The organism is Campylobacter concisus, from assembly GCF_015229955.1.
Lineage (GTDB): Bacteria > Campylobacterota > Campylobacteria > Campylobacterales > Campylobacteraceae > Campylobacter_A > Campylobacter_A concisus_AT.
Genome location: NZ_JAAKYZ010000004.1, coordinates 56,411 through 114,081, shown reverse-complemented (window position 1 = coordinate 114,081; position 57,671 = coordinate 56,411). Strand labels below are relative to the sequence as shown.

Genomic DNA, 57,671 nt, shown 5'->3' with positions numbered 1-57,671 from the left:
TTATAAATACAAAAAGTATAGACATGCCAAGCCCTCCAAAGCCTATGCTTTTTGCCAAATTTACAATAGCATCAAGCATACCAAGGGCTTTAAAACCTTCAGCAAATATACCAGCTGCCACAACCAACATAACAACACCGCTTAAGCTTTTTGCCATGGCATTAAAAAATACTTTTAGCCCTTCGCCAAGCTTTTCAAAGCTAAATTTATGCCTAAATGCTTCAAAAACCATAGCAATTATCATAGAAAGGATTATGACGCTTGATATATTTAATTTTATGGTTTTTAAACAATATGGTGAAAAAACTACTACTAAAATCATCGGTAAAAATGGTAAAAGAGCATAGATCATAGGTGCTTGCTCTTTTGGAACATCCACCTTATCGTCAAAACTAATGCTCTCTCCTACATGCTCGCTACAAACCCAACCTTCTTTTTTGTCTAAGTATCTATTCCAAAGAACTAATGCAATGCCGATCACGAGCACAGTTGGAAGAGCTGCTGGAATTTTATAGATAAAAACATAATCAAACACCTCAAGTTCAGTTGCTTTTGCAGCAGCGGCTGTCGATGAGCCAAGAAGTACCATTGAGCTAGCTCCACTCATCGCACAAATACTACCAACACTTAGTTTATTTAGTCCTAGTGATATAAGAACTGGTCCAAGAAGTGCAAGACAAAGCACGCCAAGTCCAACCGCGCTGGTTATGACCATGCTTATAAGTTTTGCTACGCAAAAAGCTATGAATATCATAAAATATGGGCTTTTTATGGCTTTAAACCTTTTTGTGGCGATGCCTACAAAGGCTTGATTTGCTCCGATATGAGTCATATAACTTGCAAAACCGACCATTAACATGATTAAAAGTCCAAGTTGTGAAAAATTATTTGAGAGCGTATAGCGGATAAACTCAACTACATCCAGTAAGGAATTTCCAGTGCTCTTTACCTTTTCTGGTAAAAATTTTCCCGTATCAAGAATGACTGAAGAGACAAGCATGATAACACCAGATAGTAAAAGCACGAAAGTGGCGTATTTGCCTTTTAAAATCGCCCAGCCTACGACAAAAAGCGTAAGTAAGGCTATGATTAGACCAAGAGTATGCATTTTTGCTCCTTATTAAGATATTTAAAAACCAGAATACAAAAATCAAAAATACATTTAAAATATAAAAAATAATATTTATATGCTTGCAATTATACTACTTGTTATATTGAAATTTCGCTTTTATTTATAAAAATATTATCGATTTTATAAATGAGATTGCTGCTTTTATTACTAAGATGCAAAAGATAAATATAAAAATTTTAATATTAAGTGCGACTATTGTAGTGTGATTTAAAGCTAATTAAAGTATTCAAAATATAAAAGATGCAAATATTTGGTTTGGTAAAAATTCAAATGATGTAAATAGCAACTTATTTTAGTATTTACTCCCTCGGAAGTCCGTTTTTACCCTGCTTGTCGCTGATTAGCTTACCCGATTTGTCGTATTTTTTGGCGCGGATGAGCCTGCCGCGCTCAAACTCGCCATGGGCCTCTAGTTTGCCGTTTGCAAAAGATGCCGTAGGTTTAGCATCTAGTATTGCTGATGTCGGCGTAGTTACTACGAAAACGTCAAAATTTTCGGAGATTTTGCTTGAAAATTTAGGGGTCTTAAATTTTATAAAAGTGGTGGTAGGCCGCGACGACGTGCTAAATCCAAAACCTAACGCGGAGCCCGTAAATTTAGCTCTCACAAAACTTGGAAAAGATAAGCGAAACGCATTTATTATAGGCGATACGCAGATGGATCTAATGGCGGCAAAGAACGCCGGCATCAAAGGTATCGGCCTAACTTGCGGATACGCGGATGCGCAAAGTCTAAAAGAGCATTCGGATTTAATATTTCAAAACGCTTATGAAGCGGTAAAATTTTTAGCAAGCAACTAAAATTAGTGGATTTTATTAAACAACCTTGCTTACCGCTCGGCTAAGTCATTTCCTTCGTCTAGCGACCATTTTGATTAAGCGTAGACAGCGCCGCCTCAACCGCCGCGTCAATGTGTATCTGCGTCGTATCAAAAAGTCGCATATCCGTATCCGCCTGCGATACCAGCAAGTCTATCTCGGTGCAGCCAAGTATCGCTCCTTGCGCGCCGCGCGACCTAAAATCCTCGATGATGCGCAAGAAATTGGCCTTTGAGCTAGGCGCGATTTTGCCGTAGCAAAGCTCCTCAAAGATGACGCGATTTACTTCCGCCATATCCCCCGCGCTTGGCAAAAGCACCTCCGCGCCGCCCTCTATCAGCCGACTTTTGTAAAAATCCTGCGTCATCGTATAAACGGTGCCGAGCAGCCCTACCTTGGCGACGCCTGCGTTTTTTAGCGCTTTTAGCGTGGCGTCCGCGATGTGCGCTACGGGCACGCTAACGGCGCTTTGCACGGTGTCAAAGCACCTGTGCATCGTGTTTGTGCAGATGAAGATAAAATCCGCCCCGCCGCATTGTAAAATCCTAGCATGCCGCGCCAAAATTTCGCCCGCGTCCTCCCATCTGTTTTCGCGCTGGCAGGCCTCGATCTCCTCGAAATTTACACTGCTTAGCAGTATCTCCGCGCTGCTAAGGCCGCCCAAGCGCTCGTTTATTTTGCGATTTATTTGCTCGTAATACGTTATCGTAGACTCAAAACTCATCCCGCCGATTAGGCCGATTTTTTTCATATTTTCTCCTTAAATTTCGGCGATTTTACGGTTTTAAATTAAATTTGCTATAAATTTAAATTTCGTCCGCCGCGTTAAATTTGGCAGTAATTGCCTAAAATAACGAGTTAAAATTAGGCGCGTAAATTTTTTAGCCTGCGACGAAAATGTGGTCAAATTTTAGCGCGCTAGCGACCTAAATTTGCGTGTAAATTTTATCGGCTAAAAGCGGCATTTTGATTACTTCGCGCGGGCGGATTAAATTTACGGCTTTTCGGTTTGGCAAAGTTTTATTTTTTGCAAGGTAAAATTGCCTGCAAATTTTACCCGTTCGCGTCCGCAAGTCTCGCGCCTACGTTTTTGGTGAGCTTCGGATCTTTAAATGCAAGCTTAACGCCCAAACCGCCTCCGTTTTATGCCTGCAAATGCCTAAAAACCGCATTTTGCCATCAAATTTCGCCTAGACCCGCCCCTTGCCGCGCAAATATCGTCGCTTTATGTTTTAGCGCTTTAATCTCGCGCCGTGAAATTTAAGCGCCGTTTGCGAGTAGTCGTTTCGCGCGGTAAAATTTATAAAATTTCGCGGCTTTTTATCGCTTCGTCGCTTTTTAAGCTTTGCGCGCCAAATTTCCCGCCAAAGCGATATAAGCGTTAAATTTACGGCTAAAAGCTAAAATTTAAAGAGCGAATTTAAACCGCAAAGGCATAAATTTAGCTAATCTTACTCCCTTGGCAGTCCGTTTTTATCAGACTTATCGCTGATTAGCTTACCCGATTTGTCGTATTTTTTGGCGCGGATGAGCCTACCGCGCTCAAACTCCCCCTCGGCCTCTAGCTTGCCGTTTGCGTAGTAGTGTTTCGCCGTGCCGGTTTCCAGCCCATCCTCAAACATCACTCTGGCTTTTAGCTTGCCGTTTTCGTGGTACTCCTCATATAGGCCGTGATAGCGCCCGTTTTTAAACATCACTTTCGCCGCTATCGCCCCGCCCTCGTAGTAGTCCAGCCCCGCGCCCGTTTGGCGGCCGTCTTTGTACTCGTATTCGCCTCGTAGCTTGCCGCTTGGGTAGTATTCGCGCGCGGCGCCGTCCTTTTCGCCGTCTTTGTAATTTTCTACCACGCGCGTTTTGCCGTTTTCGTAAAATCGCTTCCAAACGCCGTTTTTGCGGTCATTTTTGTATTCGCCCGTCTCCTCCACGGCGCCGCTTTCGTAGTACCACGTCTCCGCGCCCTCTCGCTTGCCCTCTTTATACGTTCGCTTGCCGCGGATTTTGCCGCTTTTGTAGTAGTCGGTGTCCTCGCCGTTTCGCAGTCCGCCGACGTATGGGCTGCGCGCGCTAACCTCGCCGCTAACGTAATAGTCGGTAAATACGCCCTCTCGCTTGTCTGCCCTGTAGGTGCCCTCCTGCTCTAACGCGCCGCCCTCGTCAAAGTAGTAGCGGCGGTAGCGCCCGTCTCGGACACCGTTTTTATATTCGCTCTCACCCATCAGAGCGCCGCTATCTGCGTGGTAGTGCTTCGCCGTGCCCTCGCGGACGCCGTTTTTTAGAGGGTATTCGTTTGAGGGTTTGTCCCTGCCGTCAAAGTAGTCCCTGTATCGCACCGCCGTGCCGCTCTGCACGTCGATCTCGCGTATGAGCGTGGGCGGCAGAGGTTTTAGCCTCGGATAGACCATGCCCATCGCATTTACGTCATATAGGTCCTCGACGCTGTAGCGCAGCATCTTTAACGTGCCGTCGTAGGGCTTGCCTTTTACGTAGTAAAGCCCGTTTTTTAGGCTCGCTTCGGGCTTTATTACGATTTTTGGCTCTAATGCCTGCGCTCCGACGGCTAGAAGCGGAAGTAAAAATAGAAATTTTAGGATTTTCATGGTTCTCCTGCTTTGTTTGATTTAGGTAATTTTAAAATTTGAAATTAAATTTAAGGTGAAGGCGCGATTATTTCGGATGAGTTAAATTTTAGAATTCGCGTCAAATTTAGCCGTCTTTTAGCGCCTCTGCGACGACTGCCCAATCTTGCACGAGCCTTTCAAAGCTAAAATTTGCATTCGCCGGGCTAGTCGAGGGTAGCTTGACGGGCTCTTTGCCCGTTGCATTTAAAATTTGAGTTTTTAGGTATTTTTCGCAGATTTCGTGCGCCTTACCGCCGTTTGCGTAGACTTGCGTGATATTTGCGGTTTTGAAGATCGGCTCTAAATTTGCAGGCACGACGGCGGTCATTTTAGCATCGCTCGAGCCCTTTATCTCGCACGAGATCGCAGCGTCGTAGATAGCGATGCGGCTGGCAAGCAGGAAATTTATCTTTTCGTCCGTACTTGTAGGCGTTGGAGCGTTTAAAATCCCAGCCAGCACCCGCCAAAAGCGATTTTGCGGATTTGCGTAGTAAAAGCCAAATTTACGAGAAACGACGGAAGGGAAGGAGCCGAGGATTAAAATTTTAGAGTTTTTATCGAAAATAGGTTTAAAAGGATGGGTTTGGCTCATTTTGCGCCTTTTAAATTTGCCGCGTTAAATTTAAAATTTTCAAATTTGAAAGCAAATTTAACCGCCCGAACGAGCGGCTAAATTTACAGATATTTTCCATAGCCCGTCAAATTTGAGCGAGGGAAATTTGCGCCTTACTCGGCGTTTTCATTATCATGAGCTTCTACGCCAGACTCGACCTCATCGCTAAAGTCGGCTAAGCTTAGGCGTTTTAGCTGACGGTAGCGTCTTTGCGCGTCGGCCTTGTTTTTAGCCAGCAGCTCGTCTGCGTGCTGCGGGTTAGTTTTTTTAAGCGAGTTGTAGCGAACCTCGTTTAGCAAAAACTCCTCGTAAAGCGACCAATCCGGCTCTTTTGAGGTCATTTTGAGCGGATTTTTGCCCTCTTTGATTAGGCGTGGATCGTAGACGTAGGTCGGCCAGTAGCCGCATTTGGTCGCTAGCTCGCCTTGACCTCCGGAGTAGGCCATACCGCCCTTGATACCGTGCGCGATACACGGCGAATACGCTATCACGAGGCTAGGTCCGTCGTAGGCTTCGGCTGCGGCGATGGCTTTTATCGTGTTTGCTTGGCTCGCGTTTGAGTTGATTTGAGCTACGAAGATGTTTCCGTAAGTCATCGCGATATAGCCAAGATCTTTTTTCTGCATCGGCTTGCCGCTAGCGGTAAACTGCGCTATGGAGCCCGCGCGGCTGGATTTTGAGCTTTGGCCGCCGGTGTTTGAGTAGACCTCGGTGTCAAGCACTAGCACGTTTACGTTCTCGCCGCTAGCTAGCACGTGGTCAAGCCCACCAAAGCCGATGTCGTACGCCCAGCCGTCGCCGCCGATGATCCACTGAGATTTTTTGACGAGATATCTTTTTAGCTCTAAAATTTCTTTTACGCCCTCTACGTCTAAATTTTGCTCCAAAAGAGGGATCAAAATTTTAGCGATTTGCGTCGTTTTCTCGCCGTCGTTTTTATGCGCGATCCAGTCGGAGTATAGCGCGGCTAGTGCATTTGGTGCGGCGTCTTTGGTACGTAGCATGATGTCCTCGATGCGGTGGCGCAGCGTCTCTACCGCGACGTTCATACCCATGCCAAACTCCGCGTTATCCTCAAACAGCGAATTCGCCCACGCTACGCCCTTGCCCTCTTTGTTCGTCGTATAAGGCGTCGAAGGCGCGCTACCGCCGTAGATCGAGCTACATCCGGTGGCGTTTGCCACGATCATACGGTCGCCGAATAGTCTCGTCACAAGCCCGATATAAGGTGTCTCGCCGCAACCCGGGCACGCGCCGTGAAACTCAAACAGCGGCTGCGCAAATCCCACGCCCTTGACGCTATCTTTGCTCATTAGGTCGTCTTTGTAGGTTACTTTTTTAAATAAATAATCGGCGTTTTCCTGCTCGTGTCGCTCCATCTCCTCGGCCAAAGGCACCATGACGAGCGATTTTTCCTTGCTCGGGCAAATTTGAGCGCACAGCTCGCAGCCCGTGCAGTCAAGCGGGCTAACTTGGATTTTGTATTTTAGCCCTTTTACCTCTTTGCCTTTGGCGTCTAGGACGTGATCTTGTACCGTTTGCGGCGCGGCGGCGAGCTCGTTTTCGTCGATGAGAAACGGCCTGATCACCGCATGCGGGCAGACGAAGGCGCACTGGTTGCACTGGATGCAGTTGCCCTCGATCCACTTTGGCACCATGACGCCGATGCCGCGTTTTTCGTATTGCGTCGTGCCTGATTTAAAGTGTCCGTCCTCAAAGCCAACAAAGGCCGAAACGGGCAGGCTATCGCCCCTAGCGGCGTTGATAGGCTTGACGATTTTTTCTATAAATTCGTCGCCGACGTATTTTTCCTCGTTAGCGGCGTCATCCGTCAAATTTGCCCAGCTAGGGTCGACCGCGACCTTAACCAGCCCGTCCGCGCCCATATCGATGGCCTTGTAGTTCATCTCTACGATCGCTTCGCCCTTTTTGGCGTAGGCTTTGTGCGCGTACTCTTTCATATATTTTTGAGCGTCGACAAATGGGATGATGTCTGCAAGCTTAAAAAATGCCGACTGCATAATCGTGTTCGTACGGTTTTTTAGCCCGATCTCGCGAGCTAGCTTAGTAGCGTTGATGATGTAGAAATTTACCTTTTTAGCGGCCAAAATTTTCTTTACTTTATTCGGCAGTTTAGCGACCGTCTGCTCGGCGTCCCAGATCGAGTTTAGCAGGAATGTCCCGCCCTCGCGGATACCGTCTATCACGTCGTAAATTTCAAGATACGCCGCGACCGAGCAGGCTACGAAGTGCGGATTTGAGACGAGATAGGTCGAGCGGATCGGGTTTTTGCCGAAACGCAAATGCGAGCGCGTGTAGCCGCCTGATTTTTTGCTGTCGTAGGCAAAATACGCCTGCGCGTAAAGCTCGGTTTTATCGCCGATGATTTTGATGGAGTTTTTATTCGCCCCAACGGTACCGTCCGCACCAAGGCCGTAAAATAGGCACTCTTTCACGCTCTCGTCGCTTAGCGAAATTTTCTCGCCGACTTTTAGCGAGGTGAAGGTCACGTCGTCTTCGATGCCCACGGTAAAGCCGTTTTTAGGTTCGCTTAAATTTAGATTTTCAAAGACGGCTAGCATTTGCGCAGGATCGACGTCTTTTGAGCTTAGGCCGTAGCGACCGCCCACGATCACGGGCTGATTTTTGCGTCCGTAAAACGCTGCCTTGACGTCCAGATATAGCGGCTCGCCGAGGCTTCCGGGCTCTTTCGTGCGGTCTAGCACGGCGATCTTTTCTACCGTCTCAGGCATCACGTCAAAGAGGTATTTTAGGCTAAACGGACGGTATAGATGCACTTTTAGCACGCCTACTTTTTCGCCCTTTGCGCGCAGGTGATCGACGACTTCTTCTAGAGTTTGCGTAACAGAGCCCATCGCGACCACGATGCGCGTAGCGTGCGGATCGCCGTAATAATTAAACGGACGATAATCGCGTCCCGTGATTTTTGAAATTTCTTTTAGATACTCGGCCACGATATCAGGCACCGCATCGTAGTAGCGGTTAGCTAGCTCGCGCGTCTGGAAGTAGATATCGTCGTTTTGAGCCGTACCGCGAGTTTTCGGGTTTTCAGGGCTTAGCGCCTCGTCTCTAAATTTCTGCAGAGCCTCGCGGTCAAGAAGCCTATCAAAATGCGCATAGTCAAGCACCTCGACCTTTTGTATCTCATGGCTAGTACGAAACCCGTCGAAAAAGTGCAAAAACGGCACGCGACCTTTGATCGCCGCTAGATGCGCGACGCCCGCGATATCCATGACCTCTTGCACGGAGCCGCTTGCCAGCATGGCAAATCCCGTTTGGCGACAGGCATAGATATCCTGATGATCGCCAAAGATAGAAAGCGCCTGAGCCGCGATAGAGCGCGCGCTCACGTGGATAACGCCTGGTAGCAGCTGGCCTGCGATTTTGTACATATTGGGGATTTTTAGTAAAAGGCCTTGCGAAGCCGTGTATGTCGTAGTTAGCGCGCCTACTTGCAGCGAGCCGTGCACGGTGCCCGCAGCCCCGCCCTCGCTTTGCATTTCGACTACCTTAACCGGCATGCCGAATAGATTTTTCTTGCCCTGAGCCGCCCACATATCGGTGTAATCGGCCATCGGCGAGCTAGGGGTGATCGGGTAGATGCCCGCAACCTCCGTAAATGCGTAAGCCGCGTGCGCCGCAGCCTCGTTTCCGTCCATAGTTTTCATTATTTTAGCCATTTTTCCGCCTTAAATTTTCTTACGATTTTTAAAAATCTTTTATTATAGAGATAGTTTCCAAAATCTACTATTAATCTATGTCATTAATAAATTCTGAGAATTTTGCCTTTTAAATTACTAACTTTAAGTAAAATTCCATTACCTTAATGAAAAAATTTAAGGATAAAATTTGATAAACGTTCATAGGGTAGCCTATTTAAGGGTTATAGCTCTTGCTTTTTGTGCTTTTATATTTAACACTACTGAGTTTGTCCCAGTGCCACTTTTAAGTGATATTGCAAAAGATTTTGACATGAGCACGGCTGATACCGGTCTTATCATCACAATTTATGCGTGGAGTGTTACGATACTTTCTTTGCCACTTATGCTTTTAACTGCAAATTTAGAACGAAAATCTCTTCTTTTAAAGGTTTTTATCGTATTTGTTTTAGCTCATACGCTTTGCGCCTTTGCTTGGAATTTTAAAATTTTAATTATTGCTCGGTTGATGATAGCTATTGCCCATGCTATTTTTTGGGCTATCACTGCTTCACTTGCTGTTAGGCTAGCACCGATAAATAAAAGCTCGCAAGCTCTTGGATTGCTAGCTCTTGGTACATCGCTAGCGATGATACTTGGTCTACCACTTGGAAGAATTTTAGGTGATGCACTTGGTTGGCGTGTGACCTTTGGACTGATCGGAATTTTTGCTGTTGGTGTTGGAGTTTGGCTATATAAAATTTTGCCACTTCTGCCAAGCAAAAACTCAGGCTCGCTTAAAAGCTTGCCAGAGCTTGCAAGAAATGGCCTTTTGATGGTCGTATTTTTACTAACTGCAATTATCATAAGCGCGCATTTTAGCACCTATAGCTACATTGAGCCATTTGCAAAAGATATCAGTGGCTTTGATGGGAAATTTATCACAATATTCTTGCTTATATTTGGCGTTGCTGGTGTAGTTGCAAGCCTGCTTTTCTCTAAATTTTATAAGCTTATTCCAAATGCATTTTCAGCAATTTCTATCATGCTTATTTTATGTTGCTTGCTTGTGTTAAATTTTATTGCTAAAAATGAAGTTTTAATGCTAGTCTTGGCCTTTGTTTGGGGGCTTGGCATAGCTGGTGTAAATATGAGTTTTCAAATAAAAGTGCTAAATCTTGCCTCAAATGCAACTGATGCTGCAATGGCGATATTTTCGGCTATTTATAACATAGGCATCGGAGCAGGGGCGCTAATAGGGCATCAGACGATAGTTCATTTAGGCGAGCAAAATATCGGTAATGTTGGTAGTTTTTTTGCCGCAAGCGGACTTATCATATTTTTGTTTACGGTATCTAAGATTAAAAGAGTTTAGATGTTTAAATATCTGAGTAAAACGTTACAAATTTCTACATATAAGTGATAATAAATATCATAACTAAGAAAAATTTTAGTTAAGCTTCCTTATAATCATTATCAGAAAATGAATAAATTTTAGGAGCTTATTATGTCAGTTTTAGTTATCGGTGCAGATGAGATAACGCCTATCAAGGCAGTTTTACATGATTTGGGAGCTGAGAAGATAGAACACTGGGATGCTAGAAATGAAAACCGCGTAAATCGCAAGCCAATCCCTCAAGATACCGAGTGTGTGGTGATGCTAACTAGCTTTTTAAACCACAACACTATGAAGACTATTAAAACTCAAGCAAAAAAGAGAAATATTCCAATTGTTTGTGCAAAAAGAAGCGTTAGCTGCGTATTTTGCGAGTACTGCAAGGTCTTTGGGCTAGATAAGGAATTTGGATGCAAAGAATAATCAATGAGATTCGGGCTTTTATCAGATATTGGCGAAATAACTCCAAATATTTTTGCAAAGCTTGATAGGCTTTCACGTGCAAAAATTTTTATTGCACTTTATAATTCTGGCGTAGAAAGTGAGCTAAAAATACCACTTTCTTACGCTAAATTTCTAAATTTCAAAGAAATTTTTGAAGCTAGGATAAATTTCCTACTTCGCGAAAAATGTCTAAATTTTAAGCCAGCAGATCGCTTTTGTTTTTCATCAAATATCATCATAAATGCTTATTTAAAAGGCGACTTTTCAAAGATCAAATTTATAGCAAAAGAGCCAAAAATGGCGGCTGCAAAGATGATAAAAATGCTTTATGTAAGTGGGAAATTTGAGTTTTGTATCGATGCGGCACAGATGTTTTGTCAATTTGTTTATGATAAAATACGCCTCCGCCATCAAGATAAAGAGGTCATGCTAAATAGCGGTGTCATCTCGGTCAAAAAAGATGGTAAAAATTTGCTCAGCGTCATGCCAAGCTTTAAAAAAGTGAGCTTTGATGATATGAGAAATTTAAACGACGATATAGATAGAGCTGTCGGTGTGCTTGGTCACGAGTGCGAGATGGTTTATATCGTTTTTCCTAGAAATGAGGAATTTAGGCGACACGTTGAGGTTAGGCACTGTTATGCGAGAGGTTTGATCAAGCTTGTGCCTTATACGATTATTAGTAAAATTTTTTAAAAAGGATAAAAATGATAGGTATAGTTTATGGAAGCAGCATGGGAAATACCGAAGATGCAGCAAAACTTATAAGTGAGGGTCTAGGCCTTGAAAATGAGCTTTTAAACGTTGCTGATGTAGACGCAGCGAAGATAAATAGCTTTGATAAGCTAATTCTTGGTACATCAACCTGGGGTAGTGGCGATCTTCAAGATGACTGGGATGCGTTTGATTTTAAGGCGCTAAATTTAAGCAGTAAGACGGTTGCTGTTTTTGGTATGGGTGATAGCGAGAGCTACTCTGATGAGTACTGTAACGGCATGGCAAAGCTTTATGATGAGGTCGTAAAAGCTGGTGCAAAAGTAGTTGGTGAGGTTAGCACTGATGGATATACATTTGATGGCTCTGATGCTGTAAGAAATGGAAAATTTGTAGGTCTAGCACTTGATGCTGATAACCAAAGTGATAAAACTGAGGGTAGAATTTCAGCTTGGATCGAGCAGATAAAACCTCACTTTGCTTAATGTAATTTTAGCTAGATTTTCTAGCTAAAATTTTCATATATCCATAGCTGAGATGAAGCTTTTTATCCTCTCATTTTGGCTGTTAAAAAACTCATCTACCAAGCCATCAAATGCGATCACACCTTTATCTAAAAATAAAATTCTATCAGCTATCTTTCTAGCAAAATTCATATTATGAGTAACGATGATCATAGACTTTTTCTCTTTTGCAAGAGATAAGATGACTTTTAAAACTTCAGCCTCAAGCTCTGGATCAAGCGCGCTTGTAGGCTCGTCAAGTAGCAAAAAGTATGGATTTACAGCTAGGGCTCTAGCGATGGCTACACGCTGTGCTTGTCCGCCTGAGAGCCTGTTTGGATAGGTATCTTCTTTGTGGCTAAGCCCCACTTTAGCTAAAAGCTCTTTTGCCTCTTTTATTGCTTCGTTTTTATCCTTTCTTTGAACATAGATCGGAGCTTCGGTGACATTTTGAAGCGCTGTTAGGTGTGGAAAGAGATTAAAGCTTTGAAAGACCATACCTGTTTTTTTGCGAATTTCTAAAAGCTCTTTTGAGCTAAGCTTCTCTTTAAAATTTACAGCTCTATCATCTACCTCTAAAATGCCACTTTGTGGGATCTCAAGTAAATTTATGCATCTAAGAAGCGTTGATTTACCACAACCAGATGAGCCAACGATCACGGTCGTTTGTCCCTCTTTGAAGCTTGTGTTTATGTTATCTAGCACCAAATGATCGCCGTAAGATTTGCTTATATTTTTAAAATTTATAGCCATTAGACATACCTTGAGACAGCTTTTTCAAGCCTTGATTGAAGATAAGTTAAGAGTGTGCAAACCACTAGATAGATGAGTGCTGCTAGGATGTAGAGGATGAGTGGCTCAAAGGTCCTTGCTGCGATCCTTTGAGCGACCATAAACATATCAACCATCGTTATAGAAGCTGCTAGTGAAGTGTCTTTAACAAGGCCTATAAATGTGTTTGAAAGTGGCGGCAACGAGATCCTTACTGCTTGAGGTGCGATGATACGCTTTAAAATTTGATAGTGCGTCATGCCAAGCGATGTTGCAGCCTCCCACTGACCTTTTGGCACAGAAAGAATGGCAGCCCTTACGGACTCAGAGGCATAAGCACCCACGTTTAGACTAAATGCTATGGTAGCAGCACTCCAAGTATCAAGTGTGACGCCGATGCTAGGAAGTCCGTAAAATACGATAAAAAGCTGCACAAGAAGTGGCGTACCGCGAAATATCCAAACATAGGTGGCAAATATAAATTTTAAAATTTTTATATTTGAAAGCCTTGCTACTGCTGTGATAATGGCGATGACAAGCCCTAGCGAAAACGAGAGTAAAGTAAGTGGGATCGTCACTTTTAAAAGTGCGATGATCATCGGTAGTGTCGAGCTTGAAACAAGCTCGATCACTCTATCTAAATTTTCCATTTTTGCCTTGTTGGTTTATAAATTTATTTTGAGACGTCTTTGCCAAAGTAGCTTTTTGAGATAGCTTCTAGTTTGCCTTCTTTTGAAAGTTCATTTAGAGCATTTGAAATTTGCTCTGCAAGCTCGGCATTGTCCTTTTTAACAGCTGCTGCTGTGTAGTCTTTCTCGTCAAGTGAGGCAGCTATCTTTACAGGTGCATTTGGGCGCTCTTTTATGAAGTCGTAAAATACGATGTTGTCTCTTACAACAGCATCTACGCGTCTTGATATAAGAAGCTCCATACTTTTAGCAAAACTATCTGTTACGACGTGTTCAGCGCCGTATTTTACGGCGACTTTCGCCCAGTTGCTCGTAGCTGAGTCGGCATTTTTTTTGCCTTTTAGGTCGGCAAAGCTTTTTATGTCGTTATTATCTTTTCTAGTGATGATGGCACCAAATGTCACAGTATAAGGCACTGAAAAAGCATACTTTTTCTTTCTCTCGTCAGTTATACTTACTTGATTAAATACAACATCGGCCTTACCAGCGTCAAATGCAGCAAGCATCGCATCCCAAGGGGCTGTTAGAAACTCAACTTTTAAATTTAGCTTTTGCGCTACCGCTCTTGCGATATCTACATCGTATCCCACTAGCTCATTTTTATCATTATAAAATGTAAAAGGCGCGTAAGTACCTTCAGTTGCTACTGTTAGCACGCCATCTTTTATAGTTTTTGCTTGTAAATTTAGAGCCATTGCAAGCACAGCTACTACTTTTAATAAATTTGTAAATTTCATTTTGATCCTTTATTTTGAAATATCTTTTCCAAAATATTTCATCGAAATTTCACTTATCTTGCCCTCGGCTTTTAGCTCATCAAGCGCTTTGTTTATCGCTTCTAGTAGCTCGGTGTTGCCTTTTTTAACGATTGCAGCTGTTGGCATCGGCTCGTTGCTTGTGTATGCGATTTTTAGTGGCGCATTTGGGCGTTGTTTGATGTAGTCAAAAAATGTAACGTTATCGTTTATCGTATCATCAGCTCTTTTTGAGATGATAAGCTCCACACCTTTGCTAAAGCCATCAGCTACGACCACTGTTGCGCCATTTTTCTCAGCTATCGCTGCCCAGTTGCTAGTCGCAGAGTGCACACTCTTTTTGCCTTTTAGATCAGCAAAACTTTTGATGTCGTTATTATCTTTATGCACGACAATTACCGGATATGGCATAGTGTAAGGTACGCTCATACCATACTTTTTCTTTCTATCTTCGTTTATGCTAACTTGGTTAAAAACAACATCTGCTTTGCCAGCATCAAAAGCAGCTAGCATCGCATCCCAAGGAGCTGTTAGAAACTCAACTTTTAAATTTAGCTTTTGCGCTACCGCTCTTGCGATATCTATGTCATATCCTACTAGCTCGCCCTTTTCATCGTAAAATGAGTAAGGTGAGTAAGTGCCTTCAGTTGCGACGATAAGTTCGCCTTTTTTGATAGTTGAAGCATTTAAATTTAAAGCTAAAAAAGCACCTGCGATCAAGCCAAAAATGGGCTTAAAATTCATTAATTCTCCTTATTTAAAATATCTTTGTCGAAGTATTTAAGCGAAATTTCGCTTAAAGCTCCTTCCTTGCTAAGCTCATTTAGGGCAAAATTTATCTTAATTAGCAGCACTTTGTTACCTTTTTCTACGTTATAGCCCATTTGTTCACTATTTGTATAGCATCATCTTTTATGATCTGCCAGTAAAATTTTGTAAAAGTAGAATTTAAAGAGAACAAGCATGCAACTACGCAGACTGCACCAAATTTAAAAAGCAATAGAAATTTTTATACAAAACTCTTTGCAGAAAATTTTTAAGATTTATGCAAATATCAGTCGCAACTGCAACCTGGGTAGTATTTTGTCACAAAGAAAGAGGGCGGTGCCTCACTCCGCTAGAAGTGAGACTGCTAGAGCTTTTACGCCCTTAAAATCAACTTTGCCGCTTGCAAGTGTTGGGATATCATCAACGATGAAGATATAGCTTGGCATCATTATAGGAGCAAGGCTACTCTCTTTTAAAATTTGCTCTAAATTTTCAGGCTCTGTGCCACTTTTTACTAAAAGTGCGATCGCTTCGCCCTTTTTACTATCTGGCACATTTGCGCTGCTAAAGACAACGTCGCCCCCAAGCACCTTTGTAAGCTCTTCTTCGACGTTTCCAAGGCTTATCATCTCGCCGCCTATTTTGGCGAATCTTGAATATCTATCGACGATAAATACAAAGCCGTTTTCATCGATGTGGCCTTTATCGCCAGTTTTATAGTATCTTACGCCATCAATGTGCGTGATGACCTCGCTTGTTTTAGCTTCGTCGTTTAGATAGCCCTTCATCACCTGCGATCCGCCGATGACGATGAGCCCGTCTGTGCCAGTTTCTAGCTCTTCAAGTGTCTCTGGGTCGATTATTTTTATGATAGTGCCAGGTAGAGGCATGCCAACGCTGCCAGGTCTATTAAATGTAAGCTCTTTTAGGCTCTCTTTTTCTAGGATATTTGGCATATTTACAGCAGCTACCGGTGCCGTTTCTGTCGCGCCATAACCTTCATAAATTTCTATGCCAAATTTGAGCCTAAACTCATCTTTTATCTCAGGTTTTAGCTTTTCAGCCCCAGCTACGACCATTCTGGCACTTTGAAACATTAGTGGATGAAGCTTTTTGTTTCTGGTGTAGAGCCTAAAGAAGGTCGAGGTGCCAAAGATGATGCTAGCGCTGTGTCTTGCCGCCATTTTGCCGATAGTCGCTCCGTCTGTTGGGTCAGGCACGCTTACCATTTTTATGCCCTCGCAAAGTGGCATGAGCGTGGTGACCGTTAGTCCAAATGAGTGAAAAACAGGGAGTGAGTTTAAGATCACGTCATCTTTTTTGAAATTTAGAAGTTCGCTTATTTGCTTAATGTTTGCAAGTAAATTTTTGTGACTTAGCTCGATGCCTTTTGGCTCGCCCTCGCTACCGCTACTAAATAAAATGGTAGCCGTATCTTCTAAACTTACACGCTTAAAATAGCAAAGCTTAATAAGCCAAACTGGGGCAAAAAAGGCAGTTAAAAGCGTTAAAAATTTCTCTTTTTTTGAGACGCTAGCTGAGAGATCTTCTGCAAATTTAGCCTTGCCACTCATCGCATCTTTTAGATCAAAGCCTTTAAGCGCTAGTTTTTCAAGAAATTTGCTAGAGGTGATGACTGTGTTTATATCTGCCTTTCTTAGGGCGTGATTTAGCGAGGTCTCATTTAGCGTATAGTTTAAATTTACGCTCACTTTGCCCATGGCAAGAAGCGCCATATTTACGATAGCTGCGATGCTTGAGCTAGGCAGCAAGATGCCTATATTTTTCTCATCTTTTAGCTCGCGTTTAAAAATTTTGATAAAGACTAAAACAGCTGTTATAAATTTCAAGTTGCTCAAATTTAACCCAGTGCTGTCGCTCACGCACTCTTTAAATTTCTCTTCTTTTGCATTGCTTAGCCACTCCTCGGTTAGTGGTTTTTGTCTTGAGATAAAGCTCTCCCACGATGAAAAGCTAAGCTCAAGCACCTTTTGCTTCATCTTTGCAGCGTTTATAAATGTGGTTATCGGCTTACCAAAGGCGACGATGATGTCGCGTCTGCAGTTTTTAGAAGTAAGATCTTTGTAAAATTTACTAGCTCTTGAAAAGCTCGAGCCCCAAAGGCCACGAAGGTAAAATGGCACGATGCAAACTTCTTCTAGATCTCTGATGATAAGCTCAAAGCCCTTTTGAAACTCATTTATCTGGCCGTTGTAGCTGATGTGGCCCTCTGGAAAAAGCGCGACTACTTCGCCATTTTTTAGGCACTCTCTAACTAGTTCGATCGACTCTTTGCTCGCCCCTGCGCCTATTGGGATCACTTTAAAAAATTTAAAAATTTGCTTTAGATACCATTTGTTATAGATCGTTCTATACATGACAAATCTTATGCCCCTTGGGCTTGCAGCTTGAAGCACGAGCCAGTCGATCCAGCTGATGTGATTACCAAGAAGTAGCGCGCCGCCACTTTGTGGTAAATTTTGAAGCCCCTCAACGAAAAATCGGTACTTTGTCTTTAAAAATGGCAGTAAAAGTAGCCTTGTGAAAAGATGTGGAAGCTGCAAAATAGCGTAAAAACTGCCGATTAGGCAGACAAGTGCTGTAAAGACAAAGAGCCCAGTGGTTGAAATTTTAAAATATACTAAACCTATGCCAATAGCTAGAAATAGCAACATTGAGACGTTTTGTAAGAAGTTATTTGCCGCCATTATCTTGCCGGTAGTCTTTTGCGGGGCAAAGTATTGGATCATCGCATTTAGCGGCACTATAAAAATTCCACCAAAAAAGCCAAATGCAAATGAGCTAAGGCTCACTACGCCGATGCTTGAGCCAAATGCGAAAAATAAAAGTGAGAAAAATATACCAATAGCGCCCATCGGCACGATACCAAGCTCGATGTGAAGCTTTGACATAGAGCCAGCCACGTATGAGCCAAATGCGATGCCTATGGCGCTTGCTGCAAGTATTGCTTGCACCGCTAGCGAGCTGTCGTCATTAAAAACGGCTTTGTAATGAGCTGGAAAAGCTGCGATGATGATCTGAGAAATTCCCCAAAATATACTAAGTCCAGCGATGCTTAGCCAGATATTTTTATCTGACCTTACTTCTTTTAAATTTTCTCTTAAATAGCTAAGGCGAATATATTTTTTAATATCAAAATTTTCGCTTGTTTCGTCTTTTTCATCAATGCAAGGTAACTTATAGGCAAAATATGCTTCAAGCGCGCTAAATACGACTAAAAAGATGCCAATAGGATAGACGCTTTTTAAGATCTCTTCTGAGTTTCCACCTTGAATATATAAATTTTCAAATATAAATGAAAATAAAAATGAGCTAAAAAGTATAGCAACGATGGTGAGCGCTTGGATGATGCCATTTGCTGTGCCAAGGCGCTCAGGGCCGACTAGGGCTTTGATGATACCGTATTTTGCTGGTGAGTAGATCGCACTTTGAGCAGCCAGTATGAGCGTTAAAGCAAAGGCTACGCCAAAAGCACCTGCAAGATAGCTAAAAAGCACCGCGACACTAATGACAAGGCCAAAAATAGCACAAATTCTTATGACTTTTGTCTTTGAGAATTTATCATTTATAAAGCTTGAGGGCGAGAATAAAAAGATAAATGGTAGCAAGATCATTGCGTTTATGACAGCTGTTAAGATAAAAAGTATGTCGCCATCGTATGTTTTTAAAAGAACGTTTTGTATGGTTATTTTGTGTGCTAGATCGACGCTTGCATTTAAAAATGCGATCGCAAGGTAGGGCAAAAAGCCAGCAACTTTTAATAAACTCATCATAGAAAGACCTTTGTGATTTTAAAAATTTTGTAAATCTAACAGCAAAATATTTAAAATATTATTAATAAAAAACTCTACATTAAATTTGGTAATAAAAATTTTTTAAAAATTTAAATTTTATATGCTTTTGGATAAAATCACGCAATCAAAAATAAGGAAAAATTTATCATGAACTATGAAATCATCGTCGTTGGCGGCGGACATGCAGGTATTGAGGCAAGTCTTGCAGCAGCCAGAATGGGCAAGCAAACTTTACTTATCACGATCTTAGCTGAACAAATAGGCGCCGCAAGCTGTAATCCAGCCATTGGGGGCCTTGCGAAGGGACATCTTGTAAAAGAGATCGACGCGCTTGGCGGTCAAATGGGGCTTACGACTGATGCTGTTGGCATCCAGTTTCGCGTGCTAAATGAGAGCAAAGGCCCAGCAGTACGTGGTAGCCGCGCTCAGATCGATATGGATAGATACCGCGTTTATATGAGAAATTTGCTTTTAAATACTCCAAATTTAGAAATTTCTCAAGAGATCGCCACTGAAATTTTAAGCGAAAATGGCGAAGTAACAGGCGTTAAAACCCACCTAAATAACATCTATAACGCAAAAAAGGTGATAATTACCACTGGCACATTTTTAAATGGGCTAATTCACGTTGGATTTAACAAACTAGAAGCCGGCCGCGTGGGCGAGCTAAGCGCAAAGGATCTAAGCGGCAGTCTAAGGGAGCTTGGGCTAAATTTAGGTAGGCTAAAGACTGGAACATGTCCAAGGATCGATGCAAAAACGATAAATTTTAAAATTTTAGAAAAGCAAGATGGCGATGAAAAGCCAGTTGCATTTAGCTTTAGAACTAAAAATTTCTCACCAACGCAGCTGCCATGCTATATCGCCTATACAAACGAAACTACGCATGAGATAATCCGCTCAAATTTCGACAAAGCGCCACTTTTTACAGGCCAGATCGAGGGTATAGGACCAAGATATTGCCCTAGTATAGAGGATAAGATAAACCGCTTTGGCGACCGCGACAGACACCACCTTTTCATAGAGCCTCAAACACTTGAAGCTACAGAGTACTATATAAACGGCTTTTCGACTAGCTTGCCTTATGAAGTGCAAGTGCAGATGTTACGCTCCGTAAAGGGTTTTGAAAATGCAAAAATCGTAAGGCATGGATACGCCATCGAGTACGATTACGTCGAGCCAACACAGCTAAAACACAGCCTTGAGACCAAAAAGGTAAAAGGGCTTTATCTAGCTGGACAGATAAATGGAACGACTGGATACGAGGAAGCTGGCGCTCAAGGGCTAATGGCTGGTATAAATGCAGCGCTTTCACTTGATAATAAAGAACCACTTGTCTTGCGCCGCGATGAAGCTTATATTGGTGTTTTGATCGACGATCTTGTTACAAAAGGGACAAAAGAGCCATACAGGATGTTTACGAGTAGGGCGGAGTACCGCTTGCTTTTGCGTGAGGAAAATGCCATTTTAAGGCTTGGCGGATATGGCCATGAGCTTGGACTTATTGATGATGAGACTTTTAATGAAATTGAAGCTATCAGGCAAAATTTAAAAGATGGGCTTGCTTACCTTAACAATACTCAAATTACGCCAAGTAAGCAAAATTTAGAGCTTTTAGCCAGCCTTGATGAAGAGCCGATCAGTCAAAATGTGAGCCTTCAAAAGATTGTCGCACGTAAGAGCTTTACAGCTGAGAAACTAAGAAAGCTTGATCAGAAATTTTCAAATTTGGATGATGCGAGTGTGGATCAAATTTTAACCGAGTGTAAATATCAGCACTACATAAATGAGCAAAAAAATCAGATAGAAAAAATGAAAGATATGATGGATGTGAAAATTCCTGAAAATTTTGACTTTAGAAGTGTTAGTGGTCTTAGTAATGAAGTGGTCGAAAAGCTTGAGAAATTTGCACCGCCTACGCTCTTTGCTGCGAGTGAAATCTCAGGTATCACGCCAGCTGCGATTGATATCTTACATATTTATATAAAGATGAATGAGAAAAGGCTTGGCTGATTTTGATTTTAGATTTATTTCAAAAAGCCATAAAGCTTAAAATTTTTATCTTAAAATCAAGATTTACGTTTAAGCTAAAATTAACATTATTTTTGCAGATTATATTTAGAAATTATACTTTTTTAATTTTTTGAGAGTATAATCGTTAAGAATTTATTTATAGAAAGGAATTTAATGTCAGTAAAGCAAGAAAGACGTAGCTTTATCGGCCTTGCGTTTGGTGCTGTGGCAGCTGTCGGCGGCGCTATGTCACTAGTGGCTGTTAAAAAGACTTGGGATCCGCTTCCAAGCGTAAAAGCTGCTGGTTTCACAACAGTTGATCTAAGTCCGATCAAAGATGGAGAAATGAGGCAGGTTGAATGGCGTAAAAAGCCTATTTTCATCCTTAAAAAAAGTCCTGATATGGCTAAAAATGACAAAAGAGATGTTGTTGTAGGGGATGCTAGATACGTAGTTCTTATCGGACTTTGCACGCATCTTGGCTGTATACCTGAGTATAAAGCAAGTAAACAAATGTTTGTATGTGCCTGTCATGGTGGCGAATTTAATGCCGACGGAATGCAAACATACGGACCTCCTCCAAGACCACTTGATATACCACCATTTAAGATTGATGGAACCAAGCTAGTTCTAGGCGAAACAAGCCCAGAATACGAAAAATTAGTAGCAAAAGCTTAGGAGGATAGCAATGTCTTTAGCTCATAAATCAACTGGCGTTATTGACTGGCTTGATCAACGCCTAGCTTTTACAAAACTTATGAAGGTTCTAGTTAGCGAATACTGGATACCAAAAAATATAAATTTCCTTTGGGCAATGGGCGTTATTTTAACAACGCTTTTTATGCTCTTAATTGTTACTGGTTTTTTACTTTTAATGTATTACAAACCAGATGTAAATTTGGCATTTGATAGTGTAAATTATACTATCATGCAAGAGGTCGAGTATGGCTGGCTTTGGCGTCACATTCACGCAGTTTCAGCCTCTACGATATTTCTTATTATGTATATTCACTTGCTTACTGGACTTTACTATGGTTCATATAAAAGAGGTAGGGAAGTCATTTGGATAAGTGGTATGGTGCTATTTATCTGTTTTTCAGCAGAGGCATTTAGTGGTTATATGCTTCCATGGGGACAGATGAGCTACTGGGCGGCAACTGTTATCACTCAGCTTTTTGGCGGTGTGCCAGTTATTGGTGATGCTTTAGTTGAGTGGATTAGAGGTGATTACGCAGTTGGCGACTCAACACTTACTAGATTTTTTATGCTTCATGTTTGTTTATTGCCACTTGTAACGATAGCTGTTTTGGTTATTCACTTCTACTCTTTAAGAGTTCCACACGTTAATAACCTAACAAGCGAAGATATAGACTTTGAAGTAGAGGCACAAGAGTATTTACACGGCGATAGAGCAAAATCTAAAGTTATACCATTTTGGCCAGGATTTTTGGCAAAAGACTTTATGTATGTATCATTCTTTATGATATTTGTCATCTATCTTGTTTGCTATCACTTCAACTTTGCAATGGATCCTATCAACTTTGAGCCAGCAAATCCACTAAAAACCCCACCACATATCTATCCAGAGTGGTATTTCTTGTGGCAATATGAAATTTTACGTGGCTTTTTCTTTGATATAGCCGGAATTTCTGCTTATAACATTGGTCTTATCGCGTTTGCGTTTGCGGGTGTTGCATTCATGCTTATACCTCTTCTTGATAGAAGCGACCTTGTAGCTCCAGCTCACAAAAGACCACTATTTTTTATATGGTTTTGGGTCTTAGTTATCGATCTTATCGTATTATCTATATATGGTAAGCTCCCAACAGGTGGTTATAATGACTGGATAGGGTTTTATTCGTCATTGCTATTCTTGTTCTTATTTATAATTGCGTTACCAGTTATAACAATACTTGAAAGAAAGAGGGGCTAATTATGAAAGAGCTTAAAATTTTTGCCATTGTTGTTATTCTTTCAGGTGTTTTATATTGGGGTATTGAGCCTTATGCTCACACAAAACTTCATCCACACACTGCAAATGCTGAGTATAACTTCTCAAAAGAAGATACTGACTATGCAAAGCACTTTTTAGAGCAAAAAAAGGCAGCACTTGAGACTGCTAAGGCTAGCGGAAATAAGGCAAGTATAGACGCGGCTACAAAAGATGTAGAAGTAGCACAAAAAATTCTTGATGACTATACAGCATTTTGGAATGATATTAACTCTATCGATCTTACAAAAGGTGACGCCACAAGGGGTGCTGATACCTTTGTAGCAGCAGGATGTACAGGATGCCACGGTATAGAAGCAGCAGGTATGCCAGCTGGTATGGATGCTGAGACAGCTAGTCAAAGCTTTGGTGTAGTACCACCAGATCTTAGTACCGCTGGTAAAATTTATGATGATAAATTCTTGGCCGCACTCATTAAAAATCCAAATATGGCTTTAAAGCTAACTCATAAATTTAACGACGAGCATCCATTTCCGATGACCGCATTTATGGGTGCTGGTGGTGATATAAATGCTGAGACTGCCGATATAGTAGCTTATTTGAAAAAAGTATCTGCTGATTATGAAAAGGCAAATAATAAGATCACTGAAGAAAAGGTTTTCGCTGATGCATGTCAAAGATGTCATGATATAAAATATGACAAAAAATATGCATTTAGCAACAAAGTAAGCCTTGCTGCTTATATGGGCTCAAACCCACCTGATCTATCGATGATGATCCGTTCAAAAGGCGATGAGTATTTACATAAATTTATAAACGATACTCAAAAGATGCTACCAGGTACCGCAATGCCAAGAGTTGGTTTAAATAAAGCCGCTGAAGACGACGTGGTAGCTTATATTCAAAAAGTAGGCGACAAGAAGAAGGCTGAGCGCGAGAGCACAGGGCTTTATGTCATGATCTACTTCTTTATATTAGGAATTTTTGCTTGGCTTTGGAAACGCAAAGTTTGGAGCGAACTACACTAAAATTTAAGAGCCTCTTTGGCTCTTAAATCCTCTCTGGTAAATTTACATATATAAATAGGTATTTTTTAAATTCGTTTTTGTAAATTTGATCAAATACTCTTACAAATTTTAAAATCTTACTCACTCGCATTAGCAACTTACCAAATTCAGGTCTCGTTATCACTTGCCACCGAATTTGCAAGCGTGATATGCTCGCTCATAAATTTTAAAATTTACCTGACACTTGCTTGATGTAAAATACATGCGGCGCAAAGCGCTATCGCATGCTCTCTAACGTGCAAGGGGTTTTTACTTCGACTTCGTCTCGTAAATGCAAGCAGACAGGGGATTTAAAAAAGGAGATAAGGGTACGGCTTCGTAATTCAAGTCCCCTTATCTCCCTTTCGAATAAAGTTTTTAAATTTAAAGTCTATATTTTTAAAAATAGAAATTTACTATTTTGCAAATTTTAAAACTTTCATTCACTTGCAAGAATTGGCTACTAAAATCTGGCTTCACTTACTGCTTAGCTCAAATTTTAGAGCCAAAATTACTCGTTTATGAAATTTTAAAGATTTGCCTAAAACCTAAAGCAGTAGTATGCCTATGCCACCATGTAAGCTATGAATGCACAAGCGTTTCGGTAGAAAATAGAAATATATCTGAGTTTTAACGGTCGCTATTTAAATAAATTTATTTTAAGCAAATCACTCACTAAAACCCGCTAATTTTCACAAGAATAGTAAAATTTAGCTCCACATCAAGCCTATTTAAAATTAAATTTCCTTGGCGATCTTGCTCATTTTATTGAGTAGTTTTTCACGTTCATTTGGCTTTAGGTTGCCGTATTGAAGCTTTGTTATCATCTGCATGAAGTCAAATTGTTTAAACATTTGCGCATCGCTTTTTAGCTCTTTTTCTAGCTGTTTATAAATTTTTTCAGTCTCTTTATTTGCTTTTTCTAAATTTTGTAAAAAGCTTCCAGTTGCGCTCATATCAAGGTCGTTTTTTGCAGCTTTATCGATGACATTTTTTAGATTTGCTAAATTTTCAGAAATTTTCATCTGCATTTCCTTTTGGATTTTAAAATTTAGAGCAAATTTTATTCCTAAATTTTCTCCCACCACTTTTTTCTAGGCGGATTTTGTGCGGTGAAAACTTCTCCGATCATCGGCGTTGCGTAGTTTAGCTCAAGTTTTGTCGCTGCCTTTTCAAAACGCTTGATCGGCTCATCCCAAGCGTGATAAGATAGATCAAATTTGCCCCAGTGCACCGGCATACCAAGCTTTGCACCAAGATCTTTTAGTGCTTGCGCTGACTCCTCTGGCTTCATATGCACGTAAGGCCAGCCATCGCCGTAAGCACCATTTTCTATAAAAACTAGATCAAAGGCGCCAAATTTCTCATTTATCATCTTAAAATGCTTGCCGTATCCGCCATCTCCGCTAAAATAAAAGCTAAAGCCAGCCCCTTCAACCGCCCAGCCACCCCAAAGCGTCGTATTTCTTTTAAATGTGCGCCCACTAAAGTGCCTTGAAGGACAAAACATGAAGTTTAAATTTCCTATTTTTTGATCACCAAACCAGTCAAACTCATAAATTTTGTCTTCATCAACGCCCCATTTTACAAGGTGAGCTTTTACGCCAAGCGGCACTAGAAATTTGCAAATTCTATCCTTTAGCTCGAGTATTGTTTTGTAATCAAGATGATCGTAGTGATCGTGCGAGATGAGGGCGATGTCGATCGCATCTGGGTAGTCGCTAGCGGTGATAGCATGCTCGTAGGTAAAGGGCTTACCGCCAATTGACAGTGGAAATGCTCGGTGCAAAACAGGGTCAGTGACAATGGTTTTGTCATCAAGCTTACAGATGAGGCTAACGTGCCCAAGCCAGATAAACTCGCCATTTTTGAGGGCTTTTGCATCAAATTTTAAATTTGGCAAAGGCTTAGTTGGTAGCTTACCTTTTGGTGGAAAGAGCGCTTGCGGAATATAATTTAACATAGATGCTTGCGGATTATTTTTTACCATATCAATCGTTGGTTCTAAATTTATAAAAACTTTGCCGTTGAAATTTGGCGAAGCCTCTATCAGCTTTTGGCTCTTGGCGTCTGGCACGCCACCAAAAACCGGGGCGAATTTTATAAAAGCAAAAACTGAAGCGATAAACAAAACTATAACTATAAAAATTCCCATAAAAAGCCTTTAAATTTAAAGGCCGTATTATATTTTAGATTTTTAAATTTCAGTTTTATTTAATTAACCCGAGCTTAAATAATTAACTTTTAAATTTAAAGTTAATTAAGATATTTTTACTCTTTATAGGAAAATTTTATTAATAAATATTATCCTTTAGCAAATAAATATACCTAAAAATCGATACTTAATAGATAATCTTAAGAATATATAAAATAAAAATTTAATTCTAAAAATACAAAATTTGTCAGATAGATGACGGAATTTATTCATTATAAGTTATAGAATTATTACAAAAATTAGGAAGGAGCGTTTGAGATGTTAAATAAAAATTTAACTATCTCTATTTTGGTGACTAACCATCACTTTAAAAGTGAGCAGGGCAGTTTAGCCTTGTTTAATGGGAGGAATTTATGAAAAAACATAAATTTGTGATTGCCGATTATAAACGCTGTATAGGATGTGCGACCTGCATGGCTGCATGTTTTAAGAGCGCTTATGAACGCGGCAAGCTGTCACGTGCAAGGCTAAGTGTGCTAAGAGAAGCTACTGGCGTTATGCCAACTCAGTGCAGACAATGCGACGATGGTCCTTGTGCGAATGTATGTCCAACTGGGGCATTGCGATTTAATGATAATTGCATCGAGCTTCACGAGGAAATTTGTATAGGCTGTAAGATGTGCACGATCGCTTGTCCTTACGGTGCGATAAGCTCAAGTGCAGAGCTTATGCCTTCAGTAAATTACGCTGTCGAGCCAAAGTACAACCTTGAGATAGAGTCACAATCAGGTGCAAAAAATATCGCTGTTAAATGCGATATGTGCTTTGGTCGTGAGAACGGACCAGCTTGTGTTGATGTCTGTCCAACGAGTGCTCTTGTTATGATTGATCCAGAAGAGGGCAAACATAAACTTGGCAAGAGGATAGACTATGAAGCAGCGAATAAATTTGCTACTAAAATTTTAAACGGACAAGGAGCATAAGATGACTACGGTTTATATGCTATTTCTTGTAAGTGCCGTCGTTAGCATCTTGCTTTATTGTGCTCCAAAGGCCGCTGTAAAGGTTGGTTTTGGACTAAGCGCTTTAAGCTGTTTTTACGCGATGTGCCACTTTGTTGCAAATATGGGAGTAAGTGATAGCTTTGCTCTTATGGATGGCTTTTTGTATTCGCCAAAATTTGCGCTAAATCCACTTGGAAATTTCTTTAGCTTTGTCGTTGTTTTCATCGGATTTGCAAGTAGCGTTTATGGTATGAGCTATGCAGATGAGTATATCAAAAAAGCAAATGTTGGCGTGTTTGCATGTTTGTTTAATACATTTATACTCTCAATGCTTCTAGTAATTAGTGCTGATAATGTATTTTGCTTTGTTGTTTTATGGGAGCTTATGACTCTTATTTCATCATTTCTTATCATCGTCAATGACGGTAAAAATACACTTAAAGCGGTTATGGTATATCTTGGCATCGCACAAATCGGTGCATTTTGTATAACCTGTGGCTTGCTTATCACTGCTTACTACGCAGGAAGCTTTGAATTTAGCGCATTTATGGGTGTTAAGATGCCATTTGGCGCTTCTGCTGCTGTATTTGCACTATTTTTGGTCGGCTTTGGTAGTAAAGCTGGTATGTGGCCATTTCACGTTTGGCTTCCACAAGCTCACCCAGCAGCACCATCAAACGTTTCAGCCCTTATGTCAGGCGTTATGATTAAAGTTGCTCTATTTACATTAGTTAAATTTACACTTTACTTGCCACTTAGTACATATTTTGGTCTTACGATTCTAGCTCTTGGTGCAGCTAGCTCATTATTTGGTGTTTTATACGCTCTTTGCCAACACGACTTCAAGGCTTTGCTTGCTTATCACTCAGTTGAGAACATAGGCATCATCTTACTAGGTCTTGGCACAGGAATTTATGGCGTTGCGGCTGGAAATTTAACACTTGCAGCAGTAGGTTTTCTAGCAGGTTGCTACCACGTAGTTAACCATGCTATATTTAAAGGTCTGCTTTTCCTTTGTGCTGGTTCGGTTATCCACGCTACTCATACACAAAATATGGACATCCTTGGTGGTCTTGCTAAAAAAATGCCATGGACAAGCCTTGGTATGTTTATAGGTATTATGGGTATCGCAGCCTTGCCTCCAGTAAACGGCTTTGTTTCAGAGTGGTTTACATATCAAGGTATGCTTCAAGGCGCGATGGGCGAGGGAACATTAGTTAGATATGCATTTACACTTGGCGTCGTAGCTCTTGCGCTAACAGGCGTTTTGGTCGGTATGCACTTAAAACTTTACGCTGTTATCTTTGCAGGTACTCCAAGAGATCAAAAAATTTGGGAAAATGCTAAAGAGAGTCCAATAGGCATGGTTCTTGGTATGATCATCCTAATGATAGGCTGCGTTGGCTTTGGTCTTGGCGCAAACTACATAGTTGATTACATCATGCAAGCTGTAAATTCTATCGCTATAAGCGACTATAAAGCTAGCCTTGGTGCTATAAATGTAACTTCACCAATAGGCAGTATGATCTCAACTCCGCTTATCGCTTTAGTTTTATGTGCGACTATGATTTTGCCATTTATCATCCTTGCTGTTATGAAAGCAAATAGAGATAAACCACGCGAGACTGATCCTTGGGCATGTGGCTTTAAATATAGCTCACGTATGCAAATGACAGGTGGTCCATTTACAGGCGATCTTAGAAAGATCATGCAATGGCTATTTAGAGCTGATAAAAAGATCGTTACTAGAAATTATTTTGACGCGGTTGAATATCACAACCATCCAAAAGATATCTGGTGGGGAATGTTTTATGAGCCAGTCATTAAATGGTGTATGAAATTTGCTGATAAACTAGGCATTGTTCAAAGCGGATACACAAACGTCTATACGCTTTATATCCTAATTTATCTTTGTGCCATACTTGCTGTGGGCTACTTTTTAGTTTAGGAGACGAAAATGCAAACTATACTTTTAATGATATTTCAAGTAGTCGTTATCGTTTTGGTAGCTCCTTTGTTTGATGGTATGGCAAGAAAACTAAGAGCTAGACTTCAATCAAAACAAGGTAGCGATTTCTTTCAAACATATCGCGACATTATAAAACTCTTTAGAAGAGGAAGAACTGTGCCTGAGTGCTCACACTGGGTATTTAGATGGGCTCCATTTTTCCTTTTTGCAACTTCAGCTGCAGTTCTAGCTGCTATACCTATAACATATAGCAAAGATACTGTTTTTGGAGCATATTCAGATATATTTGTGATCCTCTATCTTGGCGCGTTGCTTAGATTTGTATTTGGTGCAGCTTCAATGGATAGCGGCAACCCATTTGCAGCAACAGGCGGCGGCAGGGAGCAAATGCTGGGCGTATATGTCGAGCCAGTTATGATCATGTGTCTAATCGTCGTAATGCTTGCAGCTAAAACATCAAATTTAATTGAGATCCAAGAGATGGTAAAAACCGGTGTTATTGGATATCAAATCCCAAGCTTTGCTGTAGCTTCTATCGCATTTTTATGGTGCATGTACGTTGAGACTGGCAGAAAACCATTTGACGTAGCTGAAGCTGAGCAAGAGCTTCAAGAAGGCTTACTTGGCGAGTATGCAGGTAGCGACCTTGGTTTAGTTCAAGCATCACTTATATTAAAACAGTTTGCTATGATCGGACTTTTCCTAACTATATTTGAGCCATGGAATTTTAGCAATCCTTTCTTAGCTATCATCATTTTTGTGATAAAAACTGGAGTATTTTACGTAGCAGCTGTCTTTATAGACAACTTTGGTCCACGCTTTAAAATGACTTCATCTTTACGCAAAAATGCACTTGGTGCACTTGCTATCTCGTTTGTTGCACTAACACTTTATGTAGTAGGAGTGTGAGATGCAAACACTTGATATTTTAGCCATTTGCATGATCGTAACTTCGCTTGCGGTTTTTGGTCTTAGAAGCTTAAAACTCTCAATCATCGCTTATGCGATTGAGACACTACTTTTAGTTAGCATATTTTTCTTGCTATCTGAGAAATTTAACGCCGAGCAACTCAAAACTTGGGCGATCGTTGCATTTTTTACCAAAGTTTTACTTGTGCCAGGAATTTTATTCTGGCTTATCAAAAAACTTGGCGTAGTTAGCGAAGATGAGCCAGTTGGTGGATTTTTTGTAAGTCCTGTTATTGCTATGGGATTTTCTCTAGCTCTTTCAATGAGTATCCACCCTATATTTTTAAAATTCTCTCTTATCAAAGAAGAGATCATGCTAATCGCAGCTGGAACGGTCTTTATGATGGGAATTTTTGGCTTCATGCTAAGAAACTCATTTATAAAACAAATTCTAGCTTACTGCTTGTTTGAAAACGGTATCCACCTAAGCCTTGCTCTAATGGCTTATAACTCACATGAGTTAGTCGAGCTTGGAATTTTAACAGATGCGATATTTGCCGTTATCATCATGAGCATTCTAGCGATTAGATTTTATAAAGCTTATGATAGCTTAGATACTTCTAAAGCTTCAAATTTAAGGGGTTAGAGATGGAAAGTTTAGCTTTAATACTTATCTTACCGCTCCTTGGTGCTTTGGTCTTGTTTTTGAGTCCTAAAAATTATGCGGTATTAAGCGGACTTCACGTTTTGTTTTCTGCTGCGACATCGGTGGCTTTACTTAACAATGTTCTTAAAGTCTTAAGTAGTGGAACTTTTTATAGTTTTGATAAATTTTTGTTTTTAGATAGCTTAGGCTGTGTTTTCTTGGTGCTTATTGCTGTAACTGGATTTATAGTAAATTTCTACTCTATCCACTACATGAGATGGGAGCTTGAAGACGGACACATCCACTTAAGCGATCTTAAAAAATATTATGCATTAAGCCATGTATTTATCTTTACAATGACTTTAAGCGTTATTTGCAACAACGTTGCGTTTATGTGGGCAGCTATCGAGGCTACAACACTAGCTTCAGTATTTTTGGTCGCTATCCACAAAGATCAAAAATCAACAGAGAGTGGCTATAAATACATTGTTCTTTGCTCAATCGGCCTAGCATTTGCACTTTATGCGACTGTTCTTTTATACTCAGCCACATTTAGCACTCTAGGAGATGGCGAAGCTTCTATGCTATTTTCAAGCATAATGGCAAATGCTAAAAATTTAAACCCAGATGCAGCAAAGCTTATCTTTGTATTTGCTCTAATTGGTTTTGGTACAAAAGCTGGTCTTGCTCCAACTCACACTTGGCTACCAGATGTTCACGCTGAAGGTCCAGCACCTATCTCAGCTTTGCTTTCAGGCGTACTTTTAAAATGTGCGATGCTAGCGCTCTTAAGATACTACGCTATCACAGCTCAAGCAGTTGGATTTAGCTTCGTTGAGGGCATAATGATCGTATCAGGAACTATCACACTATTTGTAGCGGGATTTTTCCTAATCAGACAACACAACGTAAAAAGAATGTTTGCATATCACTCAATCGTTCACATGGGCGTTATCGCATTTGCACTTGGTGTTGGCGGTAAATTTGGTCTATTTGCAGCGATATTCCACTGCTTGGCTCACAGCTTTACAAAAGCTTTGGCATTTTGCTCAACAGGCAACATTGCAAGAATTTATGGCCACAAAGATATGAGTAAGATGGGCGGCATGGTTAAGATCGCACCAATTACCACTATAATGTTTGGCGCGGCTGTTTGCTCACTAGTTGGTGTTCCAGCATTTGCTATATTTGTTAGCGAGTATAACGTCTTTGTAGGAGCCATCACAAGTGGTCAATACATCGCAGTTGCGCTATTTGCTATTGCACTTGCAGTTATTTTCATAGCTGACTTTGCGCACTTTAACATGGCAAGCTTTGGCGAGCCAAAAGGTGTGGTTGTTCATAATAAAGAGATGAGTTTGTTAGAGAATTTACCTCTTATAGCACTTTGTGCCCTTATCATAATCTTTGGCGTATGGCACGTAGATAGCTTTTATACGCTAGTAGATAACGGTGTTAATATAATGATGGGAGCTTTAAAATGAGAGGCGATAAATTTGTTGAAATCCTAAAAACTAAAGTAAAAATTTTAGAGGTAACTCGTCAAGCAGACGATCAGATCACAGTTTTGGTTGATAGAAATGATCTTCCACTAGCTGTTAAAACGCTTTATTATGATATTGGCGGCTTTATAAGTACGATGATACCAAATGACGAGCGCCAGATAAATGGCAGCTTTGCGCTTTACTATGCTATCTCAATGGAAGGTAGCAAGATGACTGAGGCGGATGACTTTGCGGCTGAGGATAAGTGCTTTATCACTGTTAAAACGCTTATTCCTGGAAGTGATCCGACATTCCCATCTGTTACTCCACTAGTGCCAGCTTGTGTTTGGTACGAAAGAGAAGCTTATGATATGTTTGGTCTAGTGGCTGAAGGTTTGCCTGATAAAAGGCGTCTAGTTTTAAGTGATGACTGGCCAGATGGACTTCATCCACTTAGAAAAGATGCGATGGATTATCGCTACCGCCCTGATCCGGTTGATCATAGAGATGAGCCTGATTCTGAGTTTTTGTTCCCAACAGGTGATGCAGTAGTTGATGTGCCACTTGGACCACTACATATTACTTCAGATGAACCAGGTCACTTTAGACTTTTCTGTGATGGTGATGAGATCATCGATGCTGACTACCGCCTCTTTTATCAACACCGAGGTATGGAAAAGCTAGCTGAAAACAGAATGAACTATGATCAAATGGGCTATCTTGCAGAGCGCGTTTGTGGAATTTGTGGTTATGCTCACGCTATCGCTTGTATTGAAGCAGCAGAAAAAGCTATCAAGCTTGAAATTCCACTAAGAGCTCAAGCTATACGCGTCATCTGTCTTGAGATTGAGCGTCTTCACAGCCACCTTTTAAATATCGGTCTAGCTTGTGAGGTTACTGGTAACTACAACGCTTTCATGCACATCTTTAGAGTTCGTGAGTACTCTATGGAGCTAGCTCAGCTAGTAACTGGCGGACGTAAAACATACGGTAACGTCGTTATGGGTGGCTTAAGACGTGATATGACAAACCAAGAGATCAAAAAAGGCATCGAGATCATAAATAAACTTGACATTCAAATTTCAGAAATTTGGGACGCAGTTATGGAGGATAAACGCCAAATCGGTCGCTGGAAAGGTGTAGGAATCCTAGACCGCCAAATAGCACGTGACTTTAGCCCAGTTGGTCCAAATATGAGAGGCTCTGGCTTTAAACGTGATAACCGCTACGATCACCCATACGACTTTTTTAAACAGATAGAATTTGAAGTAGCAGTTGAGCATGGTTGCGACGTTTTTGCTCGTGAGATGGTTAGATATAAAGAGCTAAAAAGCTCTATCCACATCATCCGCCAATGCTTTGAGCTAATGCCTCAAACTCCGATCATGATCGATCCTGTGACTATGATCAAACCTGAAAATTTTGCACTTGGTCATGATGAAGCACCACGTGGCGAGAACGTTCACTGGATCATGCAAGGCAGCGCTCAAAAAGTATATCGCTGGAGATGCAGAGCAGCAACATATAACAACTGGCCAAGCCTAAGATATCAATTCAGAGGAAACAACATAAGTGACGCTGCGCTTATCGTTTGCTCACTTGACCCTTGCTACTCATGTACAGAGCGTGTTACATTAGTCGATGTAAGGACTAAAAAGAGCAAAATTTTAACAGAAAAAGACCTTAAAAAATTCTGTCAAGATGGCGGGGTTAGTAAAAAGGATTTAAGATGATGAAGTTATTTGACATCACAGAAAAATATGGAAAAGCGACATACGCCTATCCATTTGAGCCATATATTGTTCCTGAAAATTTCCGTGGTCAGCCAAACTATACATACGATCTTTGCATAGGTTGTGCAGCTTGCGGTATCGCTTGTCCTAGTAATGCGATAGAGCTTAAGATGAACGAGGAGCAAACAAAGCTTGTTTGGGAATTTGACTGCGGACGCTGCATATTTTGCGGTCGCTGCGATGAGGTTTGCCCAACTGGAGCTGTAAGACTTAGCGATAGCTTTGAGCTTGCGGTTAAATTTGACAAGAGTGCTCTTATACAAAGAGGCGAGCTTGAGATGCAAACTTGTAAATGCTGCGGCAAGCCATTTACGCCAAAAAGGCTTATAAATTTCACACTTGAAAAGCTTGGCACAGCAAATTTACTCCCAGGCAGACTTGAAGAGGCAAAAGACTACCTTTATATCTGCCCAGAGTGCAAGAAAAATCAATCTGCTGAGAGGCTAACAAAAGGCATTGAGGAGGCTATAAAATGAGTCTATATCAAGTCCCAGAGGACATAAAAACAGCAAATGATCTAACTGCAAAGCTAGAGCATCTAAAAAATATCAAAAGAAGCTTTAGCGTTTATAGGATCGACTGCGGAAGCTGTAACGGCTGTGAGATAGAAATTTTTGCAGCTATTACGCCGATGTGGGATCCTGAGCGTTTTGGCTTTAAACTTGTAGCAAACCCAAGACACGCTGATATTTTGCTTTGCACCGGTCCTGTAACAAGACAGATGTATTATCCACTTCTTCGTGCTTATGAGGCGACCCCAGATCCTAAGATCGTAGTTGCTCTTGGTGCGTGCGGAAGCAGTGGCGGAATTTTCCATGACGCTTATAGCGTTTGGGGTGGCATCGATAAGATAATCCCAGTCGATGTCTATATCCCAGGCTGTCCTCCACATCCAGCAAGCATTATTTACGGCCTTGGCATGGCTCTTGGTATCATCGATCAAAAACTTCATAAAAAAAGCTATGAGGAAGATAACACATTGCCACCTTCAGTTGAGAAGTCGGTCATAGGCGATATCTTGTTTGAGCGTGACTTGCAAGCTGAAAGTAGAAGGCTAATGAGCTATATCTTTGGTAGAATCCTTTTTGAAAAATATATGAATGCTATCAAATGTTCAAAAGATGTCCATGACCCAAGCATTTCAAGAGAGGCTGTGCTTACAGCTATCAAAAAAGAGGAAGATCCTAGATATGCTGAGTGCATGGGGCTTTTGCATAATGATGTCTATCTAAAATATGCAAAAGCTGATAAAAGCTTTGCGATAGACGTTGATAGCGAGGTTTGGAGTAAGAGATGATACAAGTTTATAAGCTTACAAAAAGGCATATGGACGACAACGACAAGCTTCCACGCGAGCTAAAGGAGATAAAAATTTTCTCCACTTGCGTGGGACATGGCGTTGGCACGATTGATTTTAGCGAGAAAATTTTAGAGCTAAGCGATGAGGAATTTGACGAGATGATCAAAAACTCAGGCGAATACGTGAAATTTAAAATCGGAAATTTAAGCAAATATTTTGAAGTTGAAATTTTTGCCGAGCATATCGCTAAACTCTTGCCGCAGCTTTGTGAGTGTAAGCTTAAAGAAATTTTGGCAAATTTAAAAGAAGGATATATCGTGCTTAGGAAGGACTTTTGATGAAAAAAGCCATCCTTTGCATCGGTAATCCTATGCGTGGCGACGATGATGTGGGTAACGAAGTCGGCCGCATCGTAGAGGCCGAGCTAAAAGAGTGGAAGGTATTTTTCGGGCAAGATGTGCCTGAGAATGAATTTTCAGCTATTAGAGAATTTGCACCTGATATCTTGATAGTAGTTGATGCGATGAGCGGCTTTGATGAGGATAAGATAGAGTTTTTCGACCTAAGTGACGATAGAGATTACATCTACTCAACTCACAACCTCCCAACGCCAGTGCTTTTAAGCTATTTGCGAAAAATTTGCCCAAAGACGCTTTTTTTAGGCATTAGCGTATTGCTCGAAAATGTCTTAAATTTTGAAGAAGGACTAAGCGAGCAGGCTAAAAAAAGTGCCAGAAAAGCTTTTTTGAGAATTGTAGAGATTGATAAAAATTTAGTTGGTTAAATTTAGCAAATAGCTAAATTTAGTCTTTTTGGTTGCTAAAGGCAAAATTTTGCTTTTAATCGCAAGCAGTGATTTGACTTTAGTAATTTTGCAAAGTGTTAAACTTTGGTCGCAAAGATGAGCTTGGCTCATGTGCGAGATTGAAAATAAAAAGGAGAATGTGATGTTAAATCCGGCAGAAACCGCTCAAGCGGTCTCAAGCTCTATGGAGCATAAGGCTCATATGCCACTTACTAGTATTATTTTTCTTGCTATCATGGCTGGAGCTGCTATTGCTATGGGTGATATTTTTTGGGCTCACTCAACAGTTGGTATGGCTGAAAACCAGTCTATTGGTCTTTCAAATTTTATCGGCGGTATCACATTTAGCTGTGGTCTTATGATGGTTGTCTTTTATGGCGGACATCTTTTTACAAGCTCAGTTTTAAGTGGTGTTAGCGCATATGAAGGAAAGCTAAAACCAGGTAAGACTATCGGATACTGGGCTATCGTTTGGATATTTAACTTTGTTGGTGGCGCATTGATTGCGTATATGTACTACTACTCAGGCTTGCCACTAAAGTATGATGGCTACATCTTGCAGCACTTTATACCAGCTGGTATTGGCAAGATTACAGCACCATTTCATGAGCTATTTATCCGCGGAATTTTTTGTAATGTCTTTGTTTGTATGTCTATTTGGACTGCGACAAGCGAGAGCAATCTATCTGGTAAATTCTTCGCAATTATGTGGATGATCGGCGCATTTGTGGCTTGCTCTATGGAGCACTGCGTGGCAAATATGTTCATCATCACTGAAGCCATCATCTCAAAAGCTCACTATATAGCGGCAAACGGCGGAGATATCGCTGCTGCGGCTACGGCTCTAGGGCACGGCATTACGGCTGAAAAACTAGAAGTTTTAAACTGGGGAAATTTCATCGGTAAAAACTTAGTTCCAGTTACACTTGGTAATATCTGTGGCGGACTTTTCTTTGTTGGTTTAGTTGGCTTTATGGCAAATAAATTCGATATGAAGAAAAAAGCTTAAAAATTTTTAGTCTTTGCTTCTTGGCAAAGACTAATCCTCTAAGGCTACGCTTTGCTAGCCATTATAAAAATTTTTGATTTTTAGTTTGTGTAACTTTCAAGTTTTTCATAATCAATTATTAAAAACTCGTGTGGTGTGATCTTTCTTATTATGTCGTCTTTTATAAGCTCATTAAAAGCAGTTGAAGCGCTTTGTCGTTTGAGCCCCACAAAGCTTGAGAGCACCTTTAGAGAAAATGGCAAAAATATGTAGTGATATCCATTTTGCTTTAGATCTTGCTCCTTTGCAAGCTCGATCAAAAAATTTGCAATCCTACCTTTTGCATCTTCAAAAAGTATGGATTTTATGATCTGGCGTTGCACGATTACTGCATTTAACACAGCTTTTAAAATTTCATCTGCGACATTTGCATTTAATAAAATTTCACCTATTTTGTTTAAATTTATAGCATAAATTTCAGCATCTTCAAGTATTTCAAAAGCGCAATTATCATCAAGCACGGCGATGTTGCTCGCTTCTAAATGATAAAGGATAAATTCCTCTCCATCTTCAAAAAATGAGAGCTTTGCACAGCCACTTTTTAAGATGATGATCTTGATCTCTTCTGTGTAGATTATGCTTGTTTTTGGTAGCTCTTTATACTCAAATTTATCAAGCTCATTTTGAGTTAGGATCTTTGTGATTTGTGTTTGCAAAAGACCTAGACGTGATTTTTTCATTTTTCTCCCAAAAAATGTATAGAGCCTGATTTTACTTCACAAAGCATTTAAAGAAGTTGAAAAATATTGCTTTTAGTTTAAGAATTTCAATAATTTTTAAAAGTAGTATTAATTTTTTAATTTGGTTGCATAAATTGCAACCAAATTTTTAAAATCCATGAAGTTGTTTTAGCTTCTCATCGATTGGCTTTTTAAGTCCATCTTTCGTCACGCTTACGTAAGTTGCAGTAGCACTTGTAACGTGTATAGTTTCTCTATATCCGCCCGGATTTAGTCTCAGCGCAGTCACTTCTATCTGCGTTGTTATCGAGGTTTTACCAACAGAGATGATTTTAGCGTAGCAGCTTAGCACATCGCCAACAAAGACAGGTTGCTTGAAAATGATCTCTTTCATAGAAATGGTCACAACGCGTTCAGGAGAAATTTCTCTAGCGGCCTGAGCACCTGCAAGGTCGATCTGACTCATTATCCAACCACCAAAGATATTTCCAGCTGAGTTTGTGTCCTTTGGCAACATAACTTGTTTGATACGTGGCTCACCAAAATCCTTTAAAATATCCATTTTTTGCCTTTTAGATGTTAAAATTTTTGGTTGATTGTAGCAAATTTTAATGGCTTTATGTTAAAATCCTGCAACTTTAAGGGATGAAAAGATGAATGATTTTAAAAGATTAAATGAGCTTACAAAAGAGCAGAAAAACAAGTTAAATGCTATTTATAAAAATTTAGACGATGACATTATAAACGAGGCTGTTAGAATTTGTGGTCTTGCTGGCACACCAAGCCAGAAACTAGCCCTTGCAAGAAGGATAGTAGATCTTAAAGTTGATCCGCTTCAAAATGAGCTAAAAAAGCTAAATTTAGGCGAAGACGAGCAAAAACGAGTGCTAAATTTAATGTATGGCTACGTTAGAAATTTATATGAAAATCTGCACGCCAAGCTTTTAGAAAAGGCCAAGGAAGAGAAAATTTTAGATCAGTTTAACCAAGCCTTTGTGCAGGCTATGCACGAGCTTGGCCTAAGCCTAAATGCGTGGCAAATTTCATGGCAAGAAAAGATAATAGACACTACAAACAAAGAGTTTGAGGCTAAATTTAAAGATCTAAGCCAGGCAAATGAGTTTATTACTAAAAACGGCTTATTTCAGTGCGACGCTAGTGGCGCTAGGGCTGATAGAACGTATGGCGCGGTAGTAAAAGAAGGTGATAAATTTAGCTTTTTGCCTTACGCACTTGCCTTTAAAGATGAGGTGAGAGAGCTTAAAAGTGTCTTTGCTAAAAATCTTGAAATTTTAAGAAATTTAGCCCAAAATGACGAGCAAAAATCATACATAAAATACCTTGAAAAGCTGCAAAATGCCTTTTGCGAAGAGGATAATACAAAGGTGATAAGCGCTTGGCAAGAGGCTGAGATAGCGTGGATGGATGTAAAAGGTGCACTTCAGCCAGGCCATCCGCTAGAGTATTACGAGGATGCCTATACGCATGCAGTCGCACTTGAGTGGGACATCAGGCTGGTTGATAGCGAGGGCATTGACGAGCTTAAATTTAAAGAAAAAGTTGCAAAAACTTATAAGAGCGTTTGCGAAAAGATAAAATTTGATAACGCTGAGACAAATAGGGCAGTTAGCGAAAATATCGCTAGAACGCAGCTTTATATAAGCGTGCCGATGATCTATTACGCAGCGGAGCTAAACGGGCTTTTTAGCGCTCAAGTCGTGCCAAATGATGAGAGCGTGAGTGCAAAATGTGGTAAGAAAATTTTTGCCTTTGTAAATCACGTCTATGAGGGCGCAAAGGCAAAGCCTTTTATGAAGCTTGGGGCTGAAATTTTTAGCAAGGAGTTTTTGGATTTTGGCAGAGAGATTTTATTTTTAAAGCCAAAAATTTGGAAAAAAGTCTATGAAATTTCAACGATCGGTCATGAGTTTGGGCACATTCTCTTTATCGGACTTGATACCGAGATGAGCATGAATAAAAGTGGCGTCTTTAAATTTATAGAAGAGTACAAGGCGACGACTGGTGGGTTAGTAAATTTCTTCTTGCACGAAGAGGCGGAGTATAAAATGGCCGTCTTTCACGAGCTGATCGCCCGTGCGGTTGGGCTTATCGCATGGCGAAAGGTCGATGAGGTGAGGGCTTACTACTGCGAGGGGCTCATACATCTTAGCCTACTTTTTAGAGCTGGAGTGCTTAAATTTGATGGCAAACTAAGCGTGGATATGAGCGAACAAGCTTACGCTAAATTTAAAGAAATTTGCTTAGAAAACTACTACGATCTAGCGCAAACATACGCTAAAAAAGATGATGCGAGCACATTTTTAGAGAAATTTTGCCAAAAAGATGAACTAAGCTATTTGCCAAAAGATAAAGAGTGTAAGAAATTTGTTGAGCATTTTTACGCTAGATACGAAGCTATCGGCAACGACGTCGATGATAGTGGCGAGTGGCAAAGATGGCAAAGCTTAGCCAAAAAGGCAGAGAAAGATAGATAAAGACGGAACATGATAAGTAAAATAAGTAACGAAAATCAAGTATCTTTTTTATTTATGTTGATACTTTTTTGTGTATATGTTGTTAGTTATTTTATTGCTAGTAGTTTTTATAATGGCATAATTACTGCTCTATTTGATTTTATGATCACATTATTTATCTTTTTAAAGCTAAAAGAGACAAGAAATTTAAAAACATATTGGATATATATATTATTAGGCCTTACTTGCTGGGTAGCATCAGACATTATGTGGATGCTATATGATAAGGTTGATTTTCTTAAACAATTTCTTTCTAAAGTCAATTTTATACAAATCTCATACGTAGTCTCATATTTTATGTTTGCATTTTCTGCTTTTTACATTTTGATCAAAAATTTGAAAAATTTATTTTTAATGCAAGTATTTGTGGACTCAGTTTCTATTTCCGCAATATATTTTAGTTTTATGTGGTTTATGATTTTTGATAGAAATTTAACTCAAGTTTTAAGCCAAAAAGATTTTTTTAATCTAAGTTACATCGCCATAGATTTATTTATGTTTTGTACTTCGTTTATTGCATTTTTTTCACTTAAATTTTCAAAAAGAAGAATATCTATACTTTTATGCTTGATAGCACTTATTGCAATAAGCACTTATGACATTTTTACCACTACAATGGATTTTTGGATAGATGAAATATCCTTTTCTGGATACGACATTGTATTTAAGAGTTCATTTTTTATGTTGTTTGTTGCTGCGCTTCATTTAAGAGAGGGCGAGGCAAATCTAAAATTTAGGGCACTCAGAAACGATTTTGATAAAATTTTAATACAAAAGCTATTTGTTTTCGCTGTATTTTTAACGATCATGATCTTGTACTCTTGGAAGATAAATTTGACATGGTTGTTTTCTATTTTAGTTACTTTGCTTGCATACGGGGCATTATCTTATACATTTTCTAATGTTAGAAAGATGGATATTCTAATTAAACGTGAAATACATATCAAAAAAGTGTTAAATAATCAGATAGAAAATAAAGTAAAAGAGCTTGAAGAGACAAATAGGCACCTACAAAGGATCAGTAAATATGATTATTTGACGAATGCTCTAAATCGCCAGTATTTTATCGCAAGGCTTGAAGAGATGATAAAGTCAAAGGCTCTTGGCGAAAAGATAGATATTTATAGTATTGACATAAACCATTTTAAGGCAATAAATGACTCGTATGGGCATTATATAGGCGATGATGTAATAGCAAAGTTTGCTTCAAATATTGAGTCAATATTGCCACCAAACGATTCCTTATTTGCAAGATCTGGCGGCGATGACTTTATCGTTGTTGTCAAGCAAAACGAAAATGTACATTGCAGAGAATTTTTACATTATCTACTAAAAGCTATTTCAGAGCCAATCGTTATAGATGATTATAAAATTGTACTTGATGCGAAAATAGGGATTAGCTCGACACAAACCAGTGAAATTTTGGCTGATGATTTTATCATGCAATCAGAAGCAGCACTAGAAGCAGCAAAGAAAGATGCATCTGAAAAGTATGTTTTTTATAGTGATATAAAAAGCATGATTCAGGATAGAAACTATATAGAAATATTGCTAAATAGCATAAGCTTTGATGAAGAATTTGAGCTAAAATTTCAGCCCCAGTATCTAATAGAAGGTAAAAAAATAGTAGGAGCAGAGGCTCTTGTTAGGTGGAACTCTCCTATAAAAGGTCCGGTAGATCAATCAAAATTTATTCCAATAGCCGAACAAAGCTCGATTATCAATGCGATAGGAAAATGGGTGGCAAAAAATGCTATAAAACAAATGGCCTTTTGGAATGAAAAATATAATACGAATCTAAAAATAGGCATAAATATCTCACCAAAACAGATTGATAATATAAATTTTGCATCTAAATTTTTAAGCTATATAGATAGATACGGCATCGATCCATCTTGTGTAGATGTTGAGATCACTGAGGCCAGCCTTGTCAATGCCGAAGAGATGATGCAAAGCGCGTTATCTGAGCTTTCAAATAGAGGAATTTGCATCTCTATAGATGATTTTGGTACCGGTTTTTCATCGATGAATTACATCAAAAAATATCCTATGAATCGTCTAAAGATCGCTAAAGAGCTGATAGATAATATTGCTAAAAATGATATAGATAAAGACGTAGTAAAAAGCGTTATAGCTTTGGCTAAAAATGTGGAGCTAAAGACTATCGCTGAAGGCGTCGAAGATGAAACCCAGCTTAAAATTTTAAGAGAGCTTGGATGTGATGAGGTGCAAGGGTATCTTTGGGGCAAGCCAATGAGTGCAGAGGATTTTGAAAAGCTTATAATAAGCGCTATTTAAGCACACTCTTTGCACTAAAATTTTCAAATTTCAAAATATCTTTATGGCAAAGTTTAGCTAGCTCATTTATCATTTTTGAGCTAGCTTCATCTTTTGGGATTATTAGATGAATTTTTTCTTCTAAAAAAATGATAAAAATATTTTTTAGCTCATAAATTTCACTAACTTCATTTAGGTCAAATTTTTCATTTTCTTTGGGTTCGCCTTCATAGTAAGCCAGAAAATTCTCATTTACTTCAAAATTCATTTGCTTTTGAACGTCTGAAATTTCAATTCTCTTTAATGCAGCTATGCGACTTCTTTTTAAAAAAATAGGATAAAAAATGATCCAAAATATAGCAAAAATGGCTCCGATAATAGTAAAAATTTTACTTTTTAATAGCATATCAGCAACAAAACCAGCTATGATGGCTTCAGTAAATATCATAAAAGTGTTTATAAAATACTGCTTTCTTGCCGCCTTTGAGAAAAATAAGATAAAAGATTTATAATCTATTAAATTTTGTCCATTTATGACGATATTGCACTTCATAAGATACCTTTGTGAATTTTAAAATTTTTTGGGAAATTATAACCAAAAGCAAAGTCAATTTTTGTATAATTTGGACTATTTCTTAGGAGAGGGACACTATTTTTTTATTATCAAAATCATCTATAACTGGCATGCGAAAATGGATCTTAGTTGCAGTTATAGCGCTATTCGTATTTGCACTATTAGCATCTTTACTAGACTATAATCTAATTGGAAAAATTTCTATTTTACTTAGTTTCTTTATAGTAACTTTTGGCATTTATACTTCAATGGATAAAGTAAAAACCAAAATAACGCATTGGCTTGCAATATGTTTTGGTGTTTTTTTATGGTCTATTTGTGATGCATTAATGGTGTTAAATCAAGATATACTATTGCGGGCTCATAGTTCTTATGCATATCTTGATGTGTTTTTTATGTTACCGATGATATCTATTTTAGCTGGCGTTAGTATATTTTTGTATTCAAAATTTGCAGCCAGCCAAGAAAAGCTAGCCATCATTATGGATAGCATAAGTGTCTTTTTTTTAATAGTAATTTTAATATATGGTATTTTTGATGAAGTAGATATCTTATCGATGATAAATAATAGATCAAATATCGTTTTTCTCTCTATCGTAGCCATAAATTTTCTTATACTTTTTATCACTTTAAGTGAGATTTTTACAAGCAGTTTGCTTCATATAAAAATTAGCGGCTTTTACCTTATATCGGCTAGCATTTTATTTACGATGCTAAATTTATTTATTTTTTATAGTCAGATCTCAAATGTAAATTTTGGCCATAAAATAGATTTTTTATATATCGTTCCTTTCTTCTTTTTAATGATAGGAGCTTTTCATTTAAAAGCTAAAAACGAATATGTTACAAATACCGATAAAGATATCTCAATAGGATCAAAATGGCTACCAATAATAATAGTTTTACCTTTGCTATTACAAGAAGATCTAACATCTTTTAGTGCACTTATCTCGCTATTTATCTTGGTTGTAAACGCTATTATTAATTACTATGTTAAAAGCTCTATTGCAAGTAGAAAAATATTAGATTATGAGAGAAATATTCATAGAGAGATGGAAAAGTCGATGCATGAGCGAACCAATGAACTTATGCTCGCAAATTTAAGACTTCAAGATACGTCCGAGAAAGATTATCTAACAGATCTTGGTAATAGAAATTTTATAGTAAATGAGCTTGAAAGAATGTGCAAAAGCATCTCTGAAGATGAGGAAATCGCAGTTTATTATATAAATTTAAGCCGTTTTAAAAGCATAAATACATCTTACGGGCATGAAATAGGCGATAGAATTTTAAAACTAGTTGCAAAAAGGATACTTGAGGTTTGCAATAGACAAGAGGCCATAGCAAGGATTAGCGCGGACGAATTTATTGTATTAGCAAAAATGGAGATAAATAGTCATACAAAACGCTTAAATCTTGGTATTGCCTTAAAAGATGCTATTGAAAAGCCAATTCAAATAGATAGATATCATTTTGGGCTTAAGTGTATAATAGGCATAGACGTAGCAACAAAAGATAGCACGGCAAATCCAAGAAATATTATAAAAAACGCAGATATGGCAATGTATTATGCCAAAAAAAATCCAGCTTTAAATCCTATGGTTTATAGCGATAAAATTAGCAATGAAATGCACCTAAGCTCAAGCATCGAGATCGCGCTTAAAAAAGCTAATTTGCAAGAAGACCTTCATGTATATTTTCAACCAATATTTGATCTAAAAATCGAAAAAATGATCTACGCAGAGGTTTTTTTATATTGGAAATCAGAAAAATTTGGCTTGATGGAAGCAAGCAAATTTATGAAAGAGGTCAATGTAAATAGTGATATCTTAAACGATATTTGCTCGCTTTTAGTTTCAAAGACCATAGAGTATGTAGATAGATGGCAAAAAGAAAAACTCTCGATACCAAAAATAAGCATAAATGTTGCGCAGATTCAAAGTAAATCAGAAAAATTTGTTTTAGATTTTGTTTCTAGCTTACGCTCGCACCATATAAATCCAGAGCTTTTTGAAATAGAATTCGGCGAAGAAATATGGACAAATAATTCTAAAACGCTCGATAAAATTTTTTCTATTCTTAAAGAAAATAATATAGACGTTTGCATAGATAATTTTGGCTCTGGATATACTTCATTTATTTATATTAGAAAGTACGGTGTTAAGCGTATAAAAATAGCAAGTGAATTTGTTGCTCAAGCATCAAATAGCAAAATAGATGCACAAATCGTATCTGCAATTATCGATTTAGCAAAGGCAATGAAGATAAAAGTTGGCGCAAAAGGCGTAGAAAAAGAAGAAGATATTTGTTTCTTAAAAGAGCTTGATTGTAATGAAGTGCAAGGACTTTTCTTGTCTCGTCCTATGAGTGCAGAAGAATTTGAAGACCTTGTAAGGCAAGATCCTCAAATGATAGCTAAAGTTTAAATTTCAGCCTTTATCTCTTCGTTTGATTTTACGACCATGCCTGAGCCATGGATCACGCTTGGAACACAACTGGTGCAGATATCAACTTCTTCACCATTTTTATGAGCGTGGATAAAAACTGCATTTGTGTCATCACTGCTTTTTAGTCCGCAAACATTGCAAACCACTAGATCTTTTTCTCTCATTTTTTCTCCTTTGAAATTTTTGCCTATTTTAGCTCCTAAATTTTATACATAAAATGATTTAAGTCAAGCTTGCCTCGTGGCATTTAATAATTTTTTGTTATAATCCTTTAAAATTTTTAAAGGCCTAAAATGAATGAAAGAACGATTATTTTAGAGATGTTAAAGATGCAGCAAAGCCTAAATGATGAGACAAATGGGCTTGGCTGGGAAAATGGTTATACTAATAAAAATAAATTAATTAGCTGGAGGCGTTGCATATATATGGAATGTGCTGAGCTAATCGATAGCTTTGCTTGGAAGCACTGGAAGAGCATCGATGCTAAGACTGATGAGCAAAATTTACGTATAGAAGTTGTTGATATTTGGCACTTTATAATGAGCCTAGCTTTACAAATTTATAAATCAAAACAGCTTGGAGATATAGAAACTTTAGCCGATGACATCTGCCAATCAAGCGGTTTTAGTGAGTTTTGTAAAGAGCCATTAAGGATCGAAGACGAGAGCATTTATGAGATAATGAATGACGTTGAAATGCTTATACATGAGTGCAGCGGGTTTGACTACGATATATTTGATATTTTAAAAATTTACTTCTCTATGTCTTTAAAATGCGGCGTAAATTTATACTCACTTTATGAGTGCTATATCGCTAAAAACGTGCTAAATCGCTTCCGTCAAAATAATGGCTACAAAGAAGGCAGCTATAAGAAAAATTGGAACGGACGCGAAGATAATGAAGTGATGAGTGAAATTTTGTCAAATGGCGTTAGTAAGATAGGTGAAATTTACGCAGCACTTGAGCATGAATATAAAAAGGTGAAATGATAAACCTTCTTCGCCTTGGTTTTAAAGATTTTTTTACAGCCAAATTTATAACGTTATCTATCTTGCCACTTTGCCTTAGTATTTTTAGTCTTGCGTGGCTTACGATTTGGGGTGGTGGTGAAATATTTGATCTTTTAAGTGATAGCGCCAAAAATGAGAATTTTGCCTTTTTAGAGCCAAACTCGGTGCTCTCTTTTATAGCTATTAAAATTTTAAGCTTTAGTGCCACAAAATGGATAGTTAGCATACTTTTTTATATTTTGAGCACTTTTTTAACGATCATTGTTAGCATTGTGATCGCTCTAGTCGTAGCTGGCTTTTTAACTCCAGTTGTTACTAAAGAGATAAACAAAAGGCACTACAACTACGTGCTTAAAAGCGAGGTTAGCACGGCTAGAGTGCTAAAGGTGATGATGATTGAGATCATGAAATTTCTTGGGATATTGCTCGTTTGCCTACCGCTTTTATTTGTACCAGTATTAAATTTTTTCATCATAAATGTGCCGTTTTTTTATATCTACTATAAACTTTTACTGATAGACGTTGGCTCAAACACTCTTGATAGTGATAAATTTGAGCTAGCACTACTTGAAGGTGGCGGGATAAAATTTATAATTTTTACACTTTTGTTTTATCTCATCTCGCTTGTGCCGCTTGTGGGACTATTTTTTCAGCTTTATTTTGTGATAGTCTTATCGCACCTCTTTTTTGAGAAAGAAGCACTTATAAAAATTTAGAGCCAAAAGGCCCTAAATTTACGCATAGTAAGATACTTTGTTGCTCTCATCAAGCAATGTATCAAATAGCCTTTTTGTGGCACTTAGTAGATTTTTATTAGCATCATTTTTAGCTAAAAGCTCGTCAAACATCTTTAGCATATTGTCATTTATGAAATTTTTGTGATTTAGATCTTTTGCGTCAGGCAGCATTTGCTTGATCTTGTTTGAAAGATCGCTTATGCTTTGGCTGCTACCAGCGATCTTGTCGCCCTCTTTGACGTTTTTCATAAATTCATCAACTTGTGGGCGAATTTGCTTCATCGCCTCTTCGATCTCTTTCATATCTTGCTCGTCTATGCCGTTTCCTTTATATAAAAACTCATAGCCGTATTCGTGCGTGAGAGTAAGGCTTCTTTGGCTTGAAGTACCATTTTTCTGGCTTGAAAACTCCAAACTTTTGTTGTCATACATCGAAAAGCTTATCTCATCGCCTGAGCTAGTTTTCATCGAAAAGCTCATGTTGTTGTAGCTTCCTTGAGAGTAAAAATTTGTTTGCATTTTTAAATCCTTTTGAGGCTAAATCGGCAAAATTTTAATTTCATAAAGCAAAATTTTGTAAAATGCGTCAAAAAAGGACGGGCGATGTGTTGTTTTGGGACTAGGATCTTTTTGCTTATGCTTATCACTGTTTTAAGCTTTGGCTTTGCTAGGCTCTACCCAGTTTTACCAGTCGTTGGATATTATTTGATACTTGCAAATTTGCTTGCTATTTTGATGTTTTCACTATTTTTTAAAGGGCTTTTGCCAAGCTTTGTAAAGGTTAATGCGATCCACTATTTTTCGCTAATTGGTGGCTTTTTAGGAGCATTTTTAACGATGCTTGTTTTTAAAAAAGTTGCAAAAGATAAATTTACTCTAATAGAGCTTATTATTTTTATGCTTTGGGTGCTAATAATCACCATAGTCATATTTAAATTTCAAACCATTCTTGACATTTTTAGGGGAATTTAGATGGATGAGAGGATAGTTAAATTTCTAAAAAAGATGCACCTTGCTAGCATTTGCGCCATTGATGATGAGGGTCAGCCTTATGCCTTTAGCGCATTTTACGCCCTTGATGAGGTAAATTTTAGCCTTTTGTTAGCTAGCTCTGATGAGAGCTCACATGTTAAATTTTTAAAAAACTCAAAGCTCGTTGCTGGCACAGTTGCTCTTGATACAAAGATTGTTGGCAAGATAGAGGGCGTACAGTTTCAAGGAGTGATGAGCGAGGCTAGCACAAGTGAGCGAGAAATTTACTTTAAAAGATTTTTTTATGCAAAAGCAATGGATCCAAAAATTTGGTGCATAAATCTTGAAAAGCTTAAATTTACGAGCAATGTTCTTGGTTTTGGCAAAAAGATAAAGTGGGAAAGAAGCGATAAAATTTAGACGTTAAGCTTATATAAGCTACAATCGTTGAAAAATTAGAAAAAATAAGGAGAATCTATGAAATTTAGCGGAAAAAACGTGCTAATAACAGGTGCAAGCAGAGGTATCGGTGCACAGATTGCAAAAACGCTTGCAAATATGGGCTTAAAAGTGTGGATAAACTACCGCTCAAAGCCTGAGATGGCAGACGCTTTGCAGGCTGAGATCGAGCAAAATGGCGGCAAGGCTGCTGTGATAAAATTTGACGCGACAGACGAAGATGAGTTTATAAAAGGTATAAATTTGATAGTTGATAGCGACGGCGAGCTAAGCTATCTTGTAAATAACGCTGGCATCACAAACGACAAGCTAGCACTTCGCATGAAAACTAGCGAATTTACAGATGTAATAAATGCAAATTTAACCTCAGCTTTCATAGGATGTAGAGAGGCTTTAAAAGTGATGAGCAAAAAGCGCTTTGGAGCGGTCGTAAACGTCGCATCTATCGTTGGTGAGATGGGAAATGCAGGGCAGGTGAATTATTCAGCCAGTAAGGGTGGACTAATCGCCATGAGTAAGAGCTTTGCAAAAGAGGGCGCAAGTAGAAATATCCGCTTTAACAGCGTAACTCCAGGCTTTATCGAGACTGATATGACACATGGACTAAGCGATGAGGTGAAAAAAACTTATAGCGATAATATCCCGCTTAAACGCTTTGGCAGCGCTAGCGAGGTAGCCGAGGCGGTTGCATTTTTACTAAGTGATCACGCTAGCTACGTGACTGGCGAGACACTAAAAATAAATGGCGGACTTTATATGTAATGAAATTTCAACAAGTTTTGAAATTTAAAATAAATAAAAGCGTAAATATTATAAGATAACAGACATTTTTTATAAGGAGACCTTAAATGGCAGTATTTGAAGACGTAAGAGACGTAGTTGTAGAGCAACTAAGTGTAGATCCACAAGCAGTAAAATTAGAGTCTAAAATCATCGAAGATTTAGGCGCTGACTCACTTGACGTTGTAGAGCTAGTTATGGCTTTAGAAGAGAAATTTGAAGTAGAAATTCCTGATAGTGAAGCAGAGAAATTAATAAGCATTCAAGACGTTGTAAATTATATAGAAAAACTAGGTAAATAATTTAATTTACACAGTTTGATTTAAGGAGATGTATTGAAACGAGTCGTTGTAACTGGTATAGGCATGATAAACGCACTTGGTCTTGATAAAGAGAGCTCTTTTAAGGCTATTTGCGAGGGTAAAACAGGTGTGAAAGAGATCACGAGCTTTGATGTAAGTGACTTTCCTGTTAAAATTGCTGCCGAGATAACTGATTTTGATCCAAATAGCATTTTAGACGGCAAAGAGGTGAAAAAAGTAGATCGTTTCATACAGCTTGGCATAAAAGCATCTAATGAAGCTATGGCTGATGCAAATTTTAAGGAGTTTGACGCTCATAAATTTGGCGTTAGCTCAGCAGCTGGTATAGGTGGTTTGCCAAATATTGAGAAAAATTCAATCACATACTTTGAAAAAGGCGTAAAGAGAATTTCACCATTTTTTATTCCATCGGCACTTGTAAATATGTTAGGTGGTATAGTTTCTATAAATCACGGACTTAAGGGTCCAAATTTGTCTAGCGTAACGGCATGTGCAGCAAGCACTCATGCGATATCGCAAGCTGCAAAATGCATTATGATTGGTCAAGCTACAAATATGCTAGTTATCGGTGCTGAGTCTACTATTTGTGGTGTAGGTATAGGCGGCTTTGCAGCAATGAAAGCTCTCTCAACTAGAAATGATGAACCAAGTAAGGCATCAAGGCCATTTGATGCAAATCGCGATGGTTTTGTAATGGGTGAAGGAGCCGGTGCACTTGTACTTGAAGAGTATGAGTCGGCTATTGCAAGAGGTGCTAAAATTTATGCTGAAGTAGTTGGATTTGGTGAGAGCGGAGATGCACACCATATCACATCACCAACACTTGAAGGTCCATTAAGTGCGATGAAACAAGCACTTGATATGGCAAAAGGTGTAAAGATAGATTATATCAATGCACATGGTACTTCAACGCCTGTAAATGATAAGAATGAGACTGCGGCGCTAAAAGCAGTTTTTGGTGATAAATGTCCACCAGTTAGCTCAACAAAAGGTCAAACCGGACACTGCCTAGGTGGTGCTGGTGCTATCGAGGCAGTTATATCTATAATGGCAATGAGAGACGGCATTATCCCTCCAACAATAAACTACGAGACTCCTGATCCAGAGTGTGATCTAGACTACGTTCCAAATAAAGCTAGAAAAGCTGATATAAAAGCTGTTATGAGCAACTCATTTGGCTTTGGTGGCACGAATGGTGTCGTGATATTTAAAAAGTTGGATTAAGATGTCAAATTATTTAGATTTTGAAAAAAGCATAAAGCAAATTGATGAAGATATAGCAAATGCTAGGATCAGAGGCGATGAACATGCTGTTGAAATTTTAAATAAGAATTTATCCAAAGAGATATCAAAAGTATATAAAAATTTAAACGAATATCAACGTTTGCAACTTGCTCGTCATCCAGATAGACCATATTCTATTGATTATATTAATGCGCTTTTAATTGATGGATATGAGATTCATGGAGATAGGGCATTTAGAGATGATCCAGCAATAGTTTGCTACATCGGCTATATCGGAGGCAAAAAGACTATTGTTATAGGCGAGCAAAAGGGCCGTGGCACTAAAAATAAATTAAGAAGAAATTTTGGTATGCCTCACCCTGAGGGTTATCGCAAGGCTCTTAGAGTTGCAAAAATGGCTGAGAAATTTAATCTACCCATTTTATTTCTCATAGACACTCCAGGCGCATATCCAGGTGTTGGAGCTGAAGAGCGAGGACAAAGTGAGGCTATAGCTAGAAATTTATTTGAGTTTGCAAATTTAAAAACTCCAATAATTGCTGTTGTCATAGGCGAAGGTGGAAGTGGTGGCGCTTTAGCTATTGGTGTGGCTGATAGACTTGCTATGATGAAAAATTCTGTGTTTTCAGTTATTTCACCAGAAGGCTGTGCAGCAATACTTTGGAATGACCCAGCTAAACAAGAACAAGCCACAAAATCTATGAAAATAACAGCTGATGATTTAAAAAGTCTATCGCTGATTGATGCTGTTATAGATGAGCCGATAAATGGAGCTCATAGAGATAAAGATGGTGCTGCTAAAGCACTTGCAAATTATTTTATCTCAGAGCTAGCTGAGCTTGAAAAGCTTGATATAAATGATCTTGTAGCAAAAAGAATAGAAAAAATTCTCTCTATCGGAGCATTTGAAGAATAAATTTATAGTCACAACAATTTTATAAGAATTCTTATTAAATTTGTTTGTGGCATCATCTACTAAAATACTAAAACAATTTAAAAATCAATATAAATTTAATCGATTTAATAGCCATAATTTTTATACTAGCTTTTATATCTTTAAGATTTAAACACTAAAATTGTTAATATCAAATCCACATAAAGAGTATTAATGAATAAATTCCAAGAAAAATATATCACTCTTTCAAAAGAATATTATAAAAATAATGGCAATGCTTCTAGCATTGAGGCACTCTACCAGTTTAAAGAAGAGTTGGAAAATTGTGATGACATTTGCGCAAAGTATGTTTTAGTCGATGTTTATCAGCTTTTATCTATGAGAAAGAGTGCTTACAACTTACTTTTAAAAATACATGACAAAAGTGATAAAAAACAGCTAAAGGCACTTGGCTATCTAGTGCAATTCATTGACGAAAATGATAAACGGGCACTGCCTCGCCCAAAAAGTAGAGGTCAAATTTTAGCTCAAAAAGAAAAAGCTTCCACGCTACCAAAATTTATCTACCATCCTAATCCTTTAAGAACCGGTGTATTTAAAGATGATATGAACATAGTGTGTGAGTGTTGTGGCAAAGATACTGAAGTTTATTATAGCGGCAGCATTTATTGCGAGCAGGATATTTCGTATCTTTGTCCTACTTGTATTTCTAGTGGTAAGGCTGCTAAGAAATTTGACGCTACATTTGTGCAAGATGCTGACAAACTAAATACAAGTGATGCTAAAAAGGATGACGAACTCTTTAGAAGAACCCCGGGCTACGAGAGCTGGCAGGGCGAGCATTGGATAGTTTGTTGTGATGATTATTGCGAATTTTTAGGTGACGTTGGTACAAGAGAGCTTGAAGAAATGGGTATAGCAGACGAGGTTTTTGAGGACTACGCAAAAAGAGCCGAATACGACGATAAAATGCTACGCGAACATCTTGTTAAAGCTGGCGATATTGCCGGATATTTGTTTCGTTGTCTGCATTGTAAGAAGTATCATATATACGTTGATGCTTGTTAAAGAGGAAAATATGGATATTGCAAAAATTTCTAAAGGTTGTAAAGAGCGTGGGCTGGATGAACTTTTTAGGCTTTTATCGCCACTAGCAAGAAATGCCATAAGGATAGATACGCAAGCTAAAAATGACGATGATATCGCCGTTGGAGCGTCTAAATTTGGCGGCTCGCCAGATCTGCCAGATGGTTTATCATGGCCTTCAAATGAAAATGGCGCTTTAAGTTTTGTGGCACAGATAAATTTTGCTGAAGCTAGCAAATTTGACATTGACTCACTACTGCCAAAAAGTGGTATGCTCTATCTTTTTTATGATAAAAATTTGCGTGTTTGGGGCTATGATCCTACCGATAAAAATGGCTTTGCAGTGATCTTTTCTGATGTAAATCATGGGCCACTTTCTCGCAGGAGAGCGGAGAACTTAGAGGGAGAAAATTTCACATTTAATGCACGCTTGCTTAGCTTTAAAAATGAGATAAATTTGCCAAATTTACAAAGCTCGATTGTACCATTTAGTAAAATTAGTGAGGCTGAGTGGGAGGCCTATTATGAGGTTATTGAGCCAAGCTGGCAGGCTAAAGAAAATAAGCTCCTTGGGCACTCCGATAATGTCCAAGATGGCATGGAGCTAGAGTGTGAGCTGGTTGCAAATGGACTTAGCTGTGGTGATGGTAGCGCTTATAACCACCCAAGAATAGCGGAATTTGAGAAAAATTCTGCCCAGTGGCAACTACTTTTACAGATAGATAGTGATGATGAGGGCGACATGGACTGGGACGGAGAGGGCAGAATTTATCTGTGGATAAATAGGGACGACCTAGCGGCGCGCGACTTTAGCAAGACGTGGCTAGTTTTGCAAACAAGTTAAGGCTACCGAATTTATAAAAGATAAAAATTAAAATTTATAGGGAAATTTTATACTAGGGTTACACAATAAATTTTTACTAACATTTTTAGTGCGATTATCAAAATTTCACTTCCATTTCTACCACTAACTACTTAAATATATAAAATAATCAAAGATGGTAATGCCCAAATTTAGGCAAAATTTAGTAAAATCCTTAAAAATTTTAAAGGCAAAATATGTTTAATGGCTTGATTCGTGAGATCGCACAGGTTGTTAGTTATTCACAAAATATTTTAAGGCTAAAGGCAAATTTTCGTCCAAATTTAGGCGATAGCATTGCCGTAAATGGTGCTTGCCTGAGTGTAATAAAACTACATGAAGATGGCTTTAGTGTGGAGCTAAGCGCAGAGAGTAGGGCGAATATCGCGGTTGAAAATTTAAAAGAAAGAGTGCATATAGAGCCAGCGATGAAGCTAGGAGACCGAGTAGATGGGCATTTAATGCAAGGACATATCGATTTTGTCGGTAAAATTTCAAATATTAAAAAGAATGAGAATGGGGTTGATTTTTATATCGACCTGCCGCGCGATGCTATGAGTTTGATGTCAAATAAAGGCTCGGTGGGTGTTGAGGGCGTGAGTCTAACCATAAATGAAATTTTGCCAAAGGGTATAAGGCTCACTATCATACCAATCACTTTTAGAGATAGCCTTTTTGGCACTTTTAAGGTCGGCAGGCGCGTAAATATTGAAAGTGATCTTTTGGCTCGATACGTAGCTAGGCAGCTTTTTTGCAAACAAGATAGTGGCCTTACCTGGGACGATGTTGAGCGAATTTCTAGCCTTTACTAGGTGGATAAAATGCGTAAAAATTTAGAGATCGTCTTTGATAAAAATGGCGTATTAGCTGGCTTTACAAATAGATTTGGCGGTGTGAGTGAGGGCATTTTTGAGAGCTTAAATTTAGCAGATCATGTTGGCGATGATCCGCTAAAGGTCGCACAAAATCGTGAAATTTTAGCAACGGCGCTTGGCATTATGCCTATTAATTTAAAATTTATGAGCCAAATCCACTCAAATAAAGTGGAAATTCTGCAAGATTTTAACGATGATCTACCTCCGTGTGATGGTGTGATAACATCACTAAAAGGCGTAGCACTTTGCGTCTTAGTCGCAGACTGCGCACCTGTTTTGATAATAGATGAACATCTTGGCGTAGTCGCAGCTGTGCATGCGGGACGCGCAGGTGTTACTAGTAAAATTTGCACAAATGCAGTGGGGCTAATGACGAGTGAGTTTGGTTGCCGCGCTAGTAATTTACGCGTATTTATAGGCGCAAACATCAAAGTGCAAAACTACGAAGTAGGCAAACTAGATCTTGGTGAATTTAACCGATACAAAAAAGATGGGAAATTTGATATAAACGCAGCTTTATTAGATGAATTTGCTAAGCTTGGAGTAGATCAAATATCGCTAGATCCTCGTTGCACTTTTGAGAGAGATGAATTATTCTCATACCGCAAACAGAGTAGGACCGGGCGTTTTTGTGGGTTTGTGATGAATAGAGCCACATCGGTAAATAATAAAAGATAAAAGTAAATCTTTAGCTTCATTACTTGACTGTTAAAATTTGCCAGCTAAATTGTATTGAATGTTTTGATATTTAATTTGATCTAAAAATGGCTAAATATAATAATTTTTAGCTACAATTTGACATCTAATCTCAAAAATAACAACAAGGAAAATCATGAAAATAGGTAGAATTTTGACCGCCATTATGTTAACAGGAGCCTTTTATATGGTGCAAGCACACATGTTTTGGGTAGATGGAGCTAATGATGAAAAGCTAGGAAAATTTATCGCAAACATGGGTTATAGCGATGATTTTCCAAAGCTAGAGCCTATTATGGCCGAACGCGTCCATCTTTTTGCGCCAATTACTGTAATAAGTAAAGATGGTAGCAAAAAGAAGCTTAAGCAAAGTGGCGAGAACTATCACTACGAGGGCGAAAGATTAGACAAAGGCACATATATCTTACTAGCACAGCAAAATCCTATGTATTCGCTTAAAAAACGTAGTGATAGCAAGTGGCTAATAGACAAAACAAAGCTTGATCTAAAGGATCTAAGCGATATACAGATTTGCCGGCTGATGACGATAACATCTAAAAGAGTCTTAAATTTAGGTGAAATAGATGGCTTCGTAACTAAACCTGTTGGGGTTAAAATCGAGATCGTGCCACTACAAAACCCAGCGGAATTTAGAGTAGATAAGCCTTTTAAATTGCAGGTTTTTGCTGATGGAAAACCGCTAGAGCGAGCTAAGCTAACTGGTACTTTTGCTGGATTTTTAGACCATAAGCACGCATTTTACGGTATGACAGATGAGCAAGGCATCACTGAAGTATTAGCTCTAAGACCAGGATTTTGGGTATTTGAAGTTATTTATGAAAGACCTTATCCAGATGCTACGAAGTGTGACAAAGAGACGTTAAAAACGACGCTTAGTTTTGAGATAAAAGAATAAAAGTTTGATATAAATTTGAGTCCAAATTTATCATAAATTTTTATAATTGCTTTGTAATTTTGAAAGTAGAGAAAGAATGCCTTACGAAAACTTTAAATCAAAAAATCCTCTTGTGCTAAAAATCACTACAAATGCAAGAAAATTTGGCGTAGAAACGCTGCAAAACGAGGAGTTTGTAAGCATTCTTTTAAATGTTAAGAAGCTTGAAATTTCATCCAAACAAAGGCAAACAATGGCAGAAATTTTTGCCAAGTTAATAAAAATCGAAGAAGACTCACAATTAAGTAAATAAACTTTAGTTTAAATTCATATTAGTTTAAGTATAATCCTCCTTTATTTCACACACGACAATCCTAAATTTGGTTGTGCGAAAGCATTAATGGTCGTGGAGGATAAAACTAAATTCAAGGCAAAAAGCCTAAAACAAGGAGAAACTCATGGTAACTATGAGAGATTTATTAGAGTGTGGCGTACATTTTGGTCACCAAACACGCCGCTGGAACCCAAAGATGAAAAAATTTATCTTTGGCGAGAGAAAAGGTATCTATATTATAGATCTACAAAAGACTATCCGCTACTTCCGCTACACTTACAACATCGTTCGTGACGCAGCTGCTGAAGGCAAGTCAGTGCTATTTGTTGGTACTAAAAAACAAGCTATCGACGCTATAAAAGAGTACGCTGAAAAATGTGGAATGCCTTATGTAAATCACCGCTGGCTAGGTGGTATGATGACAAACTTCGGTACTATCCGCCAGTCTATCCGCAAACTAGAAGTTATCGAGGCTATGGAAGAAGATGGTTCAATAAATTTACTAACTAAAAAAGAGGCTTTGATGCTTCGCCGCAAAAAAGAGAAGCTTATCGCAACTCTTGGCGGTATCCGCAATATGAAAAGCCTACCTGATATGATATTTGTCGTTGATACAGTTAAAGAAAAGATCGCCGTTCAAGAGGCAAATCGCCTAAAAATCCCAGTTGTAGCACCGATCGATACAAACTGCGATCCTGACGTTGTTGACTATCCGATCCCAGGAAATGACGATGCTATCCGCTCTGTTCAGCTTTTCTGCCAAGAGATGGCTGAAGCGATCAACGAAGGCAAATCACTTCTTGAGCAAGATGGTGGCGAGCAAGCTGCTAGTGAAGAAGTAAGCCAAGATGAGAAAGATGCAGTTGTAGCTGAGGCTATGAGTGAAGAAGACTTTGGTGAGGACGAAGAGTAATGGAAATAACTGCACAAATGGTAAAAGAGCTCCGTGAATCAACCGGAGCTGGTATGATGGACTGCAAAAAGGCACTTGGCGAAGCAAATGGCGATATGGAAAAAGCTGTTGATATCCTTCGTGAAAAGGGTCTTGGTCAAGCTGCTAAAAAGGCTGACCGTCTTGCAAGCGAGGGCTTAGTAAGCGTTGAAGTTTGCTCAAAATGCAAAAAAGCAACTATTAGCGAGATCAACTCTGAGACCGACTTTGTTGCTAGAA

General features: G+C 39.0%; 57 protein-coding genes (2 of these 57 running past the window's edge). 39 read left to right on the top strand and 18 right to left on the bottom strand.

Annotation, left to right across the window (positions count from 1 at the left end):
- Positions 1 to 1,108: the 5' portion of a C4-dicarboxylate transporter DcuC gene (gene dcuC, locus G6W45_RS07090; RefSeq protein WP_194168006.1), read on the bottom strand. 287 nt of this gene lie to the left of the window's left edge; the window shows 1,108 of its 1,395 coding nt (coding positions 1-1,108); its start codon is at positions 1,106 to 1,108; its stop codon lies off the left edge, out of view.
- A 399-nt stretch (positions 1,109 to 1,507) separates the two neighbouring features.
- On the opposite strand from dcuC, the gene G6W45_RS07085 reads away from it, so the two are divergent.
- Positions 1,508 to 1,933 (top strand): HAD-IA family hydrolase, encoded by a 426-nt coding sequence (locus G6W45_RS07085; RefSeq protein WP_194168005.1) that lies wholly within the window; start codon positions 1,508 to 1,510, stop codon positions 1,931 to 1,933.
- Positions 1,934 to 1,991: 58 nt separating this feature from the next.
- Here G6W45_RS07085 and G6W45_RS07080 read toward each other — a convergent pair whose 3' ends face one another.
- From G6W45_RS07080 to nifJ, 4 genes are all read right to left on the bottom strand, one after another.
- On the bottom strand, positions 1,992 to 2,702 hold the full coding sequence (locus G6W45_RS07080) for an aspartate/glutamate racemase family protein (protein ID WP_194168004.1): 711 nt from the start codon (positions 2,700 to 2,702) through the stop codon (positions 1,992 to 1,994).
- Between the two features lie 700 nt (positions 2,703 to 3,402).
- Complete coding sequence (locus G6W45_RS07075; RefSeq protein ID WP_194168003.1) at positions 3,403 to 4,548, bottom strand: toxin-antitoxin system YwqK family antitoxin; 1,146 nt, start codon at positions 4,546 to 4,548, stop codon at positions 3,403 to 3,405.
- A 106-nt stretch (positions 4,549 to 4,654) separates the two neighbouring features.
- The gene (locus tag G6W45_RS07070) at positions 4,655 to 5,161 is read right to left on the bottom strand and encodes a DNA-deoxyinosine glycosylase (RefSeq protein ID WP_194168002.1); all 507 of its coding nucleotides are present in this window, start codon (positions 5,159 to 5,161) and stop codon (positions 4,655 to 4,657) included.
- Positions 5,162 to 5,295: 134 nt separating this feature from the next.
- Positions 5,296 to 8,883, bottom strand: a complete 3,588-nt coding sequence (nifJ, locus tag G6W45_RS07065; RefSeq protein WP_194168001.1) for a pyruvate:ferredoxin (flavodoxin) oxidoreductase — start codon at positions 8,881 to 8,883, stop codon at positions 5,296 to 5,298.
- Positions 8,884 to 9,052: 169 nt separating this feature from the next.
- On the opposite strand from nifJ, the gene G6W45_RS07060 reads away from it, so the two are divergent.
- The 4 genes from G6W45_RS07060 to fldA all read left to right on the top strand — a co-directional run bounded on the left by G6W45_RS07060 (position 9,053) and on the right by fldA (position 11,880).
- Complete coding sequence (locus G6W45_RS07060; protein ID WP_194168000.1) at positions 9,053 to 10,216, top strand: sugar transporter; 1,164 nt, start codon at positions 9,053 to 9,055, stop codon at positions 10,214 to 10,216.
- 132 nt (positions 10,217 to 10,348) lie between these two features.
- Positions 10,349 to 10,660, top strand: coding sequence for a DUF2325 domain-containing protein (locus tag G6W45_RS07055; protein WP_002939277.1), 312 nt, complete (start codon positions 10,349 to 10,351; stop codon positions 10,658 to 10,660).
- A 3-nt stretch (positions 10,661 to 10,663) separates the two neighbouring features.
- Positions 10,664 to 11,377, top strand: a complete 714-nt coding sequence (locus G6W45_RS07050) for a UDP-N-acetylmuramate--alanine ligase (protein ID WP_107696043.1) — start codon at positions 10,664 to 10,666, stop codon at positions 11,375 to 11,377.
- An 11-nt stretch (positions 11,378 to 11,388) separates the two neighbouring features.
- Positions 11,389 to 11,880, top strand: a complete 492-nt coding sequence (gene fldA / locus G6W45_RS07045; protein WP_054197172.1) for a flavodoxin FldA — start codon at positions 11,389 to 11,391, stop codon at positions 11,878 to 11,880.
- 33 nt (positions 11,881 to 11,913) lie between these two features.
- On the opposite strand, the gene G6W45_RS07040 is transcribed toward fldA, so the two are convergent.
- From G6W45_RS07040 to G6W45_RS07015, 6 genes are all read right to left on the bottom strand, one after another.
- A complete protein-coding gene (locus tag G6W45_RS07040) occupies positions 11,914 to 12,651 on the bottom strand; it encodes an amino acid ABC transporter ATP-binding protein (protein WP_194167999.1) in 738 nt (245 codons plus the stop codon).
- A complete protein-coding gene (locus tag G6W45_RS07035) occupies positions 12,651 to 13,319 on the bottom strand; it encodes an amino acid ABC transporter permease (RefSeq protein ID WP_021089366.1) in 669 nt (222 codons plus the stop codon). Before G6W45_RS07035 ends, G6W45_RS07040 begins: the two co-directional genes overlap by 1 nt.
- A 23-nt stretch (positions 13,320 to 13,342) precedes the next feature.
- On the bottom strand, positions 13,343 to 14,095 hold the full coding sequence (locus tag G6W45_RS07030) for an amino acid ABC transporter substrate-binding protein (protein ID WP_194167998.1): 753 nt from the start codon (positions 14,093 to 14,095) through the stop codon (positions 13,343 to 13,345).
- Positions 14,096 to 14,104: 9 nt separating this feature from the next.
- On the bottom strand, positions 14,105 to 14,857 hold the full coding sequence (locus G6W45_RS07025) for an amino acid ABC transporter substrate-binding protein (protein WP_194167997.1): 753 nt from the start codon (positions 14,855 to 14,857) through the stop codon (positions 14,105 to 14,107).
- Positions 14,857 to 14,997, bottom strand: coding sequence for a hypothetical protein (locus tag G6W45_RS07020; protein ID WP_194168061.1), 141 nt, complete (start codon positions 14,995 to 14,997; stop codon positions 14,857 to 14,859). Before G6W45_RS07020 ends, G6W45_RS07025 begins: the two co-directional genes overlap by 1 nt.
- A gap of 225 nt (positions 14,998 to 15,222) precedes the next feature.
- On the bottom strand, positions 15,223 to 18,675 hold the full coding sequence (locus G6W45_RS07015) for an acyl-[ACP]--phospholipid O-acyltransferase (RefSeq protein WP_194167996.1): 3,453 nt from the start codon (positions 18,673 to 18,675) through the stop codon (positions 15,223 to 15,225).
- 168 nt (positions 18,676 to 18,843) lie between these two features.
- On the opposite strand from G6W45_RS07015, the gene mnmG reads away from it, so the two are divergent.
- The 4 genes from mnmG to G6W45_RS06995 all read left to right on the top strand — a co-directional run bounded on the left by mnmG (position 18,844) and on the right by G6W45_RS06995 (position 23,688).
- Entirely contained in the window at positions 18,844 to 20,709 is a 1,866-nt protein-coding gene (gene mnmG, locus G6W45_RS07010) for a tRNA uridine-5-carboxymethylaminomethyl(34) synthesis enzyme MnmG (protein ID WP_194167995.1), read from the top strand.
- Between the two features lie 174 nt (positions 20,710 to 20,883).
- Positions 20,884 to 21,387, top strand: a complete 504-nt coding sequence (gene petA / locus G6W45_RS07005) for a ubiquinol-cytochrome c reductase iron-sulfur subunit (RefSeq protein WP_021091707.1) — start codon at positions 20,884 to 20,886, stop codon at positions 21,385 to 21,387.
- Between the two features lie 10 nt (positions 21,388 to 21,397).
- Positions 21,398 to 22,642, top strand: coding sequence for a cytochrome b (locus G6W45_RS07000; protein WP_103641610.1), 1,245 nt, complete (start codon positions 21,398 to 21,400; stop codon positions 22,640 to 22,642).
- A 2-nt stretch (positions 22,643 to 22,644) separates the two neighbouring features.
- Positions 22,645 to 23,688: a c-type cytochrome gene (locus G6W45_RS06995; RefSeq protein ID WP_194167994.1), complete on the top strand. Its 1,044-nt coding sequence runs from the start codon at positions 22,645 to 22,647 to the stop codon at positions 23,686 to 23,688.
- A gap of 755 nt (positions 23,689 to 24,443) precedes the next feature.
- Here G6W45_RS06995 and G6W45_RS06990 read toward each other — a convergent pair.
- On the bottom strand, positions 24,444 to 24,731 hold the full coding sequence (locus tag G6W45_RS06990) for a hypothetical protein (protein ID WP_021091759.1): 288 nt from the start codon (positions 24,729 to 24,731) through the stop codon (positions 24,444 to 24,446).
- Between the two features lie 44 nt (positions 24,732 to 24,775).
- The gene (locus G6W45_RS06985) at positions 24,776 to 25,861 is read right to left on the bottom strand and encodes an MBL fold metallo-hydrolase (protein WP_194167993.1); all 1,086 of its coding nucleotides are present in this window, start codon (positions 25,859 to 25,861) and stop codon (positions 24,776 to 24,778) included.
- A gap of 413 nt (positions 25,862 to 26,274) precedes the next feature.
- Here G6W45_RS06985 and G6W45_RS06980 point away from each other — a divergent pair, with 413 nt between their 5' ends.
- The 11 genes from G6W45_RS06980 (at position 26,275) to G6W45_RS06930 (ending at position 36,780) form a co-directional block, all read left to right on the top strand.
- A complete protein-coding gene (locus G6W45_RS06980; protein WP_021091760.1) occupies positions 26,275 to 26,844 on the top strand; it encodes a 4Fe-4S dicluster domain-containing protein in 570 nt (189 codons plus the stop codon).
- A gap of 1 nt (position 26,845) precedes the next feature.
- On the top strand, positions 26,846 to 28,813 hold the full coding sequence (locus tag G6W45_RS06975; RefSeq protein ID WP_021091554.1) for a proton-conducting transporter transmembrane domain-containing protein: 1,968 nt from the start codon (positions 26,846 to 26,848) through the stop codon (positions 28,811 to 28,813).
- Positions 28,814 to 28,822: 9 nt separating this feature from the next.
- The gene (locus G6W45_RS06970; protein WP_072594545.1) at positions 28,823 to 29,743 is read left to right on the top strand and encodes a respiratory chain complex I subunit 1 family protein; all 921 of its coding nucleotides are present in this window, start codon (positions 28,823 to 28,825) and stop codon (positions 29,741 to 29,743) included.
- Position 29,744: 1 nt separating this feature from the next.
- Complete coding sequence (hyfE, locus tag G6W45_RS06965) at positions 29,745 to 30,389, top strand: hydrogenase 4 membrane subunit (RefSeq protein WP_021091711.1); 645 nt, start codon at positions 29,745 to 29,747, stop codon at positions 30,387 to 30,389.
- 2 nt (positions 30,390 to 30,391) lie between these two features.
- The gene (locus G6W45_RS06960) at positions 30,392 to 31,873 is read left to right on the top strand and encodes a hydrogenase 4 subunit F (RefSeq protein WP_194167992.1); all 1,482 of its coding nucleotides are present in this window, start codon (positions 30,392 to 30,394) and stop codon (positions 31,871 to 31,873) included.
- Positions 31,870 to 33,606 (top strand): hydrogenase large subunit, encoded by a 1,737-nt coding sequence (locus tag G6W45_RS06955; RefSeq protein ID WP_194167991.1) that lies wholly within the window; start codon positions 31,870 to 31,872, stop codon positions 33,604 to 33,606. Before G6W45_RS06960 ends, G6W45_RS06955 begins: the two co-directional genes overlap by 4 nt.
- A complete protein-coding gene (locus G6W45_RS06950) occupies positions 33,603 to 34,142 on the top strand; it encodes a formate hydrogenlyase complex iron-sulfur subunit (RefSeq protein WP_054197155.1) in 540 nt (179 codons plus the stop codon). Before G6W45_RS06955 ends, G6W45_RS06950 begins: the two co-directional genes overlap by 4 nt.
- A complete protein-coding gene (locus tag G6W45_RS06945) occupies positions 34,139 to 34,963 on the top strand; it encodes an NADH-quinone oxidoreductase subunit B family protein (protein ID WP_021091627.1) in 825 nt (274 codons plus the stop codon). The genes G6W45_RS06950 and G6W45_RS06945 overlap by 4 nt, the downstream gene beginning before the upstream one ends.
- Positions 34,960 to 35,304 (top strand): formate hydrogenlyase maturation HycH family protein, encoded by a 345-nt coding sequence (locus G6W45_RS06940; RefSeq protein WP_021091884.1) that lies wholly within the window; start codon positions 34,960 to 34,962, stop codon positions 35,302 to 35,304. The genes G6W45_RS06945 and G6W45_RS06940 overlap by 4 nt, the downstream gene beginning before the upstream one ends.
- A complete protein-coding gene (locus G6W45_RS06935; protein WP_021091859.1) occupies positions 35,304 to 35,750 on the top strand; it encodes a hydrogenase maturation protease in 447 nt (148 codons plus the stop codon). Before G6W45_RS06940 ends, G6W45_RS06935 begins: the two co-directional genes overlap by 1 nt.
- 163 nt (positions 35,751 to 35,913) lie before the next feature.
- The gene (locus G6W45_RS06930; protein WP_194167990.1) at positions 35,914 to 36,780 is read left to right on the top strand and encodes a formate/nitrite transporter family protein; all 867 of its coding nucleotides are present in this window, start codon (positions 35,914 to 35,916) and stop codon (positions 36,778 to 36,780) included.
- Positions 36,781 to 36,860: 80 nt separating this feature from the next.
- On the opposite strand, the gene G6W45_RS06925 is transcribed toward G6W45_RS06930, so the two are convergent.
- On the bottom strand, positions 36,861 to 37,499 hold the full coding sequence (locus G6W45_RS06925; protein WP_194167989.1) for a Crp/Fnr family transcriptional regulator: 639 nt from the start codon (positions 37,497 to 37,499) through the stop codon (positions 36,861 to 36,863).
- Between the two features lie 148 nt (positions 37,500 to 37,647).
- Positions 37,648 to 38,061: an acyl-CoA thioesterase gene (locus tag G6W45_RS06920; RefSeq protein ID WP_021091795.1), complete on the bottom strand. Its 414-nt coding sequence runs from the start codon at positions 38,059 to 38,061 to the stop codon at positions 37,648 to 37,650.
- 91 nt (positions 38,062 to 38,152) lie between these two features.
- On the opposite strand from G6W45_RS06920, the gene ciaB reads away from it, so the two are divergent.
- Both ciaB and G6W45_RS06910 read left to right on the top strand, forming a co-directional pair.
- Positions 38,153 to 39,994 carry an invasion protein CiaB gene (ciaB, locus tag G6W45_RS06915; RefSeq protein WP_194167988.1) on the top strand — a complete coding sequence of 614 codons (1,842 nt, stop codon included), beginning with the start codon at positions 38,153 to 38,155 and terminating at the stop codon, positions 39,992 to 39,994.
- A gap of 9 nt (positions 39,995 to 40,003) precedes the next feature.
- A complete protein-coding gene (locus G6W45_RS06910; protein ID WP_194167987.1) occupies positions 40,004 to 42,331 on the top strand; it encodes a putative bifunctional diguanylate cyclase/phosphodiesterase in 2,328 nt (775 codons plus the stop codon).
- On the opposite strand, the gene G6W45_RS06905 is transcribed toward G6W45_RS06910, so the two are convergent.
- On the bottom strand, positions 42,324 to 42,863 hold the full coding sequence (locus G6W45_RS06905) for a hypothetical protein (RefSeq protein WP_103619329.1): 540 nt from the start codon (positions 42,861 to 42,863) through the stop codon (positions 42,324 to 42,326). The genes G6W45_RS06910 and G6W45_RS06905 overlap by 8 nt on opposite strands.
- Positions 42,864 to 43,237: 374 nt before the next feature.
- On the opposite strand from G6W45_RS06905, the gene G6W45_RS06900 reads away from it, so the two are divergent.
- The gene (locus G6W45_RS06900; protein WP_242039080.1) at positions 43,238 to 45,310 is read left to right on the top strand and encodes a bifunctional diguanylate cyclase/phosphodiesterase; all 2,073 of its coding nucleotides are present in this window, start codon (positions 43,238 to 43,240) and stop codon (positions 45,308 to 45,310) included.
- Here G6W45_RS06900 and G6W45_RS06895 read toward each other — a convergent pair.
- Positions 45,307 to 45,495: a hypothetical protein gene (locus G6W45_RS06895; protein WP_021091806.1), complete on the bottom strand. Its 189-nt coding sequence runs from the start codon at positions 45,493 to 45,495 to the stop codon at positions 45,307 to 45,309. The two genes, G6W45_RS06900 and G6W45_RS06895, sit on opposite strands and share 4 nt — an antisense overlap.
- A 129-nt stretch (positions 45,496 to 45,624) precedes the next feature.
- On the opposite strand from G6W45_RS06895, the gene dut reads away from it, so the two are divergent.
- Positions 45,625 to 46,320, top strand: coding sequence for a dUTPase (dut, locus tag G6W45_RS06890; protein ID WP_103579770.1), 696 nt, complete (start codon positions 45,625 to 45,627; stop codon positions 46,318 to 46,320).
- Positions 46,317 to 47,057, top strand: coding sequence for an EI24 domain-containing protein (locus G6W45_RS06885; RefSeq protein WP_194167985.1), 741 nt, complete (start codon positions 46,317 to 46,319; stop codon positions 47,055 to 47,057). Before dut ends, G6W45_RS06885 begins: the two co-directional genes overlap by 4 nt.
- A gap of 18 nt (positions 47,058 to 47,075) precedes the next feature.
- On the opposite strand, the gene G6W45_RS06880 is transcribed toward G6W45_RS06885, so the two are convergent.
- The gene (locus G6W45_RS06880; protein ID WP_103593654.1) at positions 47,076 to 47,597 is read right to left on the bottom strand and encodes an ATP/GTP-binding protein; all 522 of its coding nucleotides are present in this window, start codon (positions 47,595 to 47,597) and stop codon (positions 47,076 to 47,078) included.
- An 84-nt stretch (positions 47,598 to 47,681) separates the two neighbouring features.
- Between G6W45_RS06880 and G6W45_RS06875 the strand changes: the two genes are divergently transcribed.
- The 14 genes from G6W45_RS06875 to tsf form a co-directional block, all read left to right on the top strand.
- On the top strand, positions 47,682 to 48,050 hold the full coding sequence (locus tag G6W45_RS06875) for an L-arabinose ABC transporter (RefSeq protein ID WP_242039079.1): 369 nt from the start codon (positions 47,682 to 47,684) through the stop codon (positions 48,048 to 48,050).
- Positions 48,051 to 48,470, top strand: a complete 420-nt coding sequence (locus G6W45_RS06870; protein WP_194167984.1) for a hypothetical protein — start codon at positions 48,051 to 48,053, stop codon at positions 48,468 to 48,470.
- 57 nt (positions 48,471 to 48,527) lie between these two features.
- A complete protein-coding gene (gene fabG, locus G6W45_RS06865; protein ID WP_194167983.1) occupies positions 48,528 to 49,271 on the top strand; it encodes a 3-oxoacyl-ACP reductase FabG in 744 nt (247 codons plus the stop codon).
- 86 nt (positions 49,272 to 49,357) lie between these two features.
- Complete coding sequence (gene acpP, locus G6W45_RS06860) at positions 49,358 to 49,591, top strand: acyl carrier protein (protein ID WP_021091725.1); 234 nt, start codon at positions 49,358 to 49,360, stop codon at positions 49,589 to 49,591.
- 33 nt (positions 49,592 to 49,624) lie between these two features.
- Positions 49,625 to 50,836, top strand: a complete 1,212-nt coding sequence (locus tag G6W45_RS06855) for a beta-ketoacyl-ACP synthase II (protein ID WP_194167982.1) — start codon at positions 49,625 to 49,627, stop codon at positions 50,834 to 50,836.
- Position 50,837: 1 nt separating this feature from the next.
- Complete coding sequence (gene accA / locus G6W45_RS06850; RefSeq protein WP_194167981.1) at positions 50,838 to 51,773, top strand: acetyl-CoA carboxylase carboxyl transferase subunit alpha; 936 nt, start codon at positions 50,838 to 50,840, stop codon at positions 51,771 to 51,773.
- A gap of 192 nt (positions 51,774 to 51,965) precedes the next feature.
- Positions 51,966 to 52,820: a CbrC family protein gene (locus G6W45_RS06845; RefSeq protein ID WP_194167980.1), complete on the top strand. Its 855-nt coding sequence runs from the start codon at positions 51,966 to 51,968 to the stop codon at positions 52,818 to 52,820.
- Between the two features lie 10 nt (positions 52,821 to 52,830).
- Positions 52,831 to 53,682, top strand: coding sequence for a YwqG family protein (locus G6W45_RS06840; protein ID WP_194167979.1), 852 nt, complete (start codon positions 52,831 to 52,833; stop codon positions 53,680 to 53,682).
- Positions 53,683 to 53,897: 215 nt separating this feature from the next.
- Positions 53,898 to 54,512 carry a riboflavin synthase gene (locus G6W45_RS06835; RefSeq protein ID WP_194167978.1) on the top strand — a complete coding sequence of 205 codons (615 nt, stop codon included), beginning with the start codon at positions 53,898 to 53,900 and terminating at the stop codon, positions 54,510 to 54,512.
- 9 nt (positions 54,513 to 54,521) lie between these two features.
- Complete coding sequence (locus G6W45_RS06830) at positions 54,522 to 55,253, top strand: purine nucleoside phosphorylase YfiH/LACC1 family protein (RefSeq protein ID WP_194167977.1); 732 nt, start codon at positions 54,522 to 54,524, stop codon at positions 55,251 to 55,253.
- A gap of 154 nt (positions 55,254 to 55,407) precedes the next feature.
- Positions 55,408 to 56,187, top strand: a complete 780-nt coding sequence (locus tag G6W45_RS06825) for a DUF4198 domain-containing protein (protein WP_194167976.1) — start codon at positions 55,408 to 55,410, stop codon at positions 56,185 to 56,187.
- A 76-nt stretch (positions 56,188 to 56,263) separates the two neighbouring features.
- On the top strand, positions 56,264 to 56,479 hold the full coding sequence (locus G6W45_RS06820; protein ID WP_194167975.1) for an acetyltransferase: 216 nt from the start codon (positions 56,264 to 56,266) through the stop codon (positions 56,477 to 56,479).
- Between the two features lie 145 nt (positions 56,480 to 56,624).
- On the top strand, positions 56,625 to 57,413 hold the full coding sequence (gene rpsB, locus G6W45_RS06815) for a 30S ribosomal protein S2 (RefSeq protein WP_103640877.1): 789 nt from the start codon (positions 56,625 to 56,627) through the stop codon (positions 57,411 to 57,413).
- Positions 57,413 to 57,671 carry the beginning of a translation elongation factor Ts gene (tsf, locus tag G6W45_RS06810; RefSeq protein WP_194167974.1) on the top strand. It continues 806 nt past the right edge of the window, so only the first 259 of its 1,065 coding nucleotides appear in the window; the start codon lies at positions 57,413 to 57,415; its stop codon lies beyond the right edge, outside the window. Before rpsB ends, tsf begins: the two co-directional genes overlap by 1 nt.

Bases quoted from the DNA above. Each gene is read 5' to 3' on its own strand.
- G6W45_RS07085 (WP_194168005.1), top strand. From the start codon at position 1,508: ATGAGCCTGCCGCGCTCAAACTCGCCATGGGCCTCTAGTTTGCCGTTT.
- G6W45_RS07080 (WP_194168004.1), bottom strand. From the start codon at position 2,702: ATGAAAAAAATCGGCCTAATCGGCGGGATGAGTTTTGAGTCTACGATA.
- G6W45_RS07075 (WP_194168003.1), bottom strand. From the start codon at position 4,548: ATGAAAATCCTAAAATTTCTATTTTTACTTCCGCTTCTAGCCGTCGGA.
- G6W45_RS07070 (WP_194168002.1), bottom strand. From the start codon at position 5,161: ATGAGCCAAACCCATCCTTTTAAACCTATTTTCGATAAAAACTCTAAA.
- nifJ (WP_194168001.1), bottom strand. From the start codon at position 8,883: ATGGCTAAAATAATGAAAACTATGGACGGAAACGAGGCTGCGGCGCAC.
- G6W45_RS07055 (WP_002939277.1), top strand. From the start codon at position 10,349: ATGTCAGTTTTAGTTATCGGTGCAGATGAGATAACGCCTATCAAGGCA.
- G6W45_RS07050 (WP_107696043.1), top strand. From the start codon at position 10,664: ATGAGATTCGGGCTTTTATCAGATATTGGCGAAATAACTCCAAATATT.
- fldA (WP_054197172.1), top strand. From the start codon at position 11,389: ATGATAGGTATAGTTTATGGAAGCAGCATGGGAAATACCGAAGATGCA.
- G6W45_RS07040 (WP_194167999.1), bottom strand. From the start codon at position 12,651: ATGGCTATAAATTTTAAAAATATAAGCAAATCTTACGGCGATCATTTG.
- G6W45_RS07035 (WP_021089366.1), bottom strand. From the start codon at position 13,319: ATGGAAAATTTAGATAGAGTGATCGAGCTTGTTTCAAGCTCGACACTA.
- G6W45_RS07030 (WP_194167998.1), bottom strand. From the start codon at position 14,095: ATGAAATTTACAAATTTATTAAAAGTAGTAGCTGTGCTTGCAATGGCT.
- G6W45_RS07025 (WP_194167997.1), bottom strand. From the start codon at position 14,857: ATGAATTTTAAGCCCATTTTTGGCTTGATCGCAGGTGCTTTTTTAGCT.
- G6W45_RS07020 (WP_194168061.1), bottom strand. From the start codon at position 14,997: ATGGGCTATAACGTAGAAAAAGGTAACAAAGTGCTGCTAATTAAGATA.
- G6W45_RS07015 (WP_194167996.1), bottom strand. From the start codon at position 18,675: ATGATGAGTTTATTAAAAGTTGCTGGCTTTTTGCCCTACCTTGCGATC.
- mnmG (WP_194167995.1), top strand. From the start codon at position 18,844: ATGAACTATGAAATCATCGTCGTTGGCGGCGGACATGCAGGTATTGAG.
- petA (WP_021091707.1), top strand. From the start codon at position 20,884: ATGTCAGTAAAGCAAGAAAGACGTAGCTTTATCGGCCTTGCGTTTGGT.
- G6W45_RS07000 (WP_103641610.1), top strand. From the start codon at position 21,398: ATGTCTTTAGCTCATAAATCAACTGGCGTTATTGACTGGCTTGATCAA.
- G6W45_RS06995 (WP_194167994.1), top strand. From the start codon at position 22,645: ATGAAAGAGCTTAAAATTTTTGCCATTGTTGTTATTCTTTCAGGTGTT.
- G6W45_RS06990 (WP_021091759.1), bottom strand. From the start codon at position 24,731: ATGAAAATTTCTGAAAATTTAGCAAATCTAAAAAATGTCATCGATAAA.
- G6W45_RS06985 (WP_194167993.1), bottom strand. From the start codon at position 25,861: ATGGGAATTTTTATAGTTATAGTTTTGTTTATCGCTTCAGTTTTTGCT.
- G6W45_RS06980 (WP_021091760.1), top strand. From the start codon at position 26,275: ATGAAAAAACATAAATTTGTGATTGCCGATTATAAACGCTGTATAGGA.
- G6W45_RS06975 (WP_021091554.1), top strand. From the start codon at position 26,846: ATGACTACGGTTTATATGCTATTTCTTGTAAGTGCCGTCGTTAGCATC.
- G6W45_RS06970 (WP_072594545.1), top strand. From the start codon at position 28,823: ATGCAAACTATACTTTTAATGATATTTCAAGTAGTCGTTATCGTTTTG.
- hyfE (WP_021091711.1), top strand. From the start codon at position 29,745: ATGCAAACACTTGATATTTTAGCCATTTGCATGATCGTAACTTCGCTT.
- G6W45_RS06960 (WP_194167992.1), top strand. From the start codon at position 30,392: ATGGAAAGTTTAGCTTTAATACTTATCTTACCGCTCCTTGGTGCTTTG.
- G6W45_RS06955 (WP_194167991.1), top strand. From the start codon at position 31,870: ATGAGAGGCGATAAATTTGTTGAAATCCTAAAAACTAAAGTAAAAATT.
- G6W45_RS06950 (WP_054197155.1), top strand. From the start codon at position 33,603: ATGATGAAGTTATTTGACATCACAGAAAAATATGGAAAAGCGACATAC.
- G6W45_RS06945 (WP_021091627.1), top strand. From the start codon at position 34,139: ATGAGTCTATATCAAGTCCCAGAGGACATAAAAACAGCAAATGATCTA.
- G6W45_RS06940 (WP_021091884.1), top strand. From the start codon at position 34,960: ATGATACAAGTTTATAAGCTTACAAAAAGGCATATGGACGACAACGAC.
- G6W45_RS06935 (WP_021091859.1), top strand. From the start codon at position 35,304: ATGAAAAAAGCCATCCTTTGCATCGGTAATCCTATGCGTGGCGACGAT.
- G6W45_RS06930 (WP_194167990.1), top strand. From the start codon at position 35,914: ATGTTAAATCCGGCAGAAACCGCTCAAGCGGTCTCAAGCTCTATGGAG.
- G6W45_RS06925 (WP_194167989.1), bottom strand. From the start codon at position 37,499: ATGAAAAAATCACGTCTAGGTCTTTTGCAAACACAAATCACAAAGATC.
- G6W45_RS06920 (WP_021091795.1), bottom strand. From the start codon at position 38,061: ATGGATATTTTAAAGGATTTTGGTGAGCCACGTATCAAACAAGTTATG.
- ciaB (WP_194167988.1), top strand. From the start codon at position 38,153: ATGAATGATTTTAAAAGATTAAATGAGCTTACAAAAGAGCAGAAAAAC.
- G6W45_RS06910 (WP_194167987.1), top strand. From the start codon at position 40,004: ATGATAAGTAAAATAAGTAACGAAAATCAAGTATCTTTTTTATTTATG.
- G6W45_RS06905 (WP_103619329.1), bottom strand. From the start codon at position 42,863: ATGAAGTGCAATATCGTCATAAATGGACAAAATTTAATAGATTATAAA.
- G6W45_RS06895 (WP_021091806.1), bottom strand. From the start codon at position 45,495: ATGAGAGAAAAAGATCTAGTGGTTTGCAATGTTTGCGGACTAAAAAGC.
- dut (WP_103579770.1), top strand. From the start codon at position 45,625: ATGAATGAAAGAACGATTATTTTAGAGATGTTAAAGATGCAGCAAAGC.
- G6W45_RS06885 (WP_194167985.1), top strand. From the start codon at position 46,317: ATGATAAACCTTCTTCGCCTTGGTTTTAAAGATTTTTTTACAGCCAAA.
- G6W45_RS06880 (WP_103593654.1), bottom strand. From the start codon at position 47,597: ATGCAAACAAATTTTTACTCTCAAGGAAGCTACAACAACATGAGCTTT.
- G6W45_RS06875 (WP_242039079.1), top strand. From the start codon at position 47,682: ATGTGTTGTTTTGGGACTAGGATCTTTTTGCTTATGCTTATCACTGTT.
- G6W45_RS06870 (WP_194167984.1), top strand. From the start codon at position 48,051: ATGGATGAGAGGATAGTTAAATTTCTAAAAAAGATGCACCTTGCTAGC.
- fabG (WP_194167983.1), top strand. From the start codon at position 48,528: ATGAAATTTAGCGGAAAAAACGTGCTAATAACAGGTGCAAGCAGAGGT.
- acpP (WP_021091725.1), top strand. From the start codon at position 49,358: ATGGCAGTATTTGAAGACGTAAGAGACGTAGTTGTAGAGCAACTAAGT.
- accA (WP_194167981.1), top strand. From the start codon at position 50,838: ATGTCAAATTATTTAGATTTTGAAAAAAGCATAAAGCAAATTGATGAA.
- G6W45_RS06845 (WP_194167980.1), top strand. From the start codon at position 51,966: ATGAATAAATTCCAAGAAAAATATATCACTCTTTCAAAAGAATATTAT.
- G6W45_RS06840 (WP_194167979.1), top strand. From the start codon at position 52,831: ATGGATATTGCAAAAATTTCTAAAGGTTGTAAAGAGCGTGGGCTGGAT.
- G6W45_RS06835 (WP_194167978.1), top strand. From the start codon at position 53,898: ATGTTTAATGGCTTGATTCGTGAGATCGCACAGGTTGTTAGTTATTCA.
- G6W45_RS06830 (WP_194167977.1), top strand. From the start codon at position 54,522: ATGCGTAAAAATTTAGAGATCGTCTTTGATAAAAATGGCGTATTAGCT.
- G6W45_RS06825 (WP_194167976.1), top strand. From the start codon at position 55,408: ATGAAAATAGGTAGAATTTTGACCGCCATTATGTTAACAGGAGCCTTT.
- G6W45_RS06820 (WP_194167975.1), top strand. From the start codon at position 56,264: ATGCCTTACGAAAACTTTAAATCAAAAAATCCTCTTGTGCTAAAAATC.
- rpsB (WP_103640877.1), top strand. From the start codon at position 56,625: ATGGTAACTATGAGAGATTTATTAGAGTGTGGCGTACATTTTGGTCAC.